Source organism: Streptomyces sp. NPDC102462 (genome assembly GCF_044765425.1).
In the GTDB taxonomy this organism is placed as follows: domain Bacteria; phylum Actinomycetota; class Actinomycetes; order Streptomycetales; family Streptomycetaceae; genus Streptomyces.
The window spans coordinates 13,445-69,498 of the sequence record NZ_JBIWKB010000041.1 but is presented as its reverse complement, the minus strand read 5'-3'; the positions used below and the strand labels follow the sequence as shown (position 1 = coordinate 69,498).

The 56,054-nt window shown below is 72.3% G+C and carries 52 protein-coding genes and 1 riboswitch (1 of these 53 cut by a window edge); of the genes, 24 read left to right on the top strand and 28 right to left on the bottom strand.

The window, feature by feature from the left end:
• Positions 1-594, bottom strand: partial view of an HAD family hydrolase gene (locus tag ACIRFL_RS29745; RefSeq protein WP_404034393.1) — the 5' portion only. Its footprint begins 42 nt before the window's first position; the window shows 594 of its 636 coding nt (coding positions 1-594); it begins with the start codon at positions 592-594; its stop codon lies beyond the left edge, outside the window.
• 395 nt (positions 595-989) lie between these two features.
• Positions 990-2,069: a hypothetical protein gene (locus ACIRFL_RS29740; protein ID WP_404034391.1), complete on the bottom strand. Its 1,080-nt coding sequence runs from the start codon at positions 2,067-2,069 to the stop codon at positions 990-992.
• 192 nt (positions 2,070-2,261) lie between these two features.
• Here ACIRFL_RS29740 and ACIRFL_RS29735 point away from each other — a divergent pair, with 192 nt between their 5' ends.
• Together ACIRFL_RS29735 and ACIRFL_RS29730 are read left to right on the top strand one after the other, a co-directional pair.
• A complete protein-coding gene (locus tag ACIRFL_RS29735) occupies positions 2,262-4,967 on the top strand; it encodes a helicase-associated domain-containing protein (protein ID WP_404034389.1) in 2,706 nt (901 codons plus the stop codon).
• Positions 4,968-5,050: 83 nt separating this feature from the next.
• Positions 5,051-6,694: a DNA repair helicase XPB gene (locus tag ACIRFL_RS29730; RefSeq protein WP_404034387.1), complete on the top strand. Its 1,644-nt coding sequence runs from the start codon at positions 5,051-5,053 to the stop codon at positions 6,692-6,694.
• An 18-nt stretch (positions 6,695-6,712) separates the two neighbouring features.
• Here the strand turns inward: ACIRFL_RS29730 and ACIRFL_RS29725 are convergent, their stop codons facing one another.
• The gene (locus ACIRFL_RS29725) at positions 6,713-7,867 is read right to left on the bottom strand and encodes a glycosyltransferase 87 family protein (protein WP_404034417.1); all 1,155 of its coding nucleotides are present in this window, start codon (positions 7,865-7,867) and stop codon (positions 6,713-6,715) included.
• A gap of 104 nt (positions 7,868-7,971) precedes the next feature.
• The gene (locus ACIRFL_RS29720; RefSeq protein WP_388713258.1) at positions 7,972-8,151 is read right to left on the bottom strand and encodes a hypothetical protein; all 180 of its coding nucleotides are present in this window, start codon (positions 8,149-8,151) and stop codon (positions 7,972-7,974) included.
• A 325-nt stretch (positions 8,152-8,476) separates the two neighbouring features.
• Here ACIRFL_RS29720 and ACIRFL_RS29715 point away from each other — a divergent pair, with 325 nt between their 5' ends.
• A complete protein-coding gene (locus ACIRFL_RS29715) occupies positions 8,477-10,528 on the top strand; it encodes a HelD family protein (protein WP_404034385.1) in 2,052 nt (683 codons plus the stop codon).
• 309 nt (positions 10,529-10,837) lie between these two features.
• On the opposite strand, the gene ACIRFL_RS29710 is transcribed toward ACIRFL_RS29715, so the two are convergent.
• Positions 10,838-11,548, bottom strand: coding sequence for a copper homeostasis protein CutC (locus ACIRFL_RS29710; protein ID WP_404034383.1), 711 nt, complete (start codon positions 11,546-11,548; stop codon positions 10,838-10,840).
• Between the two features lie 97 nt (positions 11,549-11,645).
• The gene (locus tag ACIRFL_RS29705; RefSeq protein WP_404034381.1) at positions 11,646-12,314 is read right to left on the bottom strand and encodes a maleylpyruvate isomerase family mycothiol-dependent enzyme; all 669 of its coding nucleotides are present in this window, start codon (positions 12,312-12,314) and stop codon (positions 11,646-11,648) included.
• Positions 12,315-12,642: 328 nt separating this feature from the next.
• Here ACIRFL_RS29705 and ACIRFL_RS29700 point away from each other — a divergent pair, with 328 nt between their 5' ends.
• The gene (locus tag ACIRFL_RS29700) at positions 12,643-13,287 is read left to right on the top strand and encodes a hypothetical protein (RefSeq protein ID WP_404034379.1); all 645 of its coding nucleotides are present in this window, start codon (positions 12,643-12,645) and stop codon (positions 13,285-13,287) included.
• Between the two features lie 59 nt (positions 13,288-13,346).
• Entirely contained in the window at positions 13,347-14,471 is a 1,125-nt protein-coding gene (locus tag ACIRFL_RS29695) for a GNAT family N-acetyltransferase (protein WP_404034377.1), read from the top strand.
• Positions 14,472-14,549: 78 nt separating this feature from the next.
• Here ACIRFL_RS29695 and ACIRFL_RS29690 read toward each other — a convergent pair whose 3' ends face one another.
• The gene (locus ACIRFL_RS29690) at positions 14,550-14,933 is read right to left on the bottom strand and encodes a hypothetical protein (RefSeq protein WP_404034375.1); all 384 of its coding nucleotides are present in this window, start codon (positions 14,931-14,933) and stop codon (positions 14,550-14,552) included.
• A gap of 54 nt (positions 14,934-14,987) precedes the next feature.
• Here ACIRFL_RS29690 and ACIRFL_RS29685 point away from each other — a divergent pair, with 54 nt between their 5' ends.
• Both ACIRFL_RS29685 and murQ read left to right on the top strand, forming a co-directional pair.
• Entirely contained in the window at positions 14,988-15,908 is a 921-nt protein-coding gene (locus tag ACIRFL_RS29685; RefSeq protein WP_404034373.1) for a MurR/RpiR family transcriptional regulator, read from the top strand.
• Positions 15,909-16,050: 142 nt separating this feature from the next.
• The gene (murQ, locus tag ACIRFL_RS29680; RefSeq protein ID WP_404034371.1) at positions 16,051-16,986 is read left to right on the top strand and encodes an N-acetylmuramic acid 6-phosphate etherase; all 936 of its coding nucleotides are present in this window, start codon (positions 16,051-16,053) and stop codon (positions 16,984-16,986) included.
• 397 nt (positions 16,987-17,383) lie between these two features.
• Here murQ and ACIRFL_RS29675 read toward each other — a convergent pair whose 3' ends face one another.
• The 5 genes from ACIRFL_RS29675 to thrC form a co-directional block, all read right to left on the bottom strand.
• Positions 17,384-18,511: an NADH:flavin oxidoreductase gene (locus tag ACIRFL_RS29675; RefSeq protein ID WP_404034369.1), complete on the bottom strand. Its 1,128-nt coding sequence runs from the start codon at positions 18,509-18,511 to the stop codon at positions 17,384-17,386.
• 272 nt (positions 18,512-18,783) lie between these two features.
• The gene (gene groL / locus ACIRFL_RS29670) at positions 18,784-20,406 is read right to left on the bottom strand and encodes a chaperonin GroEL (RefSeq protein ID WP_404034367.1); all 1,623 of its coding nucleotides are present in this window, start codon (positions 20,404-20,406) and stop codon (positions 18,784-18,786) included.
• Positions 20,407-20,857: 451 nt separating this feature from the next.
• Entirely contained in the window at positions 20,858-21,061 is a 204-nt protein-coding gene (locus ACIRFL_RS29665) for a cold-shock protein (RefSeq protein ID WP_004986573.1), read from the bottom strand.
• Between the two features lie 433 nt (positions 21,062-21,494).
• Positions 21,495-21,770 carry a MoaD/ThiS family protein gene (locus ACIRFL_RS29660; RefSeq protein WP_388713228.1) on the bottom strand — a complete coding sequence of 92 codons (276 nt, stop codon included), beginning with the start codon at positions 21,768-21,770 and terminating at the stop codon, positions 21,495-21,497.
• Positions 21,767-23,050, bottom strand: coding sequence for a threonine synthase (gene thrC / locus ACIRFL_RS29655; RefSeq protein WP_404034364.1), 1,284 nt, complete (start codon positions 23,048-23,050; stop codon positions 21,767-21,769). The genes ACIRFL_RS29660 and thrC overlap by 4 nt, the downstream gene beginning before the upstream one ends.
• An 18-nt stretch (positions 23,051-23,068) precedes the next feature.
• Positions 23,069-23,233, bottom strand: a riboswitch (SAM riboswitch).
• 158 nt (positions 23,234-23,391) lie between these two features.
• Here thrC and ACIRFL_RS29650 point away from each other — a divergent pair.
• Both ACIRFL_RS29650 and ACIRFL_RS29645 read left to right on the top strand, forming a co-directional pair.
• Positions 23,392-24,336: a glucosyl-3-phosphoglycerate synthase gene (locus ACIRFL_RS29650; RefSeq protein WP_404034362.1), complete on the top strand. Its 945-nt coding sequence runs from the start codon at positions 23,392-23,394 to the stop codon at positions 24,334-24,336.
• An 80-nt stretch (positions 24,337-24,416) separates the two neighbouring features.
• A complete protein-coding gene (locus ACIRFL_RS29645) occupies positions 24,417-25,823 on the top strand; it encodes a trehalose-6-phosphate synthase (RefSeq protein WP_404034360.1) in 1,407 nt (468 codons plus the stop codon).
• On the opposite strand, the gene otsB is transcribed toward ACIRFL_RS29645, so the two are convergent.
• Positions 25,802-26,677 carry a trehalose-phosphatase gene (otsB, locus tag ACIRFL_RS29640; RefSeq protein ID WP_404034358.1) on the bottom strand — a complete coding sequence of 292 codons (876 nt, stop codon included), beginning with the start codon at positions 26,675-26,677 and terminating at the stop codon, positions 25,802-25,804. The two genes, ACIRFL_RS29645 and otsB, sit on opposite strands and share 22 nt — an antisense overlap.
• 48 nt (positions 26,678-26,725) lie before the next feature.
• Positions 26,726-26,968 (bottom strand): DUF3263 domain-containing protein, encoded by a 243-nt coding sequence (locus tag ACIRFL_RS29635; protein ID WP_404034356.1) that lies wholly within the window; start codon positions 26,966-26,968, stop codon positions 26,726-26,728.
• Between the two features lie 471 nt (positions 26,969-27,439).
• Here ACIRFL_RS29635 and ACIRFL_RS29630 point away from each other — a divergent pair, with 471 nt between their 5' ends.
• The 3 genes from ACIRFL_RS29630 (at position 27,440) to ACIRFL_RS29620 (ending at position 30,581) form a co-directional block, all read left to right on the top strand.
• Complete coding sequence (locus tag ACIRFL_RS29630) at positions 27,440-28,381, top strand: ROK family protein (protein WP_404034354.1); 942 nt, start codon at positions 27,440-27,442, stop codon at positions 28,379-28,381.
• Complete coding sequence (gene nagA, locus ACIRFL_RS29625) at positions 28,381-29,523, top strand: N-acetylglucosamine-6-phosphate deacetylase (RefSeq protein WP_404034352.1); 1,143 nt, start codon at positions 28,381-28,383, stop codon at positions 29,521-29,523. The genes ACIRFL_RS29630 and nagA overlap by 1 nt, the downstream gene beginning before the upstream one ends.
• 128 nt (positions 29,524-29,651) lie before the next feature.
• Entirely contained in the window at positions 29,652-30,581 is a 930-nt protein-coding gene (locus tag ACIRFL_RS29620; RefSeq protein ID WP_404034350.1) for a 1-phosphofructokinase family hexose kinase, read from the top strand.
• Positions 30,582-30,585: 4 nt separating this feature from the next.
• Here ACIRFL_RS29620 and ACIRFL_RS29615 read toward each other — a convergent pair whose 3' ends face one another.
• A complete protein-coding gene (locus tag ACIRFL_RS29615) occupies positions 30,586-31,524 on the bottom strand; it encodes a carbohydrate-binding protein (protein WP_404034348.1) in 939 nt (312 codons plus the stop codon).
• A gap of 141 nt (positions 31,525-31,665) precedes the next feature.
• A complete protein-coding gene (gene cdgB / locus ACIRFL_RS29610; RefSeq protein WP_404034346.1) occupies positions 31,666-33,318 on the bottom strand; it encodes a diguanylate cyclase CdgB in 1,653 nt (550 codons plus the stop codon).
• Positions 33,319-33,696: 378 nt separating this feature from the next.
• On the opposite strand from cdgB, the gene ACIRFL_RS29605 reads away from it, so the two are divergent.
• Positions 33,697-34,215: a flavin reductase family protein gene (locus tag ACIRFL_RS29605; RefSeq protein WP_404034344.1), complete on the top strand. Its 519-nt coding sequence runs from the start codon at positions 33,697-33,699 to the stop codon at positions 34,213-34,215.
• Positions 34,216-34,294: 79 nt separating this feature from the next.
• On the top strand, positions 34,295-34,762 hold the full coding sequence (locus ACIRFL_RS29600; RefSeq protein WP_404034342.1) for a GNAT family N-acetyltransferase: 468 nt from the start codon (positions 34,295-34,297) through the stop codon (positions 34,760-34,762).
• Between the two features lie 675 nt (positions 34,763-35,437).
• Here the strand turns inward: ACIRFL_RS29600 and arfB are convergent.
• The gene (gene arfB, locus ACIRFL_RS29595; protein WP_404034340.1) at positions 35,438-35,866 is read right to left on the bottom strand and encodes an alternative ribosome rescue aminoacyl-tRNA hydrolase ArfB; all 429 of its coding nucleotides are present in this window, start codon (positions 35,864-35,866) and stop codon (positions 35,438-35,440) included.
• 171 nt (positions 35,867-36,037) lie between these two features.
• Here arfB and ACIRFL_RS29590 point away from each other — a divergent pair, with 171 nt between their 5' ends.
• The gene (locus tag ACIRFL_RS29590; RefSeq protein WP_388713185.1) at positions 36,038-36,613 is read left to right on the top strand and encodes a TerD family protein; all 576 of its coding nucleotides are present in this window, start codon (positions 36,038-36,040) and stop codon (positions 36,611-36,613) included.
• Between the two features lie 111 nt (positions 36,614-36,724).
• The gene (locus tag ACIRFL_RS29585) at positions 36,725-37,240 is read left to right on the top strand and encodes a GNAT family N-acetyltransferase (RefSeq protein ID WP_404034338.1); all 516 of its coding nucleotides are present in this window, start codon (positions 36,725-36,727) and stop codon (positions 37,238-37,240) included.
• Positions 37,241-37,390: 150 nt separating this feature from the next.
• Here ACIRFL_RS29585 and ACIRFL_RS29580 read toward each other — a convergent pair whose 3' ends face one another.
• Together ACIRFL_RS29580 and ACIRFL_RS29575 are read right to left on the bottom strand one after the other, a co-directional pair.
• Positions 37,391-38,005, bottom strand: coding sequence for a TetR/AcrR family transcriptional regulator (locus ACIRFL_RS29580; RefSeq protein WP_404034336.1), 615 nt, complete (start codon positions 38,003-38,005; stop codon positions 37,391-37,393).
• Between the two features lie 79 nt (positions 38,006-38,084).
• The gene (locus ACIRFL_RS29575) at positions 38,085-38,261 is read right to left on the bottom strand and encodes a hypothetical protein (protein WP_404034334.1); all 177 of its coding nucleotides are present in this window, start codon (positions 38,259-38,261) and stop codon (positions 38,085-38,087) included.
• A gap of 313 nt (positions 38,262-38,574) precedes the next feature.
• On the opposite strand from ACIRFL_RS29575, the gene ACIRFL_RS29570 reads away from it, so the two are divergent.
• A complete protein-coding gene (locus ACIRFL_RS29570) occupies positions 38,575-39,606 on the top strand; it encodes a hypothetical protein (protein ID WP_404034332.1) in 1,032 nt (343 codons plus the stop codon).
• Positions 39,607-39,814: 208 nt separating this feature from the next.
• Here ACIRFL_RS29570 and ACIRFL_RS29565 read toward each other — a convergent pair whose 3' ends face one another.
• Positions 39,815-40,546, bottom strand: a complete 732-nt coding sequence (locus tag ACIRFL_RS29565) for a DUF5919 domain-containing protein (RefSeq protein WP_404034330.1) — start codon at positions 40,544-40,546, stop codon at positions 39,815-39,817.
• 700 nt (positions 40,547-41,246) lie between these two features.
• Between ACIRFL_RS29565 and ACIRFL_RS29560 the strand changes: the two genes are divergently transcribed.
• Positions 41,247-41,423, top strand: a complete 177-nt coding sequence (locus ACIRFL_RS29560; protein ID WP_404034328.1) for a hypothetical protein — start codon at positions 41,247-41,249, stop codon at positions 41,421-41,423.
• Positions 41,424-41,674: 251 nt separating this feature from the next.
• Positions 41,675-42,250 carry a hypothetical protein gene (locus ACIRFL_RS29555; protein ID WP_404034327.1) on the top strand — a complete coding sequence of 192 codons (576 nt, stop codon included), beginning with the start codon at positions 41,675-41,677 and terminating at the stop codon, positions 42,248-42,250.
• Positions 42,251-42,794: 544 nt separating this feature from the next.
• On the opposite strand, the gene ACIRFL_RS29550 is transcribed toward ACIRFL_RS29555, so the two are convergent.
• Positions 42,795-43,775: a zinc-binding dehydrogenase gene (locus tag ACIRFL_RS29550; protein WP_404034325.1), complete on the bottom strand. Its 981-nt coding sequence runs from the start codon at positions 43,773-43,775 to the stop codon at positions 42,795-42,797.
• Between the two features lie 69 nt (positions 43,776-43,844).
• Positions 43,845-45,005 carry an NAD(P)-binding protein gene (locus tag ACIRFL_RS29545; protein WP_404034323.1) on the bottom strand — a complete coding sequence of 387 codons (1,161 nt, stop codon included), beginning with the start codon at positions 45,003-45,005 and terminating at the stop codon, positions 43,845-43,847.
• Between the two features lie 147 nt (positions 45,006-45,152).
• Between ACIRFL_RS29545 and ACIRFL_RS29540 the strand changes: the two genes are divergently transcribed.
• Positions 45,153-45,857, top strand: a complete 705-nt coding sequence (locus ACIRFL_RS29540) for a pentapeptide repeat-containing protein (RefSeq protein WP_404034321.1) — start codon at positions 45,153-45,155, stop codon at positions 45,855-45,857.
• 103 nt (positions 45,858-45,960) lie between these two features.
• Here ACIRFL_RS29540 and ACIRFL_RS29535 read toward each other — a convergent pair whose 3' ends face one another.
• From ACIRFL_RS29535 to ACIRFL_RS29520, 4 genes are all read right to left on the bottom strand, one after another.
• Positions 45,961-46,461: a hypothetical protein gene (locus ACIRFL_RS29535; RefSeq protein WP_404034319.1), complete on the bottom strand. Its 501-nt coding sequence runs from the start codon at positions 46,459-46,461 to the stop codon at positions 45,961-45,963.
• A 44-nt stretch (positions 46,462-46,505) separates the two neighbouring features.
• A complete protein-coding gene (locus tag ACIRFL_RS29530; protein ID WP_404034317.1) occupies positions 46,506-47,144 on the bottom strand; it encodes a response regulator in 639 nt (212 codons plus the stop codon).
• Complete coding sequence (locus tag ACIRFL_RS29525; RefSeq protein WP_404034315.1) at positions 47,141-48,358, bottom strand: sensor histidine kinase; 1,218 nt, start codon at positions 48,356-48,358, stop codon at positions 47,141-47,143. Before ACIRFL_RS29525 ends, ACIRFL_RS29530 begins: the two co-directional genes overlap by 4 nt.
• A gap of 173 nt (positions 48,359-48,531) precedes the next feature.
• Complete coding sequence (locus tag ACIRFL_RS29520; protein ID WP_404034313.1) at positions 48,532-49,107, bottom strand: hypothetical protein; 576 nt, start codon at positions 49,105-49,107, stop codon at positions 48,532-48,534.
• A gap of 606 nt (positions 49,108-49,713) precedes the next feature.
• Here ACIRFL_RS29520 and ACIRFL_RS29515 point away from each other — a divergent pair.
• The gene (locus ACIRFL_RS29515; RefSeq protein ID WP_404034311.1) at positions 49,714-50,874 is read left to right on the top strand and encodes a helix-turn-helix domain-containing protein; all 1,161 of its coding nucleotides are present in this window, start codon (positions 49,714-49,716) and stop codon (positions 50,872-50,874) included.
• Between the two features lie 412 nt (positions 50,875-51,286).
• Here ACIRFL_RS29515 and ACIRFL_RS29510 read toward each other — a convergent pair whose 3' ends face one another.
• Entirely contained in the window at positions 51,287-51,787 is a 501-nt protein-coding gene (locus ACIRFL_RS29510; protein ID WP_404034309.1) for a GNAT family N-acetyltransferase, read from the bottom strand.
• Between the two features lie 110 nt (positions 51,788-51,897).
• On the bottom strand, positions 51,898-52,563 hold the full coding sequence (locus ACIRFL_RS29505; protein ID WP_404034307.1) for a rhomboid-like protein: 666 nt from the start codon (positions 52,561-52,563) through the stop codon (positions 51,898-51,900).
• 10 nt (positions 52,564-52,573) lie between these two features.
• Here ACIRFL_RS29505 and ACIRFL_RS29500 point away from each other — a divergent pair, with 10 nt between their 5' ends.
• Genes ACIRFL_RS29500 through ACIRFL_RS29490 form a run of 3 tightly spaced genes read left to right on the top strand, consistent with a single transcriptional unit; the run spans position 52,574 to position 55,714 of the window.
• On the top strand, positions 52,574-53,464 hold the full coding sequence (locus ACIRFL_RS29500; protein WP_404034305.1) for an aminoglycoside phosphotransferase family protein: 891 nt from the start codon (positions 52,574-52,576) through the stop codon (positions 53,462-53,464).
• Positions 53,465-53,524: 60 nt separating this feature from the next.
• On the top strand, positions 53,525-54,586 hold the full coding sequence (locus ACIRFL_RS29495) for a nitrous oxide reductase family maturation protein NosD (protein WP_404034303.1): 1,062 nt from the start codon (positions 53,525-53,527) through the stop codon (positions 54,584-54,586).
• Between the two features lie 60 nt (positions 54,587-54,646).
• Positions 54,647-55,714, top strand: coding sequence for a methyltransferase (locus ACIRFL_RS29490; protein WP_404034301.1), 1,068 nt, complete (start codon positions 54,647-54,649; stop codon positions 55,712-55,714).
• Positions 55,715-56,054 lie beyond the last annotated feature (340 nt).

Here is a 56,054-nt window from a genome sequence, read left to right as displayed (position 1 = left end):
GAAGGCGGACAGGTCGTCGAGGACGACGTCCGCGCCCGCGGTGCGCAGTTCCTCCGCGTCGCACGGGCCGGTGGCCACGGCCACGGAGAGGGCGCCGGCGGTACGGGCACCGCGTACGTCTCCGACGTGGTCGCCGACGTAGACGCTCGCGCCGTGCTCGCGCAGCGCCTCCGCCTTGCGCTCCGCCCACAGGTCGCCGACGACCGCGTCGGGCTCCATGCCGAGGTGGCTGAGGTGCAGCTTGGCGTTCGGCTCGTACTTCGCGGTGACCACGATCGCCCGGCCGCCCGATGCGCGCACCGCCTCGATCGCCTCGCGGGCGCCGGGCATCGCGGGGGTCGCGGCGATGGCGATCGCCGGGTACATCTCGCGGTACAGGTCCGCCATCGGGGCGACCTGCTCGGCCGGGAACCAGTTGATCAACTCGTCGGCGAGCGGAGGCCCGAGCCGGGTGATGGCCAGATCGGCGTCGATGTGGGTTCCCGTACGCTCCGCCAGCGCCGTGTAACAGGCGTGGATGCCGGGCCGGGAGTCGATCAGGGTCATGTCGAGGTCGAACCCGACGGTCAGCACGCGAGAACTCATGCCCGCCATTGTGCCGATCGCCTCCGGCCCCCGACCGACCCGCCCCTCCGAAACCGGCGCCACGCCATAGCGAGGGCAGGGCACCACCGGTACGAGGGCCGCCCCGGTGAAACGGGCCACCGCGGCCGCCACCGCCCGCCCCGGGCGGGCAGCCGATCAGAAGCCCCCGGCCGACCCCCTGCGCCCCTACGCCCAAGCCTTCGGGCAGGGGACGCGAGGCGTGGGGCGAGGTGCACGGGGCTGTCGGCGGGGGTGGCGTGGGTCGGATGGGTGTGTTCGGCGGTCGGAGGCAACCCGGCGGACGCCTGCCCGTCGGCAGCCCTGCAACGCGGCCGACCCGGCGGAGCCCATCCAGCCAGGTCGGCCGACGGCGCTGGACGGTCTGGCCGATGCCGCGGATGCGGTCAGCGGCGGCGTTGGGAGCGCCAGAGGAGGTAGGCGGCTGAGGTGAGGGCCGCGGCCCGTACCGTCCAGGGCCAGGTCTCGGCCAGGGCGTCTCGCATGTGGCCCTGGGCGATGGGGTCGCCCCAGCGGCCCTCGTTCCTGCCCCACAGCCAGACCAGGCCGCCCGTGAGGGCCAGGCCGGGCAGGCCCATGACGGCCCACTTGCTCTCCGCCGCGGTGAGGCGGCGGGAGCCGTAGGCGATGAGCCAGCCGACGATCAGCGCGAACCAGTTGCCGAGCACCGCCCCGGCGACCAGGGCCGCGGCGGCGAGCAGCAGCAGCGGGTTGGTCCAGCCCGCGGCGGGGCGGGGCAGCGGCAACCGGCGGCGCTGAGGCGGGTCGGCCGTCTCGCCCGCGGCGGCTTCGGGCGCCGCCGCGGGCGCCGTCTCGGCCTTCGTGGCCTCCTTCGGCTCGGCCTCCGGTTCCTTCGGCGGCGGCTTGAGGAGTTCGGGGATCTCCACTCCCCCGACGAACCCGGGCACGCTGTCCCCGACCCCGAACGGGCTGTCGTCCACCCGCCACCAGTCGGGCTGCAGGGCGCTGTCGCCGAGTTCGTCCTCCCCGGCGAGGTGCGGCGGTGAGGGGGCGTCCGAAGGGGCGGGGGCCGCCGGCTCCGCGGGACGCGGCCTGGGCACGACCCGACGCAGCCCCTTCCCTCTCGCCCGCGGCCCCTTGTCGTTGCCCCCGGTGCCCTTCTCCCCCGGGCCCCACTGCCCCAGCAGTCCCTTGGGACCCGGCAACCCCTTCGGCTCGGGATCGCGCGGCGCGGGCTGCACCGGCACGGCGGCGGGCGGCGACTGCGGCGCCCCGCCGCCCCCGCCCGCCGCCGCCACGACCTCGTCCGGTGTGCCCAGCCGGGCGAGGATGCGGCGCACGGCGGCGGGACTGTCCACGGTGGTCCTGGCCCGGTGCCGGTCGATCTCGTTGCGCAGCTCGGACACCAGGCGCATGCGGTCGGCCGACGGCAACTGGCGCTGCTGCGCGATGTCGCCGACGCGGCTCAGATACTCGTAGACGACCCGGTCGCTCTCGATACCCACGAAGTCCCCTCCGGGGCCGGTGCGTTGGATACCCCGTCGGGACGACGGTAGCGCAGGCCGCCCCGCACGTCGGCGCGCACGCCCGCGGGCAGCGCGTCGTCGGGCGGCGGCGGTGCGCAGGGCTGCGGCGGATGCCGTCGCCCGGGGGCATGCGCTCCCGGCGTCGACCCCGTACCCGCTACCGTGGGTCGGATGAGCAACCCGGCAACACCGCCGCGTTCCCTCGCGGAGGCGCTCCGCGCCAGGGACGACGCCTCCCTGGCCGCGCTGCTGCGCAGCCGGCCCGACCTCGTCACCCCCGTGCCCGGCGACCTCACCCAGCTTGCCACCCGGGCCGGCACCCGGGCCTCGGTGCTGCGCGCCCTGGAGCGCCTCGACCTGTTCGTGCTGCAGACGGCCCAGGCCCTGGCCGTGGCGGCGGACCCGGCGTCCTACGACGAGTTGCTGGGCCTGATGGCGGGGGACGCCGGCGACCGGGCCGTCGCCGCCGCCCTGCCCGACGCCCTCGCCACCCTGCGCGAACAGGCCCTGGTGTGGGGCGGTGACGACCGGCTGCGCCTGGTCCGCACGGCCCGTGAGGTGCTGGCCCCGACCCCGCAGCACCCGTCCCCGACCGGCCTCGGCCCGACCGTGCGGGAAGCCACCGCGGGCATGTCGCCGGGCCGGATCCAGGAGATCGTGACGGCCGCGGGCCTGCCGTCGACCCATGACTCGGTCTCCGCCGTGGCCGCGCTCAGCGCCCTGTTCACCGACCGCGCCCGGACGGCCGCGCTGCTGTCCGGCGCCCCGGCGGAGTCCCGCGAGGTGCTGGCCCGGCTCGTCTGGGGGCCGCCGTACGGCCAGGTCACCCCCGAGCCGGCCGCCCATCTGCGCTGGCTGCTCGACCGCGGTCTGCTGCTGCCGACGGCGCCCGGCACCGTCGTGCTGCCCCGCGAGGTCGCGCTGCATCTGCGCGCGGGCCGCGCCCACCGCGCGCCCGAGGCCGTACCGCCGCCGGTGGAGCCGGCCGCGACGCATCCCGCGCAGGTCGTGGACGCGACGGCGGCCGGGCAGGCGTACACCGCGCTGGCGACCGTGGAGGACCTGCTGAAGGACTGGGACGAGGGCGGTCCGACGGTGCTGCGGGCCGGCGGGCTCAGCGTCCGCGACCTGAAGCGGACGGCTGTCGCCCTCGACGTGTCCGAACCGGTCGCCGCGTTCTGGGTCGAACTGGCCTACGCGGCGGGCCTGCTGGCCTCCGACGGCGAGGCCGACGAGCGGTACGCGGCGACCCCGGCCTACGACGAGTGGCTGGAGCTGCCCCCGGCCGAGCGCTGGGCGCGGCTCGCCGAGGCGTGGCTGACGGCGACCCGGACGCCGGGTCTGGTCGGCGGGCGGGACACCAAGGACCGTACGTTGGCGGCGTTGGGGCCGGGTCTCGACCGCTCCGTGGCGCCCGAGGTGCGGCGCCGCGTGCTGGGGCTGCTGGCCGCGCTGCCGGAGGGCACCGCGCCGGACCTCGACTCGGTGCTGGCCCGGCTGCGCTGGGAGCGTCCGCTGCGCGGCCCGGTGGGCGGCCCGGTGGGCGCCCCGGAGCGCGAGGGCGGCCGGCCACGGGGCGGCGAGGAGGATCTGCGTTCCCGGATCGCGCGCTGGACGCCGGCGGAGGCGGAGCTGCTGGGCGTCACCGGCCGCGGCGCCCTGTCCGCCCACGGCCGCGCGCTGATCGGCGCATCCGGGGCCGCGCGCGCGGCCACCGCGGCGCCCGCGCCGAGCGGCCGTCGCCGGCCCGATGGCGGCCCGGGCGCGAGTGGCCAGGCGGAAGGTGGCCCGACGGACCGTGGCCGGGGTGCCGGTGGCCCGGCGGACAGTGGCCGGGGTGCCGGTGGCCCGGCGGACGGGCCCGGGGACAAACTGCCCGCGCACCACCGCCGGCGCCCGCCCGTGCCCAGCGAGCCCCTTGCCCCGGCCGAGCGTGCGGCGGCCGGCGCCGTGGCCGCCGGGCTGCTCGCGCCGCTGCTGCCCGAGCCGCTGGACCACGTCCTGCTCCAGGCGGACCTGACGGCGGTGGCGCCGGGGCCGCTGGAGCGACCGCTGGCCGACACGCTGGGCGTGCTCGCGGACGTGGAGTCGAAGGGCGGCGCGACGGTCTACCGCTTCACGCCCGCCTCCGTACGCCGCGCCCTGGACGCCGGCCGGACCGCCGCCGACCTGCACGCCTTCCTCGCCGCGCACTCCCGCACCCCGGTCCCGCAACCGCTGACGTACCTGGTCGACGACGTCGCCCGCAAGCACGGCCGGCTACGGGTGGGCGCGGCCTCCGCGTACGTACGCTGCGACGACGACGCGCTGCTGAACGAAATCCTCGCCGACCGGCGGTCGGCCGCCCTGCGGCTGCGCAGGCTGGCGCCGACCGTGCTGGCGGCGCAGGCCGACCCGGCGACGCTGCTCGAGGGCCTGCGCGCGATGGGGTACGCGCCCGCCGCCGAGTCGGCCGAGGGCGATGTGCTGATCGCCCGCGCCCACGCCCACCGCACCCCGCATCGCACCGCGCCCGAGCCGGTCCCGGACGGCCCGCCCGTCCCCGACGCGACCCTGCTGACCGCCGCGATCCGCGCGATCCGCGCAGGCGACCTGGCGGCCACCACCCCGCGCAGGCCCACGGGCGCGGCGACGGCGGGCGGCGACCTGCCGCGCACCAGCTCCGCCGAGACCCTGGCCACCATGCAGGCGGCCGTCCTGACGGGCGAAGCGCTGTGGATCGGGTACGTGAACGCCGAGGGCGCCGCGAGCCAGCGCGTCATCGCGCCCATCCGGGTCGAGGGCGGCTTCGTGACGGCGTACGACCACACGGCCGACGAGGTACGCACCTACCCCCTGCACCGCGTCACGGGCGTCGCGGAACTGGCCGCCGACTGACCGGAGCCCCGCCGTGATCACCTGCCGGTAGGGCACACTGGACGTTTGGCCGAGACTGTGGCCATAGGGAAAGGGTGCCGCGCGTGAATGGTCCGCTGATCGTCCAGTCCGACAAGACCCTGCTCCTGGAGGTCGACCACGAGCGGGCCGATGACTGCCGTCGGGCCATCGCGCCGTTCGCCGAACTGGAGCGGGCGCCTGAGCACATCCACACCTACCGGGTGACGCCGCTCGGCCTGTGGAACGCGCGGGCGGCCGGGCATGACGCGGAGCAGGTCGTCGACGCGCTCGTGCAGTACAGCCGCTACCCCGTGCCGCATGCGCTGCTCGTGGACATCACCGAGACCATGGACCGCTATGGGCGGCTCACCCTGAGCAAGCACCCGGCGCACGGCCTCGTGCTCACCAGCAGCGACCGGCCGGTCCTGGAAGAAGTGCTCAGGTCCAAGCGGATCGCGCCGCTCGTCGGGGCCCGGATCGACCCCGACACCGTCGCCGTGCACCCCTCCGAACGCGGCCAGATCAAGCAGGTGCTGCTGAAGCTGGGCTGGCCGGCCGAAGACCTCGCCGGATACGTGGACGGGGAGGCGCACCCCATCGAGCTGCGCGAGGACGGCTGGGCGCTGCGGGCCTACCAGAAGCAGGCCGTGGAGAACTTCTGGCACGGCGGAAGCGGGGTCGTGGTGCTGCCCTGCGGCGCGGGCAAGACGCTGGTCGGCGCCGGATCGATGGCGCAGGCCAAGTCGACCACCCTGATCCTCGTCACCAACACGGTCTCGGCCCGGCAGTGGAAGCACGAGCTGGTGCGGCGGACCTCGCTGACCGAGGACGAGATCGGGGAGTACAGCGGTACGAAGAAGGAGATCCGGCCGGTCACCATCGCCACGTACCAGGTGCTGACGACGAAGCGGAAGGGGATCTACCCGCATCTGGAGTTGTTCGACTCCCGTGACTGGGGGCTCATCGTCTACGACGAGGTGCATCTGCTGCCGGCTCCCGTCTTCAAGTTCACCGCCGATCTGCAGGCGCGCCGCCGGCTCGGGCTGACCGCGACGCTGGTGCGCGAGGACGGCCGCGAGTCGGACGTGTTCTCGCTCATCGGGCCCAAGCGGTTCGACGCGCCGTGGAAGGAGATCGAGGCGCAGGGCTATATCGCGCCCGCCGACTGCGTCGAGGTCCGGGTGAACCTGACCGACGCCGAACGGCTCGCGTACGCGACCGCGGAGACGGAGGAGAAGTACCGCTTCTGCGCGACGACCGACACCAAGCGCCGGGTCACCGAGGCCCTGGTGCGCCGGTTCGCCGGGCAGCAGATCCTCGTCATCGGCCAGTACATCGACCAACTCGACGAGCTGGGCGAGCACTTGGACGCGCCGGTGATCAAGGGGGAGACGTCAAACGCGCAGCGCGAGAAGCTGTTCGACGCGTTCCGTGAGGGCGAGATCAGCGTGCTCGTCGTGTCCAAGGTCGCCAACTTCTCCATCGACCTGCCGGAGGCGACGGTCGCCATCCAGGTGTCGGGCACGTTCGGCTCCCGGCAGGAGGAGGCCCAGCGGCTCGGGCGGGTGCTGCGCCCCAAGGCCGACGGACACCAGGCCCACTTCTACTCCGTGGTGGCCCGCGACACCATCGACCAGGACTTCGCCGCACACCGCCAGCGGTTCCTGGCGGAGCAGGGGTACGCCTACCGCATCGTGGACGCGGACGAGATCCTGACCGAGACCTGAGCCACGCCCCGCACCCCGTCAGCCGCCCTTCGTCACACCTGTCTCCCACGCCGACCCCGTCCGGTCGACGACCCGGGCAGGCTCGATGCGGCCGACGGCTTGCCTGCCCGTTCGGGGGTCCTCGGGTGCTCGGAGGTCTTCGGGTGCTCGGGGGAGTGAGCGGCGCCGTGGGACGACGGCCCCGGCCAGCAGGGCGAGCGCGAGCAGCGGGTACGGGGACGCGAGCGGCTGCTGCCACCCCGGGAGCCGCAGGTCCAGGTCGCCCTCGTGCGGCAGCAGCCACATGGTGCGGGCGGTGAACACGGCCGCCGTCAGCGCCGCGAGCCGGATGCGGCCCTCGGCGAGGAGCACGGCGAGCAGCGGGACGCACCACACCCAGTGGTGGGACCAGCTGATCGGCGAGACCAGCAGGGCGGTGCCCGCCGCGAGCAGGATGCCGTGCCGCTCCCGCGTCGCCCGGGCCGCAGCCCACAGGCCCGCGACGGCCACGACGGCGACCGGGAGCGTCCACGCCGGACCCGGTGCCGCATCGCCCGCCGCCCGCGCGATCAGGCCCGGCAGCGACTGGTTGTCGACGATCCAGACCTTGCCCACCCGGCCGGTCTCGAAGAGCCCTCCGGTCCAGAAATCGGCGCTGGCCGCCGGGAGCAGGACCGCGCCGAGGGCGACGGTCCCGGCGAAGCCGGCCGTGGCCGTCGCCGCCTCCCGCCGGCGCCCGGTCAGCAGGAGGTGGACGACGAAGACGGCCGGGGTCAGTTTGATGCCGGCCGCCACCCCCAGGGCGAGGCCCTTGGCGCGGGCGCCCGGCGGGCGGGTGAGGTCCCCCAGGACGAGGCAGGCGAGCGCCAGGTTGATCTGGCCGAACAGGACCGTCTGGAAGACCGGTTCGAGCCACAGGGCCAGGGCGGTGGCCGCACACACCTGCGGCGCCCGGGCCGCCCGGCCCGCGAGCCGTGCCGAGAGGACGACGAGACGGGCGAGCAGGAGCACGTTGCCCGCGACGAAGGCCGCCTTCATGGCCGGGACGGGGATCCAGGTCGCCGGCACGAACAGGACCGCCGCGAACGGCGGATAGGTCGCCGGCAGCCGCCACTCGGTGACGGTGAAGCCGTACAGGTCGCCGCCGTGGACGACGGCCTCGCCCTCGGCCCGGTAGACCAGCGCGTCGGCCATCGGGGCGCGTTGCAGGACGCACAGGGCGGTGAAGGAGAGGAGGGACAGGGTCAGGAGGAGGTAAGGCGTCACCGTCCGTTGTGCCACGGAGGTGAACCTAGGGGTTACTTACGGCGAACGCCCGCTTCCTCGCCGTACTCGCCGAGGATGACGACGCCGAACGCCGCCTCCGCGAACACCTTGACGGCACGCAGGACGTTGCCCAGACGGTGGTGGTGGTTGCCGACGACGGCCGTGGCGCCGGCCGGGCCGGAGGGGGCCGGGTGGATGGTTGCAGCGCTCATGTCTCCATGGTGGAACGCCGGGCCCCGGGCCGTCATCGGTCTGCGGAGCCAATCCCGGCCCCCGCACCTACCCCTCCGGAGGGACCCGTCTCCCCTAGACGAGGTGGAGACGCCCCCTAGGGGCCCCTAGGGGACCGAAACGGGGGGGGCGGAAATGCATTGGCGTCGGTGCGGGGCTCGTCACTAGAATCTCCGCTCTTGCCCGCCTCCCTCCCGGAGTGCCGCCGTCCGGCCGGAAACCGGACGGCTTCCCGGCACGCAGCCGCGCCCGTCCGCGCACTGTCCGTGCACCGGCCCTTGCAGCACCCCGACCGGAGGCACCGCCTTGTCCACGCCCGCCCACGATCCGCTGGACGACCCGCTCGCCCGGGAACGCTCCCACCTCGCCGGGTCCCGTGCCGCGCTGCGCGCCATGCGCGAGGACGTCGAATCCCTCGACATCAGTGACGTCACCGCGAACTGGGTCAACGCCGAGGTACTGGCCCGGCAGATCGACGACCGCATCAAGGCGCTGGCCGACCTCAGCGACACCCCCCTGTTCTTCGGCCGGCTCGACTATCTGCACCCGCCGGCCGCGGAGCGGGCCGAGGGCGCGCCGGGCGAGCGGTTCTACATCGGGCGGCGGCATGTGCACGACGCCGAGGGCGATCCGATGGTCATCGACTGGCGTGCGCCGGTGTCCCAGCCGTTCTACCGGGCGTCCAAGAAGGACCCGATGGACGTCGCGCTGCGCCGCCGCTTCGGCTACACCGGCGGCGATCTGACGGCGTACGAGGACGAGCATCTGTCGGACCCCGCGGAGGAGGCCCGCACCAGCAAGCTGCTCCAGCAGGAGATCGAACGGCCGCGCGTGGGCCCGATGCGGGACATCGTCGCCACGATCCAGCCGGAGCAGGACGAGATCGTGCGTTCCGGCCTGGCCGGCACGGTCTGCGTCCAGGGCGGCCCCGGCACCGGGAAGACCGCTGTCGGACTGCACCGGGTCGCCTATCTGCTGTACGCGCACCGGGAGCGGCTGGCCCGCACCGGCACCCTGGTCATCGGGCCGAACCGGTCCTTCCTGCACTACATCGAGCAGGTGCTGCCCGCGCTCGGCGAGCTGGCGGTGCGGCAGGCCACCGTCGACGACCTGGTCGGGCATGTTGAGGTGCGCGGCACGGACGAGGCGGCGACCGCGCTCGTCAAGGGCGACGCGCGGCTCGCCGAGGTGCTGAAGCGGGCCCTGTACGCACAGGTGACGCTGCCTACCGAGCCGGTCGTGGTGGTGCGCGGCTCGCGGCGCTGGCGGGTTCCGGCGTACGAACTGGAGGAGATCGTCCGGGAGTTGCTGGCCCGTGACATCCGGTACGGGGCCGCCCGTGAGGCCCTGCCGCAGCGGATCGCGCATGCCGTGCTGGTGCAGATGGAGCGGGCGGGCGAGGCGCCGGACGACCGGGTGCAGGACGCGGTGGCCCGCAACAGCGCGGTGAAGGCGGCGGTCAAGGCGATCTGGCCGCCGGTCGATCCGGCGAAGCTGGTGCTGCGGCTGCTGACGGACGCGGACTTCCTCGCGGTGCACGCGGAGGGGCTGCTGTCGCAGGACGAGCAGAAGACGCTGCTGTGGTCGAAGCCGGTGCGCAGCGTGAAGTCGGCCAGGTGGTCGGCCGCGGACGCCGTGCTCATCGACGAGGCCACCGATCTGGTGCAGCGCACGCATTCGCTGGGGCATGTGGTGCTGGACGAGGCGCAGGACCTGTCCCCGATGCAGTACCGGGCGGTGGGCCGGCGCTGCACGACCGGCAGCGCGACCGTCCTCGGCGACCTGGCGCAGGGCACCACCCCGTGGGCGACCCGCAGCTGGGACGAGGCGCTGGCGCACCTGGGCAAGGCGGACGGCGTGATCGAGGAACTGACCGCGGGTTTCCGGGTGCCGACGGACGTCATCGCGTACGCCTCCCGGCTGCTGCCGCACATCGCTCCCGGTCTCACACCGGTCGCGTCGGTCCGGGAGAACCCGGGCTTCTTCGACCTGCGCGCGGTCGACGGCACCGGGGACGTGGTAGCGGCCTGTGCGGAGTTGCTGCGCAACGAGGGCTCGACCGGTCTGATCGCGGCCGACGCGCGGGTCCCGGTGCTGGCCGATGCGCTCACGGCGGCCGGGATCACCTATCTGGCACCGGGCGAGGAGACGACGCGGGAGGCGCGCGTCACCCTGGTCCCGGCGTCGCTGGCCAAGGGTCTGGAGTACGACTACGTGGTCCTGGACGAGCCGCGGGCCGTGGTCGACGCCGAACCGGACGAACGCACCGGCCTGCGCCGCCTGTACGTGGCCCTGACCCGAGCGGTGTCTGGCCTGATCATCACCCACACGACCCCCCTCCCACCCCAACTGACCTGACCCCGGCACGTTGCGCGGGCGCCAAGCACGAGCGCCCTGCGGGCGGGGGCGGTCGCGTGAGCGGGTGGCCGCCGCGGCGGGCCGGGGCGACCGCACGCCTCCGAATACGTCGCTCCGCGCGGGGTTGCGAGCGGCGGGCTCCGGTGGATGGTGCGCACCCGAGGCGGATGCCTACGGCCGCATGCGCTGCCGCCGCCCGGCGTGGGCCGCGGTACGCCGCGGGCGCCCGCGACCGGCGGCCCCGCCACGTCGCCTCCGCGCCCCGGTCCGCCGTGCCGGTTCCGTTGCCGCCGCACGGGCCGTGGGGCGTCAGGGATTGTCGGTTTCGTCCAGAGTCCGGCGCCATTGGGTCACCGCGTGGGGGGACACGGGGCCCGTCCAGCCGGTGGGGCGGGCCGCGCCACCGATGTGGAACGCGGTGAGACCCGCGGAGCGCAGTGTCGGGACGTGGTCGAGGCGCAGGCCGCCGCCGACCATCACCGTCGGCTCGTAGCCCGGCTCCTGTCCGCGTCGCGCCTCCGCGAGCAGCGTGGGCAGACCGTCGTCGACGCCGGCCGCCGATCCCGCGGTCAGGTAGGCGTCCAGGCCGGGCAGATCGGCGAGCTGTTTGCGCAGGGCGTCACGGTCGGCGGCCCGGTCGATCGCGCGGTGGAAGGTCCACGGGCAGCCGTCCAGTGCGGCGACGACCCGCTCCAGCGCGCCCAGGTCCGGTCCGCCGCCGGCGTCCAGGAATCCGAGCACGAACTGGTCGGCCCCCGCCCAGCGCAGCTCCCGCGCCGCCCGCACCAGCCGCTCCACGCCCTCCGGGCCGCCGGCCGCGAACCCGTCGGAGAGCCGCAGCATCACGCGCAGGTCGATGTCGACGGCGGCACGGATCCCGGTGAAGGTCGCCACCGACGGGGTCAGCCCGTCGGCCGCCATGTCGGTGACCAGTTCGAGGCGGTCCGCGCCTCCCGCCTGCGCGGCGACCGCGTCCTCCACTCCGAGGGCGATCACCTCCAGGACTGCACGCGTGCTCATAGGACCCCTTTCCGACGGTGTTCCCCTGGACCGCTACAGGTCTAGTCCAATCGAAAGGGTACGCCCGCACGGGCCGGCCCCGCGAGATCGCCCCCGGTCAGCCGAAGATGTTCAGCTCCGGTGCCGCCGCGCCCACCAGTTCGTACGACGTCCCGGCGAGCGACCTGCCCGCGTACAGCCGTACCAGGGTGGCGCTGTCCCCGATGAAGCGGGCCGGGTTCCGCGCCCCGTCGGCCGCGCCCAGCCGCAGCGGCTCGTCCACGTCGTCCAGGTCGGCGTGCACCGGCAGATGCCCCTTCTCGCGGGTCACCCGGGCCAGCAGGGTGAGGGCGTGCGGGGTCCCCGGTCCGGCGTAGGCACCCGGCACGCCGAACGTCTCCCGCAGATCGCCGGCGTGCACCCACTCGCCCAGCGCGATCATGTCCAGCACCCCGCCGGCCCGCGCGATCACCGGCCCGGCCTCGGTCATCCCGCGCTCCAGTTCGTCGACGACCTGCGCGTGCGTGCGCTCCGACCGTTCGGCGATGTCCCGTTCGTTCGACTCGGGTGAGAACACCCCGGGCTCGAAGCGGCGTTCCACCACCCGTGTCAGCACGGCCGCACAGTGCGCGACCACATCCCGTACGGTCCATCCCGGGCACGCCTCGATCGCCCGCGTGAAATCCGCGTCGGGCAGGGAGCGGAGCAGGGGGAGCAGGGCGTCGCGTTCTACGGCGAGGAGCCGGCCGGGGAGTTCGGGGTCCCGGGGTTCGTGTGTGTCGGTCATGGCCCCACGGTAGGCTCCGCCGGGTTGGCCGACCATGGTGCGGGTGCGTTGTGGTTGGGCGGGTCGGGGGGGGGTTGCTGCATCGTCGGTTCGTGCGGGTGCGTGGGGGCTTTTCGCGCAGTTCCCCGCGCCCCCAATCGGTGGTTGCTGCATCGTCGTTCGGTGCGGGTGTGTTGTGGCTTGTCGCGCCGTTCCCCGCGCCCCTATCGGGGCGCTGCTGCATCGTCGAACAGTGCGAGTGCGTTGTGGCTTGTCGCGCCGTTCCCCGCGCCCCCAATCGGGGCGCTGCCCGGACCGCGTGCCCTTTGGGGCGGGGGAGAATGGGGATATGGCTGATCTTGAGGGGTTGCGGGGGCGGTGGAGTAGGGCTCTGGTGGGGGTTCGAGGGGGTGGGGGTGGGCCCGATCCGGTGCCGTATGGCGATCGGTTGCTCGCCTGCTGGCAGGAGCCGCAGCGTCGGTATCACACGCTCGCGCATCTCACCGCCGTCCTGGACCACGTCGACACCCTCGCGGAGTACGCCGCCGACCCGGACGTCGTACGCCTGGCCGCCTGGTTCCACGACGCCGTCTACCTCCCCGACCGCTCCGAGAACGAGGAGCGGTCGGCCCGCCTCGCCGAGCGCGCGCTGCCGGAGGCCGGCGTCCCAGCGGACAGGACCGCCGAAGTGGCCCGGCTGGTCCGGCTCACGGTCACGCACGACCCGGCCCCGGACGACCGTGACGGACAGGTGCTGTGCGACGCCGACCTGGCCGTCCTGGCGGCGCCGCCGGCCGCGTACGCCGCCTACACCGCCGCGGTCCGCGAGGAGTACCACTTCGTTCCGAACGACGCCTTCCGGGACGGCCGCGCCGCGATCCTGCGCCACTTGCTGGAGCTGCCCCGGCTGTTCCGCACGCCGTACGGGCAGCGTGAGTGGGAGCCGACCGCCCGCTACAACCTCGCCGCCGAGCTGGAGCTGCTGACCGGCTGACCGCGGGCCAGCCGGAAAACCAGCTTCGCGCACCGGTCCGATGATCTAGTCTGCGCCGCATGCAGGCAGTGGGCGGGGATCAGGTGAACGAGGCCGTCGCGGGCTGTGTGGCGACGCTGCGCACGGCGCTTGACCGGGACTGGACGGCGGTGCGGGCGGGTCGGCTGGACTGGAGCGTCCGGCGGACCGCCGTGCATGTCGCGAGCGATCTCATCGCATACGCCGGGCAGTTGGCGGGGCGGGCGCAGGACGCGTACGTCCCCTTCGACATCACCCTCGACGGCGAGGGCGACGAGGGCATGCCCGCGGCCGGCAACGCCGGTGTGCTCCAGGTGCTCGAGACCACCGGCGTGCTGCTCGCCACCACCGTCCGCACCACCCCGCGCGAGGTGCGCGCCTTCCACCCCTTCCCGTTCGGGAGCGCGGACCGCGAGGGCTTCGCCGCGATGGGCATCGCCGAGGTACTGCTGCACACCTACGACATGGCCGCGGGGCTCGGGGTGCCCTATGAGCCGCCGGCGGACCTCGCCGAGTCCGTTCTGACCTGCGTCTTCCCGCACGTCCGGCCCGGGCCCGCGCCCTGGCCGACCCTGCTGTGGGCGACCGGCCGCGGTGAGTTGCCCGGCCGGGCACCGGTCACCGACTGGCGCTGGTACAACAACCTGGTCGTCCCGACCGGGCGGCTCACCCTCCAGGGCGTACGGCCCGCCGCCGCGCGCGATCTGCGGCTGGGCGGCGACGGCGGCTTCGACTGGATCGACGGCGGGCCGTACCAGGGCACCCGAGACGCCGCCGGGATGCTGGTCGAGGCGTATGAATCCGGCTTGCACCGGCCCGAGTTCGGGCTGTTCGTGCTGGTACGCCGGGACGACGGCCGGGCGGTCGGCGGCCTGGGCTTCCACTCCGCCCCGGACGAGGAGGGCCGCGTGGAGATCGGCTACGACCTCGTGGCGGCCGCCCGCGGCCGGGGCTACGCGACCGAGGCGCTGGGCGCGCTGGCCGAGTGGGCGCTGGCCCGGGACGAGGTGGACCGGCTGTTCGCACGCGTCGACCACGCCAATCTGGCGTCGCAGGGCGTGCTGGCCCGCACCGGGTTCGGCCGGGCCGCGGCGGCGGAGGAGTCCGCGTACGCCGAACGACACGGCTCGAACCGTTCCCTCACCCTGTACGTCCGCCGCGCCTGACCCGCCTTCAGCCGACCTCGCACCCTGCAACGCGGGCGTCAGTTCGGCTGGGCCAGGTGCACCGGCAGTGCCGGTGTCTCATGAGGACGGGACTCCGCCTGTGGCTCGTCCCAGGGAGCCGACCGCCGCGACCTTCACGCCCGCCTGGTGGCAGACCCAGTGCGGGTCGGGCCCGAGTTCCGGTTCGACGTCCAGCGCATGCGGGTCGCCTGAGCCGCACACCGGGCACAGCGGCCAGCGTCCGTACCGCTCAAGCAGCGCGTCCTGTACGTCCTGCGCCACGAGTCCGGCCACATAGGCCGCCCCGTCCGGCCACTGCTCCACCCACCAGCGGCGCTGCGCGACCGAGTCCTCGACCAGTGAGACCACGTCCGCCTCGGCGACCTCGCCGGCGACCAGGTCGGCGAGCACGCGGGCGCGGGCCGTGTGCAGGGCACGTTCCAGCGGGCTGATGGGTTCCATGCACCCATTGTGCGTGGTCTTGACCCCGACACCAGCCGAAAATATCTTTCATATGTGACCCAGAAAGTGAAGGAAATTTTCGGCACCCCGGGCGGCCACGGAAACGCCCCGCCGGCGCCGGCCGCCCTCACCGCCAAGGTGCGCACGCTCGCCCCGTCCATGACCCGTTCGATGCAACGGGTCGCCGAGGCCGTGGCGGGCGACCCGGCGGGCTGCGCGGCCCTCACGGTCACCGGCCTCGCCGAACTCACCGGCACCAGCGAGGCCACGGTCGTACGGACGGCCCGGCTGCTCGGCTACCCGGGCTACCGCGACCTGCGGCTCGCCCTCGCCGGCCTGGCCGCCCAGCAGCAGTCCGGCCGCGCCCCCGCCCTCACCACCGACATCGCGGTCGACGACCCGATCGCCGACGTCGTCGCCAAGCTCGCCTACGACGAGCAGCAGACCCTCGCCGACACGGCCGCCGGGCTCGACACCGTGCAACTGGGCGCGGCGGTCGCCGCGCTGGCCGGCGCACGGCGCACCGACGTGTACGGGATCGGCGCGTCCGGGCTGGTCGCCCAGGACCTCACCCAGAAGCTGCTGCGGATAGGGGTGATAGCCCACGCCCACAGCGATCCGCATCTCGCGGTGACGAACGCGGTGCAGCTGCGCTCCGGTGACGTGGCCATCGCGATCACCCACTCCGGTTCGACGGGGGACGTCATCGAGCCGCTGCGGGCCGCGTTCGAGCACGGGGCCACCACCATCGCCATCACCGGCCGGCCGGACGGACCGGTCACCCAGTACGCCGACCACGTGCTCACCACCTCCATCTCCCGGGAGAGCGAGCTGCGGCCCGCCGCGATGTCCTCGCGGACCAGTCAACTCCTCGTCGTGGACTGTCTGTTCATCGGAGTGGCACAGCGCACATACGAGACCGCAGCGCCCGCGCTTGCCGCTTCCTACGAGGCGCTGGCCCACCGGCACCGCTGAGCGCGGCGTGCTCCGCCGGCCGAGCCGTTGCGCGTCGTCGTCCGGCTGCCGCACCGCCATGGCCGCTCGCCGGTTCACTGCGAAGCGCTGGAGACACTGGAAGCACCGGAAGCACTGGAAGCACCAGAAAGAGCCGCCCTTCATGACGTCCACGTCCGACCACCGTCAGCTCCGCGCCGAACTGGAGACGCTCACCACCGAGGCATTCCGGCCCGAACTCGCCGGCATCGACAAGCTGCCCACCCTGGAGATCGCCCGGCTGATGAACGGCGAGGACACCGCGGTGCCGGCCGCCGTGGCCGCGTGCCTCCCGCAGATCGCTGCGGCCATCGACGCGATCGCCGCGCGCATGGGCCGCGGCGGCCGGCTGGTCTACGCGGGCGCGGGCACCGCGGGCCGCCTCGGTGTCCTGGACGCCTCCGAGTGCCCGCCCACCTTCAACACCGACCCCGCCAGGGTGGTCGGCCTGATCGCGGGCGGCGCCGAGGCGATGGTGACCTCCGTCGAGGGCGCGGAGGACTCGAAGGAACTGGCCCGCAAGGACCTCGACTCGCTCGCGCTCGGCTCGGACGACACGGTGGTCGGCGTCTCCGCCTCCGGCCGCACCCCGTACGCGATCGGCGCGGTCGAGCACGCCCGCGCCCTGGGTGCCCTGACCGTCGGCCTTGCCTGCAACGCGGACAGCGCGCTCGCGGCGGCGGCCGAGCACGGCATCGAGGTCGTCGTCGGCCCCGAGCTGATCACCGGCTCCACCCGGCTGAAGGCGGGCACCGCGCAGAAGCTGGTCCTCAACATGCTGTCGACGATCACGATGATCCGGCTGGGCAAGACGTACGGGAACCTGATGGTCGACGTGCGCGCCTCCAACGACAAGCTGCGCGCCCGCTCCCGCCGTATCGTCGCGCTGGCCACCGGCGCGGCCGACGAGGAGATCGAGCGGGCCCTGACCGAGACCGGCGGCGAGGTGAAGAACGCGATCCTGGCCATCCTGGCCGGTGTCGACGGCCCGACAGCCGCCCGCCTCCTGGCCCAGTCCAACGGCCATCTACGAGCCGCACTGCCGAACCCCACCGGCTGACCCGCACCCGCGAACCGACACCCACACGGGTCCAGCCGCTCTTTCACGTCACCGGAGTCGCAGCGACGCGACAACAACCGGACTCCCCCGGCACACCGAAACGACCCACCGCGGGACGCTGCCCGCGCGGGCGACGCCTTCCGGAGCGCGGGCGGCCTCGACCGGCTGACCCGGGCACGCGAACCGACACCCCCCACGAGCGTCCCGTCCGACGCCCGCACGGGTTCAGCCGCTCTTTCCCGTCAACGGAGTAGAAGCAGCGCGACAACGGCCGGACCCCTCCGGCACGCCCAAACGACCCACCGCGGGGCACTGCGTGCGCGGGCGGACCCGACCGGCTGACCCGGGTGCGCGGACCGGTGCCTCCGCGGGCGTCCGGTCCGTCGCCCGTTCAGGTTCAGCTGAGTGACTTCAGCGCTGCCGCGTCGAACGGCTTCAGTTCGTCGAACCGGTCCCCGAGCACCTTCGCCGCCCACTGCGGATCCTGGAGCAGCGCACGGCCGACCGCCACCAGGTCGAACTCCTCGGCCTCCAGACGGTCCAGGAGGTTGTCGAGACTCCTGACCGGCGCGCCATCGCCCTGGAAGCTCCGGTCGAAGTCGCCGTCGAGGCCGACCGAGCCCACGGTGATGGCCGGCTTGCCGGTGAGCTTCTTGGTCCAGCCGGCCAGGTTGAGGTCGGAGCCGTCGAACTCGGGGACCCAATAGCGGCGGGTGGAGGCGTGGAAGGCGTCCACACCGGCCGCGGCCAACGGCGTCAGGACGGCCTCCAGTTCCTCGGGGCTCTCGGCGAGCCGCGCGTCGTAGGCCCCCTGCTTCCACTGCGAGTAGCGGAAGACGACCGGGAACCCGGCGGAGACGCGCTCGCGCACCGCGGCCACGATCTCCGCCGCGAACCGGGTCCGGGCCACCGGGTCACCGCCGTACGCGTCGGTGCGCCGGTTGGTGCCCGCCCACAGGAACTGGTCGAGCAGATAGCCGTGGGCGCCGTGCAGTTCCACCCCGTCGAAACCGATGCGCTCCGCGGCGGCGGCCGCCTCGGCGAAGGCGCCGATCACGGCGTCCAGGTCGGCCCGGGTCATCGCCCTGCCGGTGCCCTCGGTGCCGTCGAGGCGCAGCCCCGAGGGGCCGATCGCGGGCGCGTCCGGGTACGGCGGCTGCCCCTGCTCGCGGACCATGCCGATGTGCCACAGCTGCGGGACGATCGTGCCGCCCGCCGCGTGCACCGCTTCGGCGACCCGGGCCCAGCCCGCCAGTTGGTCCGCGCCGTGGAACCGCGGGATCCGGTCGCTCAGGCCGGCCGATTCGTGGCCGACGTAGGTGCCTTCGGTGACGATCAGTCCGACGCCGGCGGCGGCGCGGCGGGCGTAGTACGAGACGACGTCCTCGCCGGGAATGCCGCCCGGCGAGAACGCGCGGGTCATCGGGGCCATCGCGATCCGGTTGGGGACGGTGAGCCCGTTGAGCGCGATCGGACGGGCGAGGATCTGGGCCGCGCGGGAGGCGGGCGGGGTGGTGACGGTCACGTGGGGGACTCCTCGGACAGCTGTCGACTGAGCGGTATGTGCACACGCATCGAGTGTGTCCTCATGCCAACCACCCCGCTCCCGACCGCATTCCGAACCCACGAACACTCACCGGCCGCCGCCGTTCCCGGACGGCACCGCTTCGTCGCGTCCCCGGGCTCGAAGCGGCGCACGGTCGGGTCCTTCGGCCGACATGCCCGAGGGCGGCACTCCCTGGGGTCAGGGAGTGCCGCCCTCGGTGTGTGGCGGACGGGTCCGATCCTCGGGGAGGATCAGAAGTCCATGTCACCGCCCGGCATGCCGCCCGGGGCGGCCGGTGCCGCCTTCTCCGGCTTGTCGGCGATGACGGCCTCGGTGGTGAGGAACAGCGCGGCGATGGACGCGGCGTTCTGCAGGGCGGAACGCGTCACCTTCGCCGGGTCGATGATGCCCTCGGCGACCAGGTCGACGTACTCGCCGGTCGCGGCGTTCAGGCCGTGACCCGGGGTGAGGTTGCGGACCTTCTCGACCACGACGCCGCCCTCGAGGCCGGCGTTGACGGCGATCTGCTTGAGCGGGGCCTCCAGGGCGAGCTTCACGGCCTGCGCGCCGGTCGCCTCGTCACCCTCCAGCTCCAGCTTCTCGAAGACGCTGGTGGTCTGCAGCAGGGCCACGCCACCACCGGCGACGATGCCCTCCTCGACGGCCGCCTTGGCGTTGCGCACGGCGTCCTCGATGCGGTGCTTGCGCTCCTTGAGCTCCACCTCGGTGGCGGCACCGGCCTTGATGACGGCGACGCCGCCGGCCAGCTTGGCCAGGCGCTCCTGGAGCTTCTCGCGGTCGTAGTCCGAGTCGCTGTTCTCGATCTCGGCGCGGATCTGGTTGACCCGGCCGTTGACCTGCTCGGAGGAGCCGGCACCGTCGACGATGGTGGTCTCGTCCTTGGTGATGACGACCTTGCGGGCGCGGCCCAGGAGGTCCAGGGTCGCGTTCTCCAGCTTGAGGCCGACCTCCTCGGAGATGACCTCGCCGCCCGTGAGGATGGCGATGTCGCCGAGCATGGCCTTGCGGCGGTCGCCGAAGCCCGGGGCCTTGACGGCGACGGACTTGAAGGTGCCGCGGATCTTGTTGACGACCAGGGTCGACAGGGCCTCGCCCTCGACGTCCTCGGCGATGATCAGCAGCGGCTTGCCCGACTGCATGACCTTCTCCAGGAGCGGGAGCAGGTCCTTGACGGAGCTGATCTTGGAGTTGGCGATCAGGATGTACGGGTCGTCGAGCGACGCCTCCATACGCTCCATGTCGGTGGCGAAGTACGCCGAGATGTAGCCCTTGTCGAAGCGCATGCCCTCGGTGAGCTCGAGCTCGAGACCGAAGGTCTGCGACTCCTCGACGGTGATGACGCCTTCCTTGCCGACCTTGTCCATGGCCTCGGCGATCAGCTCGCCGATCTGGGTGTCGGCGGCGGAGATGGAGGCCGTGGAGGCGATCTGCTCCTTGGTCTCGACGTCCTTCGCCTGCTCCAGCAGGGCGGCGGAGACGGCCTCGACGGCCCTCTCGATACCGCGCTTCAGGGCCATCGGGTTGGCGCCGGCGGCGACGTTGCGCAGGCCCTCCTTGACCAGGGCCTGGGCGAGGACGGTCGCGGTGGTCGTACCGTCACCGGCGACGTCGTCGGTCTTCTTGGCGACTTCCTTGACCAGCTCGGCGCCGATCTTCTCGTACGGGTCCTCCAGCTCGATCTCCTTGGCGATGGACACACCATCGTTGGTGATCGTGGGGGCGCCCCACTTCTTCTCAAGGACGACGTTGCGGCCCTTGGGGCCGAGGGTGACCTTGACGGCGTCGGCGAGCTGGTTCATACCGCGCTCAAGGCCGCGCCGCGCCTCCTCGTCGAACGCGATGATCTTGGCCATGTGAAGTGGTCCCTCCAGGACTGGGGGTGATTCCTTCGGACCGCGCCCGCGCCCGCGACGGACGGCTCACCGGCCTTGTGGTTCCTTGCCCCACCCGGCCTGCGGGCCTCACCGACCCGGTCCTTCATTGTCACTCTCACCTTCAGAGTGCTAACGCCAATGATTAGCACTCGACCCACCCGAGTGCAAGGTGCGCCCGCGCCGCGGACCCGTCGCGGGGCGCGCGACCGGGCCGTCGCGCCGGGCGCGCGCCCCCCGGCGCGACGGCCCGGACACCCGCGGCACAGGCCCCGCGGACACCGCGGCACCGGCCCTGCGGACACCCCCCGCGGCACCGGCCCTGCGGCATGCATGGACCCCGCGGCCAAGGCCCCGCGGCGCGGCCCCTCCGGCCCGGGCACGACGAAGGGCCCGCACCCCGGGAGGTGCGGACCCTTCGCGCTGAGAATGTTCAGGCGGTGACGCGAACCATGTCGGCCTGCGGGCCCTTCTGACCCTGCGAGATCTCGAACTCGACCCGCTGGCCCTCTTCCAGGGTGCGGTAGCCGTCCATCTGAATCGCGCTGTAGTGGACGAAGACGTCCGCACCACCGTCGACCGCGATGAAGCCGTACCCCTTCTCCGCGTTGAACCACTTGACGGTGCCCTGAGCCATGCCTAACTCCCCTATTACTGGCCCTTGCACAGATCCACACTTCGCGGACCCGGGTCAGACCTCACCCCCCAAGGTTGGGGGCGTGCGCCGGAACGCGTCGACCGCGGCTGAATGTATCTGTCCAACTGCCGTCTGCAACAGGTCAATCGGACGAGAAATCTGGACGCACCCGGTCGGGAATCTGCCGAGAATTCGGCAGAATTCAGGGCAAGTCGGGCCCTATAAAAGGAATAAAAGCCGCGAAGAACGCATGGACTTTGGCGACTTCTTGGCGGCTGCGCGGATTGAATCCGGGGCTTCCGACCCGGGGGCCGGGAACGCGTTCCCCAACTCTACCGCGCTCAACCCCACTGAATGGCCCCCTCCGCTTCTCTCACGGAGGGGGCCATCGGACGAACAGTCGGTAACCGAAGTCACCGAAAGTGAGGGACCGTCAGCCGCCGGCCACGGCGGGGATGATGGACACGCCCGCACCGTCCGGCGTCGCCGTCTGCAGGCCCTGCTCGAAGCGGACGTCGTCGTCGTTGACGTACACGTTCACGAAGCGGCGCAGCTTGCCCTGGTCGTCCAGGACGCGAGCGGAGATGCCGGTGTGGTTCTTCTCCAGGTCGGCGATCACCTCTGCGAGGTTCGCGCCCTCGGCGCTCACCTCGGACAGGCCGCCCGTGTAGGTACGCAGGATGGTCGGGATGCGAACGGTCACGCTCATGCGAGGCCAGCCTCTCGGAAGGAGTCCAGGTTCGGGCGGATGGTGGCGGTCAGGCCGGTGCCGGCCACCGCGTCGAGGGTCTTGAGGCCGTCGCCGGTGTTGAGGACGACCGTGGTGAGCGCCGGGTCGAGGACGCCCTCGTCGAGGAGCTTCTTCGTCACGCCCACGGTGACACCGCCGGCCGTCTCCGCGAAGACACCCTCGGTGCGCGCCAGCAGCTTGATCGCGTCGACGACCTGGTCGTCCGTCACGTCCTCCACCGCACCGCCCGTGCGGCGCGCGATGTCCAGCACGTACGGCCCGTCGGCCGGGTTGCCGATCGCCAGGGACTTGGCGATCGTGTTCGGCTTCTGCGGGCGGACCACGTCATGTCCTGCCTTGAACGCCGTGGACACCGGCGAGCAGCCCTCGGCCTGCGCGCCGAAGATCTTGTACGGCCGGTCCTCGACCAGGCCCAGCGCGATCAGCTCCCGCAGCCCCTTGTCGATCTTGGTGAGCTGGGAGCCGGAGGCGATCGGCACGACGATCTGGTCGGGCAGCCGCCAGCCGAGCTGCTCACAGATCTCGTACGCCAGGGTCTTGGAGCCCTCCGCGTAGTACGGGCGCAGGTTGACGTTGACGAAGCCCCAGCCCTCACCCGCCGGGTCGCCGATCAGCTCGGAGCAGAAGCGGTTCACGTCGTCGTAGTTGCCCTCGATGCCGACCAGCTCACCGCCGTAGATCGCGGCCATGACGACCTTGCCCTGCTCCAGGTCGTACGGGATGAACACACAGGAGCGCAGGCCGGCCCGGGCCGCCGCGGCGCCGACGGCCCCGGCGAGGTTGCCGGTCGAGGAGCAGGACAGGGTCGTGAAGCCGAAGGCGCGCGCCGCCTCCAGCGCCTGGGCGACCACCCGGTCCTTGAAGGAGTGCGTCGGGTTGCCGGAGTCGTCCTTCACGTACAGGCCGCCGGTGACGCCGAGTTCACGGGCCAGGTTGTCGGCCTGGACCAGCTTGGTCCAGCCAGGGTTCAGATTGGGCTTTTCGGCCACGTCCGCGGGGACGGGCAGCAGCGGCGCATAGCGCCAGATGTTCGCGGGACCCGCCTCGATCGTCCGGCGCAGCTCCTCGGTGTCGTACGCCGAGAAGTCGTAAGCGATCTCCAGCGGGCCGAAACACTCCTCGCAGGCGAACACCGGGCCGAGCGGCACCCGGTGGCCGCACTCGCGGCAGCTCAGGGCCGCGGCGGGACCGAGGTCCACCGACTGGTTCGTGGTGCTTGCAACGGTCTGCACAGCCATGTGAGGCGAGGCCCTTTCTCCTCATCTTCCTCACGACGCATCTCGCCGTGAGACGGATTTGGCACCTTCCCTAGCCGGGAGCCTCGCGGAAACGATCGGCTTGCGCAGCGATCAGTACGAGAACCGGCTGGAGGGTTGCCGGGGCTTCATCGGGCCGTGTCCCTCTGCCCCTCTGGATGAGCTGTATGCGGTTGTGAACGCCGACGACCCCCGACATGCGATGGTCATCCGCGTTGTTCAAGACTGTAACCGACGGCCAGGACAGTTGAGATAGTCGTCCGAACCGCGAGATGGATCACACATGCACCCGGTGTGATCACGACAGTGAGGAGCAGCTGACTGTGCTGGAAGAAGTCGAGCGCTGGCTGGCCACCCGCTCCTGGTCCGTGACCGACCGGCCACTGCACAAGATCCTCGCCGCGAAACAGCGTACGGGCCAGTCGGTCTCCGTCGTGCTGCCCGCGCTCAACGAGGAGGAGACGGTCGGCGACATCGTCGCCGTCATCCGGCGCGACCTCATGCGGCGGGCTCCGCTGGTCGACGAGATCGTCGTGGTCGACTCGGGGTCCACCGACCGCACCTCCGAGGTGGCCGCCGCCGCGGGCGCCCAGGTGGTGCACCGCGACGCCATCCTGCCGCGGCTGCCCGCCGCGCCCGGCAAGGGCGAGGTCCTGTGGCGCTCGCTGCTCGTCACCGGCGGGGACATCGTCTGCTTCGTCGACGCGGACCTGCGGGAGTTCTCCTCCGACTTCGTCACCGGGATCGTCGGCCCGCTGCTCACCGAACCGGACGTCGACCTGGTCAAGGCCATGTACGACCGCCCGCTGGCCGGCGCGGCGGGCCAGGGCGGCCGGGTCACCGAGCTGATGGCGCGACCGCTGCTCAATCTGCACTGGCCGCAGCTGGCCGGTTTCGTGCAGCCGCTCGGCGGCGAGTACGCGGCCCGCCGCTCACTGCTGGAGCGGCTGCCGTTCCCCGTCGGGTACGGCGTCGAACTGGGCATGCTGGTCGACGCCCTGCACCTGGTGGGCCTTGACGCCCTCGCCCAGGTCGACGTCGGTGTGCGCAGGCACCGGCACCAGGACGGGCAGGCGCTGGGCCGGATGGCCGCCGCGATCTACCGCACCGCGCAGCTGCGGCTGGCCCGCGGGCACCTCGTACGCCCGTCCCTCACCCAGTTCGAACGCGGCGAACACGGCTTCGAACCACACACCTACCCGGTGGACACCGAGGAACGCCCACCCATGGTCCAGATCACGGAGTACACCACCCGCCGAGTGGCCTGAAGCCGACGCCGGCCGTGCCCGGCCCACACGGGAGCGGACCGTACGTTTGAGTGTTTGTGGGGCGGGCTAGGTTGAGGCGTATGGCTTCCACGTACGGTGCTGCCCAAGTGCTGGTCGCGTCCAACCGCGGCCCGGTCTCGTACTCCGTCCGGGAGGACGGCTCGCTGGCCGCCCGGCGAGGCGGCGGCGGGCTGGTCTCGGGGCTCTCGGCGATCGGCCCCGACGCGGACGCCCTGTGGGTGTGCTCGGCACTGTCCGACGGCGACCGCGAGGCGGTGCGCCGCGGGGTCGGCGAGCCCGGCGTGCGGATGCTGGACATTCCGGCCGACGTGTACGCCGACGCCTACAACGGCATCGCCAACTCGGTGCTGTGGTTCGTGCACCACATGCTCTACCAGACCCCGCTTGAGCCGGTCTTCGGCGCGGAGTTCCGGCGGCAGTGGGCGTCGTACCAGACCTACAACCGGGCGTTCGCCGAGGCGCTGGCCGAGGAGGCGGCGGAGGCCGCGGCGGTCGTCGTACAGGACTACCACCTGGCGCTGGCCCCCCGGATGCTCCGGCAGCTCCGCCCCGACCTGCGCATCGGCCACTTCTCGCACACCCCCTGGGCGCCGCCGGACTACTTCCGGCTGCTGCCCGACGACATCGCGGCCGAACTGCTCGGCGGCATCCTGGGCGCGGACCGCGCCGCGTTCCTCACCCGGCGCTGGGCGGACGCCTTCACCGACTGCTGCCACCTGGTCCTCGGGCCCGGCATCCCCTCCGGCACCCGCATCGGCGTGCACGGTCTGGGCGCCGACGCGGACTTCCTGCGCGCGCGTGCGCACGAGCCGGACGTGGCCGAGCGGATGACGGCGCTGCGCGCGGAGATCGGCGCGGACCGCAAGGCGATCGTGCGGGTGGACCGCACCGAGCTGTCCAAGAACATCGTGCGCGGGCTGCTGGCGTACCGGCAGCTGCTGACGGACCGCCCCGAGTGGCGCGAGCGGGTCGTGCACATCGCCTTCGCCTACCCCTCGCGCCAGGACCTGGCCGTGTACCGGGACTACACCGCCGAGGTGCGGCGCGTCGCGGAGGAGATCAACGCGCGGTACGGGACGCCGGGCTGGACGCCGGTGCTGCTGCACGTCGAGGACGACTTCGCGCGCTCGCTGGCCGCCTACCGGCTGGCCGACGTGGCCCTGGTGAACCCCATCAGGGACGGCATGAACCTGGTCGCCAAGGAGGTGCCGGTCGTCTCCGACCAGGGCTGCGCGCTGGTGCTGTCCCGGGAGGCGGGGGCGTACGAGGAGCTGGGCGAGGACGCGATCACCGTCAACCCGTACGACATCGGGGGCACGGCGGACGCCCTGCACCGGGCGCTCACCCTGCCGGACGACGAGCGGGCTGAACGGACCAAACGGCTGGCCGCCGCGGCCACCGCGCTGCCGCCGGCCCAGTGGTTCCTGGACCAGCTGCACGCCCTTCAGGCCGACCGGTCCAGCTGACCGGCGAGCGTCCGCAGCAGCCGCACCACCCCGGCCGGACCGTCCACGACCAGGTCGGCGCGCTCGGCCAGTTCGGTCACCTCGCTGCTGCCGCTGCACACCAGCAGGCCGGGCACGCCGTCGGAGCGTAGCTTGTCGACGGCCGCGAAGGCGGGCAGGTCACCGAGGTCGTCGCCGCCGTACACGACGGATGCGGCGCCGATCTCCCGTACGTACTCCAGCAGGGCGACGCCCTTGTCCATGCCCGGCGGGCGCAGTTCGAGGACCAGGCGGCCGGGCTCGACGATCAGGCCGTGCCGGGTGGCCAGCTCGGCGAGCGGACCGCGCAGCGCCTCGAACGCGGCCTGCGGATCCTCGGCGCGGCGGGTGTGCACGGCCACGGCCCGCCCCTTCTCCTCGATCCAGGTGCCCCGCCAGGCACCGATCCGGTCGAGGAAGCCGGGCAGCTCGGCACGGACGGCGGCGACGCCGGGGTGCGGGGCGGGTGCGCTGACGGTGCCGCTGACCGCGTCCCAGCGTTCGGCGCCGTAGTGGCCGAGTACGACCAGGTGCTCAAGGCCGGGTACGCCCGCGAAGCCGCCGTGGCGGACCGCGACGCCGGCCGGGCGTCCGGTGACCACCGCGACGGCGGCCACCTTCGGGGCGAGGGCGGCGAGCGCGGGTACGGCGTCCGGGTGTGCGCGTGCCTGATCGGGGTCGGCCACGATCGGCGCGAGTGTCCCGTCGAAGTCGAGGCCGATCACCGCGGTGCGGGGCCGTGCGAGCACGGCGGCGAGCCCGGCCCGCCCGGCCTGTGTCACGGGCGTCGGAAGCGCGTCCTGGGGCTCGGTCGAGTCCGTCATATGGGTGCCCATGACCCGACCCTATCCACGCGGAACGCCCCGCACGCCTGGCAGCGCGGGTCAGCGCTCGGTGCGGCGGGTCTCGCGGATCCGGCGCAGCCGGTTGACCGTCACCGGGTCGTGGGCCAGTGCGCGCTCGTCGTCCAGCAGGGCGTTCAGGAGCTGGTAGTAGCGGACCGGGGCCAGGCCCAGTTCCTCGCGTATCGCGCGTTCCTTGGCGCCGGGTCCCGGAAAGCCCCGGCGCTCCAGCGCCAGGATGGCCTGTTCGCGGCGGCCCAGCTCGTGGCGGTCGTCCGGTTCCATGGGTGAACGGTAGCGCCGGGCACCGACGACGCCCCGTCCCCGGGGCCCCGGCCCGAAAAGCGCCAACGTCCGCGACCCGATCGCCGTCCGCCCCGCAGACCGGTGACCCCGGCCGCCGCTCACCCCACGCCCCCGCGATCCCGGCCGCCGCTCACCCCGCAGACCGGTGACCCCAATCGCCGTTCCCGGTGGCTCCGGCCGCCGTTCGTCCCGCGACCCCGTGATCCAGATCGCCATTCACCCCGCAACCCCGTGATCCAGATCGCCGTTCACCCCACGCCCCGTGGTCCGGCCGCCGTCACCCCGCGACCTCGCGATTTCGACCGCCATTCACCCCGCGACCCCGTGATCCCGGCCGCCGTTCACCCCACGTCCCGTGGTCCCGGTCGCCGCCTCGCCGCGCGGATCGTGGTACCTCCGCCGCGTAAGTGGACTAGACCTCTTAAGGGTCCGCGGTCCACACTGTTCCCCGTGAGACATGTCATCGCCCTCGACGTGGGCGGCACCGGGATGAAGGCCGCCCTGGTCGGGGACGGCGGCGAGCTGCTGCACCAGGACCGCCGCGCGACCGGACGCGAACGCGGACCCGAGGCGGTGGTCGAGGGCATCCTCGGCTTCGCCGCCGAACTGCGCGCCCACGGCGCCGAGCGGTTCGGCGAACCCGCGGTCGCGGCCGGCATCGCGGTGCCGGGCATCGTCGACGAGGAACGCGGCATCGCCGCCTACGCGGCCAACCTGGGCTGGCGCGACGTACCGCTGCGCGACCTGCTCGCCGCCCGGCTCGGCATCCCGGTGGCGCTCGGCCACGACGTGCGCACCGGCGGGCTGGCCGAGGGCCGGATCGGCGCGGGCCAGGGCGCGGACCGCTTCCTGTTCGTGCCCCTGGGCACCGGCATCGCGGGCGCCATCGGCCTCGACGGCCGGGTGGAGGCCGGCGCGCACGGCTTCGCGGGCGAGATCGGCCATGTCGTCGTACGGCCCGGCGGGACCGCGTGTCCGTGCGGGCAGCGCGGCTGCCTTGAGCGGTACGCCTCCGCGTCGGCGGTGAGCGCGGCCTGGGCGGCCGCCTCCGGAAAGCCCGACGCGGACGCCGCCGACTGCGCGCGGGCCGTCGCGTCCGGTGACCCGGACGCCGTCCGGGTCTGGCAGGAGGCGGTGGACGCGCTGGCCGACGGCCTGGTCACCGCGCTCACCCTGCTGGACCCGCGCACGCTGATCATCGGCGGCGGGCTCGCCGAGGCGGGGCAGACCCTGTTCCGGCCGCTGCGGGACGCCGTCCGGCGCCGTGTCACCTTCCAGAAACTCCCGTCGATCGTCCCCGCCGCCCTCGGGGACACCGCCGGCTGCCTGGGCGCGGGGCTCCTCGCCCGGGATCTCCTCGAAACCACTGACCCTTCGGAGGTAACCGCCTGATGGCCCCCAGTACGGTTCTTGCCGGCGCCCGGGTGGTGCTGCCCACCGGGATCGTGACCGACGGACGCGTGATCGTCGAGGGCACGAGGATCACGGCCGCCGCCCCCGCGGACGCCCAGGTGATCGACGTACGGGGGCACTGGCTGGTGCCCGGCTTCGTCGACCTGCACAACCACGGCGGCGGGGGCGCCTCGTTCTCGGGCACGGCCGACGAGATCCTGACGGCCGTCCGCACCCACCGGCGGCACGGCACCACCACGCTGCTCGCCTCCACCGTCACCGACGACATGGACTTCCTGGTCAAGCAGGCCGGGCTGCTGTCCGAGCTGGCCGAACAGGGCGAACTCGCCGGGATCCACTTCGAGGGCCCGTTCATCTCGCCGTGCCGCAAGGGCGCGCACTCCGAGGAACTGCTGCGCGACCCGGACCCGGAGGAGGTGCGGCGGCTGATCGACGCGGGGCGCGGCTGGACCCGGATGGTCACCCTCGCCGCCGAACTGCCCGGCGGCATCGACTCGGTACGGCTCCTGGCGGCGCACGGCGTCATCGCCGCCGTCGGGCACACCGACGCGACGTACGAGAAGACGGTGCAGGCGATCGACGCGGGCGCCACGGTCGCCACCCATCTGTTCAACGCGATGCCGCCGCTCGGCCACCGCTCCCCCGGCCCGGTCGCCGCCCTGCTGGCGGACGAACGGGTCACGGTCGAGCTGATCAACGACGGCACCCACCTCCACCCGGCCGCGCTGGAACTGGCGTTCCGGCACGCGGGCGCCGGGCGGGTCGCGTTCATCACCGACGCGATGGACGCGGCCGGGACCGGCGACGGCCGCTACATGCTCGGCCCGCTGGAGGTCGAGGTCAGCGACGGCGTGGCCCGGCTCGTGCGGGGAGGCTCGATCGCGGGCTCGACCCTGACCCTGGACCGCGCCTTCAAGCGTGCGGTGGCGGTCGACCGGCTGCCGGTGCCGGACGTGGTGACGGCCCTGTCCGCCAACCCGGCGCGGCTGCTCGGCCTGGCCGACCGGGTGGGCTCCCTGGAGCCCGGCAAGGACGCCGACCTGGTGCTCCTCGACGCGGACTTCGACGTGAAGGGCGTGATGCGGCAGGGCGCCTGGGTGGTCGATCCCCGACTGCCCTGATACGTCCCCCGGTCGGCGCGCCGCCGGAGCCGGTTGACCGCCCGTGGTCTGGGCCCCTCGCCAACTGTTTGGCATGATCGGGACCAGAACACACGGCACAGCTCAGACAGTGAGGGAGGTCGGCCCGGGTGATCCTCACGGTCACACTGAACACCGCTCTCGATCTCACCTACCGCGTGCGGTCGCTGCGGCCGCACGCCTCGCACCGGGTGTCCGCGGTCGCCGAGCGGCCGGGCGGCAAGGGTGTGAACGTGGCCCGGGTGCTGGCGGCCCTCGGCCACGAGGTGACGGTCACGGGGTACGCGGGCGGCGGCACGGGCCGGGAGGTGCGCGACCGGCTCGCGGACATTCCGGGCGTGGCGGACGCGCTGGTCCCGATCGCCGGTGCGACCCGGCGCACGATCGCCGTCGTCGACGAACGCACCGGCGACACCACCCAGTTGAACGAGCCAGGACCGCAGGTGACGCCCGCCGAGTGGGCCGCGTTCCAGGAGGCGTACGAGGGCCTGCTCGGGCCGGCCGCGGCGGTGGCGCTGTGCGGCAGCCTGCCGCCCGGGGTGCCGGTGGGGGCGTATGCGGGCCTGGTACGGGCGGCACGGTCGGCCGGTGTCCCGGTGCTGCTGGACACCAGCGGGGAGCCGCTGCGCCGCGGGGTGGCGGCCCGTCCGGACATCGTCAAGCCCAACGCGGACGAGCTGGCCGAACTCACCGGCTCGCACGAGCCGCTGCGGGCCGCCCGGGACGTCCGCAGGCGGGGCGCGCAGGCTGTGGTCGCCTCCCTCGGGCCGCGGGGGCTGCTCGCCCACACCCCGGAGGGCCACTGGCGGGCCACCCCGCCCGCCGCCGTGCACGGCAACCCGACCGGCGCCGGCGACTCGGCGGTCGCGGGCCTGCTGTCGGGCCTGGTGGAACGCCTCCCCTGGCCGGACCGCCTGACCCGCGCGATAGCCCTGTCCGCGGCGACCGTGGCAGCCCCGGTAGCAGGCGAATTCGACCGCGCGACCTACGAAAACCTACGCCCGCGGGTCACCGTGACCAGCGAGACCAACGCCGCCTGAGACGTCACCAGTCAGGCTTCTGTCCCTCTTCGAGCAGCGCCAACTGGTCCAGGTTGAAGTGGCAGGCGTCTCCCTGGCCGCAGGTGATCGCCACGGTGTTCGTCCCCTGATCCAGCCGGAGGGAGACGTAGGACCGGTACCAGGCGTTCCAGTCGCCCTCTTTGCCGTAGTTCTTCAGATCGGGCTTATAGCTCTGCGGCTTCCCGTTGACGACGGTCGTCGCGCTCGCCGCGTCCTTCTCGGCGTTGGCGTACCGAATCCACAGGTCGTACGTGCCGGACTTGGGCACGTCGACCTTCCAGGTCACCGAGGCCCCGACCTGCGTCATCTGGTCGACGTACTTGCCGCCGTCGGCCCTGGCCCCGGAGAACTCGGTGCTGACCCTGGCACCGCCGGCAAGCGGCAGACCCGCCGCGTCCTGGACACCCGGCCCTGTGGCAGCGGTCGCCGAGGCACTGGGCGAAGCCGACCCCTTGGAGTCGGCGCTGCCCGTCGCAGAAGCCGAGGGGCCGCCGTCGGCCTTGTCGTCGTTCGAGTTGCCGTTGAGCATGGCGACGCTGATGCCTATGACGACCGCGGCGACCACCGCGATCGCGCCGATCAGCAGGCCCTTGGTGTTCGGGCCGCGACCGCCCCGGCCGCCGCCGGCCGGCGGCGGCTGCTGGCCGGCGGGCGGGCCGCCCGGGAAGGTCTCCGGGGCCTGGTAGTGGGCGTTCGGCTGGCCGTAGGCACCCTGCTGCGGGGGCACGGTCTGCTGTCCGTAGGCGGCCGGGGCCTGCTGGCCGTACTGGCGTTCGCCGACCGCACGCACCCTGTTGACCGAGTTCGGGTAGCCGTAGCCGCCGGACGGCGGCTGGGCTCCCCTGGCCTGCCCATCGGCGTACAGGTAGCCGAACGGGTCGTCGTCCTCGGGCGTGCTCGCGCCGTTGTCGCCGGGCGTCATCCCTAGGTACTCCTCAACAGGTGCGGGCGGATGCGGTACGGATACGGAAGACAGGTGAAGACGGGTATTGAAGAGCGAGCCTACCCGCTCTCGCTGACCCAATCGGGTGGCGCGATGTGCTTCAGCCCACCGACCTGGGGTTCATCCGGCCCGCCTGTGCTGTTTGGGACGAGATCGTTTCTCGACGTACATCCGTTCGTCAGCGGATTTCAACACCTCGTCCGCCGTCATGCCGCAGTGTGCCCAGCCGATGCCGAAGCTGGCGCCCACCCGCACGGCCCGCCCCTCGGCCCGGATCGGCTGGATGATCTCGTTGCGCAGGCGTACGGCCAGGTCCTGGGCGTCGGCCTTGCCGAGACCGTCGGCCAGGATGACGAACTCGTCGCCGCCGAGCCGGGCCACCGTGTCCCCGTCGCGCACACCCCGCGACAGTCGGCGCGCCACCTCGATGAGGACCGCGTCGCCCGCGTTGTGCCCGAACCGGTCGTTGATCGACTTGAAGCCGTCCAGGTCGCAGAAGAGGACCGCGAGGCCCTTGGTGCCGTCGTCGCGGTCGTCCTCGGGGGCGACGGTGTGCACATGGTGGTCGAAGCCGTCGTAGGCGTCCGTGCCGGAGGCGAAGTCGAAGCCGTGGCCGTTGACGTCGTAGGCGGGATGGCCGTACGCGGCGTCCAGGGAGTCCAGCTCGTCGGCGTGCGCGGGACGCCGGCACAGGCGGGCCGACAGGCGTGAGCGCAGTTCGGCGGAGTTCGGCAGGCCGGTGAGGGAGTCGTGCGAGGCACGGTGGGCGAGCTGCAGCTCGCGGCGCTTGCGCTCCTCTATGTCCTCGACGTGGGTGAGCAGGAAGCGCGGGCCGTCGGCGGCGTCGGCGACGACGGAGTTGCGCAGCGACACCCAGACGTAGGAGCCGTCGCGGCGGCCGAGGCGCAGTTCCGCGCGGCCGCCCTCGGCGGAGGTGCGCAGCAGCGTGCCGATGTCCTCGGGGTGCACCAGGTCGGAGAAGGAGTAGCGGCGCATCGCGGAGGCCGGGCGGCCCAGCAGGCGGCACAGCGCGTCGTTGGTGCGCAGGATGCGGCCGTGCTGGTCGCCGCCCATCTCGGCGATCGCCATGCCGGAGGGGGCGTACTCGAACGCCTGCCGGAAGCTCTCCTCGCTCGCGCGCAGCGCCTGCTGCTCGCGCTCCAGGCGGACCAGCGCGCGCTGCATGTTGGACCTGAGCCGGGCGTTGCTGATCGCGATGGCGGCCTGGAAGGCGTACATCTGAAGGGCCTCGCGGCCCCAGGCGCCCGGATGCCGGCCGTTGCGCGGCCGGTCCACGGAGATCACGCCGAGCAGTTCGCCGGAGCCGCCGCCCTGCACGCCGGGCGCGTACATGGGCGCGAAGAGCCGGTCGGCGGGGTGCCACTCGTCCTCGAAGCGGGGCGCGGGCCCGTCGGTGTACCACTGGGGAACGTCGTCGTCGTCGAGGACCCAGCCCTCGGTGTGCGGTATGAACCGCAGGTCGCCCCAGGCCTCGCCCATGGTCAGCCGGCGCTCCCAGGACTCGCGGGAGCCGACCCGGCCGGTGATGAGGGCCTCGGCGGCGGAGTTCCCGGAGAAGGCGGCGACCACCAGGTCGCCGTCGGGGCGTACGAGGTTGACGCAGGCCATCTCGTACCCGAGGGCGGTGACGGCGCCGTCGGCGACGGTCTGCAGCGTGTCCGCCAGGCTGCGTGCCGTGTTCATGTCGGCCATGGCCTGGTGCAGTTGCCGGAGGGACGCAAGACGGACGTAGGGCTCCGACTCCATTTCCATGCTCGCCCTCCCCCCGAGACCTCGCAGCGAATCAAGGGTGCTCTTCGGCGCTTCTCTTCGGTGGTGCCCTTGCAGCAGCTTCCCCGCCACTGAATCACAGCGCGCTGCCCACTCGGTACACAGGGTCAACAATTCATCGGTCTTGTGACTCAAGTCACAGAAGAACGTGAACAATTGAGAAGAGTGTCCGCCTTCTCCATCCTTCTTCGTTCTTCTTGGCTTCTTCGTTCTTTCTTCGTCCCATGGACCTAGGACCAGGTTCGGGCGGAGGCCCGATGCGACCCGCTCGCAGCGAAGATTAGCGTTTCCGGCGTGCTGAACATTCCAACTCCGCTGCCCTCCCCCGCCGCCCCCGCCATTCCCGGGCATGCTGAGGGGGTGAGCAACGACGAGTTCCGGGCCGCCATGTCCCGGCTGGCCGCGGGCGTGGTCCTGGTGACCGCCCAGGAGCCGCCGCTCGACCCTGACGACCCCGGGGCGCCGGCCGGCGAGGACGCCGGCATGACGGCCACGGCCTTCCTGTCCGTCTCCCTGGAGCCGCCGCTGGTCCTGGTCAGCCTGCGCGCGGGCGCCCGGATGGACGACCTGCTCGCCGAGCAGCCCCTGTGGGGCGTCTCCGTGCTCTCCGAGAGCCAGCGGCACATCGCGGGCCGGTTCGCCATGAAGGGCCGCCTCAGCGACCGGCTGCTGTTCGAGGACATCCCCTACGCCCGCGGCGACGTCTCCCACGCACCCCTGGTGCGCGGCGCCCTGGCGACCCTGGAGTGCCGGACCGAACAACGGGTCACGGCCGGGGACCACACCCTGGTGATCGGCCGCGTACTGACCGCGGAACTGCCCAGCGCCGACGGCCGGCCACTGCTGTATTTCCGGGGCCGCTACCGGCAGTTGGGCTGAGCGCGGGAGGCACGGGGAGTCCGCGTGGCGGGGCTGAAATTCCCTGGTCCATGATCACCGTCCGGTCTACCGTGCCGGAATGACGCCCCGCCTGAAAGAGATCACAGCGCACACCGTCGACGCCGCCCTCGGCATCCGGGTCGCGCCCGAACAGGAGCACGTGGTGCGGCCCGTCGCCCACTCCCTCGCCGAGGCGTACGCGCACCCGGCGGGCGTCGCCTGGCCGCGACTGATCGTGGACGGCGACGACGACCGCCCGGTCGGCTTCCTGATGGCCTTCCTCGGCATCGACTGGCACGGCGACGGGAGCGTGTTCCGCTCGGGCCTGTGGCGACTGAACATCGCGGCCGGCGAACAGGGGCGGGGGTACGGCCGTTTCGCGGTCGAGTCCGTCGCCGCCGAACTCCGCCGCCGCGGCGACAGCCACCTGTACGTCAGCTGGCACCCCGGCGCGACCGGCCCGGAAGCCTTCTACCAACGCCTGGGCTTCCTCACCACCACGGAAACCAGCGGCGGCCAGACGGTCGGGGTATTGAAGCTGACGTAGAGCGAGCCGCGGGACCTGACACGGGGTTGTGCGCCGAAGCCGACCCGGAGCGGGGTGCCGGAGCGGGGCGCTTGAGCCGACTCGGAGCGGGGTGCCGGACCGGGGTGCCGGAGCCGGCTCGGATGCGGGAAGCCGGAGCTGTCGCAGGGTTGAGTGCTGGAGCCGACTCGGAGCGGGGTACCGTAGCCGACCCGCACGCGGGATGCCGGACCTGTCGCGGGGTTGAGTGCTGGAGCCGACTCGGAGCGAGGCGCCGGAGCGGGGTGCCGGGGCCGACCTGGACGCGGGACGCCGGAGCCGACGCGCGTGGGGCGCCGGACGCGGCCTCAGAGCGGCGCGCGGTGGCACCGAGGCGAGGCGAGCGCGCCCGTACCGCCCACCGGCAGGCAGGTCGAGGCAGGGCTCCCCAGACCCGAAAACCGGCGACAGAACCCCGAAAACCCGGCGACCCCGATCCCGGCCCGGCGCTCCCGTGACTCGTCACGGTTCCCCGCCGCACCCCATCGCAGACCCGCCTCACGGCCCCCCGTAGCGGCCCCCGTCCCGGCTCGCACCGCGATCCCTCGCACGGCCCCCGCCGCAGTCCCGGGTCACGGTCCCCGTCCCGCCCCCCGTGACGGTCCAGAGTGGTGGCGTACGGCCGGCGTGGGGCGTGCCCCCGGTGGGGCGGGGCGGTCAGGCCCAGTCGTGGCCCGATCTGCCCCGCTTGGTTTCCGAACGCTGTTTCTTCTCGCGCAGCCGCCGCTCGTTGATGCCGCGTGGGATCCGGGTCGGCTTGCGGGGCTTGGGCGGCGGGGCCGTCGCCTGCGCGAGCAGCGCCGCGAGGCGCACCGCGGCGCCCTCCCGGTTGCGCCACTGGGAGCGGTGCTCGGAGGCGCGGACGGCGATGACGCCGTCGGTCAGCCGCCCCGCGAGCCGCCGCAGCGCCCGGTCCTTCCACACCTGGGGAAGCGCCTCGGTCCGCGCCAGGTCGAAGCGCAACTCCACCTGGCTGTCACTGGTGTTGACATGCTGTCCGCCGGGCCCCGAGGAGCGTGAGAAACGCCACATCAGCTCGGCCTCGGGCAGGGAGACGGAGCCACGGATGACATAGGGACCGGACATGCGTCCATGGTCGCGCCCGCGCGCGCTCCGCGTCACCCGAATTAGCGGAAGGTAAAAAAGGTAAAGCCATGCGGAACCTCTTGGCCCCCCCTTGGCGTTCTTCCCGGTGACGGTAGCTTCGTCCCCAGTACGAAGCCGTACGTACGTAACGAGGGAAGGGACTCCCAAACCATGGCTGTAAGCCTGTCCAAGGGTGGCAACGTCTCGCTCACCAAGGAGGCTCCGGGCCTGACCGCCGTCACCGTGGGCCTCGGCTGGGACGTCCGCACCACCACCGGCACGGACTTCGACCTGGACGCCTCCGCGATCGCGGTCAACACGCAGGGCAAGGTCTACTCGGACGGTCACTTCGTCTTCTTCAACAACAAGCAGACCCCGGACAACACGATCGTCCACACGGGTGACAACCGCACCGGCGAGGGCGAGGGCGACGACGAGGCGATCAACGTCAACCTGGCCGCCCTCCCGGCCGACATCGACAAGATCGTCTTCCCGGTCTCCATCTACGACGCCGAGAACCGCGGCCAGAACTTCGGCCAGGTCCGCAACGCCTACATCCGCATCATCAACCAGGCCGGCGGCGCCGAGATCGCCCGCTACGACCTCTCCGAGGACGCCGCCACGGAGACGGCCATGGTCTTCGGCGAGCTGTACCGCAACGGCGCCGAGTGGAAGTTCCGCGCGGTCGGCCAGGGCTACGCGTCCGGACTGGTCGGCATCGCCCAGGACTTCGGCGTCAACGTCTGACCCGTACGCGGCCGGGCCCGGACCGGTCTGAACCGGACCGGGCCCGGCCGCGCCGTCCGGCCCGGCCGCATCGTCAACAGGCTCCCGGGACGCGGGCGATACGCTGCGCCGGTGATCCTGGAGCCCCTGCCCGCCGACCGTGACATCCCGGCCCCCGTGCTCGCCGAACTCACCGCGCTGTACGCCTCCAACCGCGACTTCCACGCCCTCAGCGGCGACTTCCCGGACCCGGACGACGTGCGGCAGGACCAGGTGGCGGCGGCCTTGGCCGATGAGCTGGCGCACCCGGAGGCGGAGGTGCTGCTGGCGCGCAGCGAGGGGCGGCTGATCGGCGTCGCGGCGACCCTCGCCCGGCATCCCGATCCGCTCGACCCGGACCCATGGATCGGGCTGCTGATGGTGGACGCCCGGGTGCAGGGCCGGGGGTACGGGCGGCGCATCGCCGCACTGGTCGAGGAACGCTTCCGCACGGCCGGGCGCACCGCGGTCCGGCTCGCCGTCCTCGACAACAACTCCAAGGGCCTCGCCTTCTGGACCGCGCTGGGGTACGAGGTGATCGACCGTCGGCCGGACCGCGCGCACGGCCGGCCCTGCACGGTCATGCGCAAGACGCTGCGCGCGCTCTGACCGACCACGCCCTGCCACCGTCCCCGCCATCGGCACACCCCGGTCGACGACGCGGGTGACAGGAGGGCGTCATGGACGCCCCGGCAGTGCCAGTCTCGCGCCAGGACGGCCGTACGCCGATCTCCTTGCCGAACGCCGGGTGAACCACGTTCAGGGCAGGGGGGTGAGCGCGTCCTCCAGCGCCGCCCGCGCGCCACGCAGGGCGAGACGGAGCTGGTCCGGTGTGCGGCGGACCTGCGCCAGCAGGAGGCCGCCCTGAATCGCGGCCATGGTGAGGTCGGCCAGCTCCGTCACATCCGCGTCCGGGCACAGCTCGCCGGACTCCTGCATCCGCTGCAGGCCCGCGATGAGGGGGGCCTCCCAGCGCGCGAAGGCGTCCACGAACGCCTGGCGGGCGAGGTCGTCCCGGCCGCTGAGCTGGCTGGCCAACGAGCCGATCGCGCAGCCGCCCACCGCGTCCTGCCGCGTTCCGTTGGCCACGATCGCGTCGAACCAGCGGTCGATGCCGGCCAGCGAGTCGACCTTCAGGAGCAGCGGTTCCTGCGCGGCCAGCACCGTGTCCACGGTGGAATGCACCACAGAGCGGATGAGGTCGTCGCGGTCGTCGAAGTAGTGGTAGAGCTGGCTGCGGCCGACCCCCGCGGCGCGTTCGACATCGTCCAGCGTCACCGCCGCGACACCACGCCGCTGGATGAGGTCTGCTGCCGCATCAAGGATGCGTTTCCGGGTCGCGCGACCCCGTGCGGTGGTCGGTGTGTGCCCCATGGAGCCCCCCTCCCTGCTTTGTACTTCACAGTACAGAGATTCTGTACTTGCTGATACAGTCTGCCGCAGGCCTTCTGTACTACGCGATACAGTCCGCGATGGTGAGGTTCGCGGGGTCATGCCGCCCCACCAGGTTCCGCTCGTCGCGGCGCAGGTAGGAGCACACCGTGACGTAGCAGCCCATCCACACCGTCGCCACCGCATGTGCCGCGGACCACGAGGCCGTACTCGTGGCCTGGAGAGCGGACGCGGACACCTTCGCCGAGCCGGCAGGACAGGGCGCGTCCTTCAGTCCGCCCCCGGATGGCGGGCACCGACAACGGGCCGCCCGGTACACCGGTGTGCTCCCCGCGCCGGGCAGCGCCGCGGCCTCGCGGCCCCAGCTGCCGACTGCGCTCGGCCAGGAACGTTCCATCCCGTCCGGGGCCGGCCCGCGCAGCAAAGCGCCAACGTACCGGCACCTCCCGGCCGGCCCCTCACCATCGACACGCGCCCGACGGTCCTGTGCGGGCCGCCGGACGTCCCGTCCTGCCCAGGACTCTCTCCGTCGCATGACCGAAAGGAAGACCATGTCCCCTCACCGACCCACCAGGCTGCGGCGGCGCGCCACCACGCTCGGCCTCGCCGCTCTGCTCGCCGCAGTCGCCGCGGCCCCCGCGGCCTCCGCGACCCCGGCCCCCACCGCGGTCCTGGCCACCTCCCCGACGCACCCCGACCACGCCGTCGGCACCCGCCTGGGCGACGTGCGCGTCCTCGCCCACTTCGATCGAGCCGCGGGCCAGGTCGCCGAGAGCATTGCCCTGGAGCCCGGCGGCGGCGTGGTCATCGGCCTGATCCACGCCCGCCAGGTGGTGCGGGTCGCGCAGGACGGAGCCGTCCAGACACTCGCCACCATGCCGCTGCCTCCGGGCGGCGGCACCAGCACCCCGGTCGTCGGGACCCCCGGGGTCACCGGGGTCGCCCGGTCGGGCAGCGGCGTCGTGTACTTCCTCTACTCCTCCGGGCAGGGCGGGCTGACCGGGATCTGGCAGGTCCGTCGCTCCGGTACGCCCCGGCTCGTCGTACCGCTGCCCGCCGACAGCTTCCCGAACGCACTGGTCATCGACGGCAAGCGGGACCGCTTCCTGGTCACCGACTCCACCGGCGGGCGCATCTGGCAGGCCCCGCTGCGCGGCGGCGAGGCCTCCGTGTGGTCGGCGGACCCGGCCCTGGCGCCGAACGGCTTCTTCGGCGCCAACGGCATGAAGATCCACGACGGCGCCGTGTGGGCCGGCAACTCCGACCGGGGCACCATCGTCCGTATCCCGGTGACCAAGGACGGCGGTTCCGGCCACGCCACGGTCCGGGCCACGCAGTTGGAGGGCATCGACGACTTTGACTTCACCGGTCGGGGCACCGAGATCCTCGCCGCGATCAACCAGACCAGCAAGCTCGTACGGGTGGGCGCCAACGGCGCCCAGGAGACCCTGCTGGACACCGAGGACGGCATGCAGGGCACCACAGCCGTCGCCGTACGAGGAAAACGAGCCTACGTAACCAACGGCGCAAACCTGGCCGGAAACGACCCGACGCTGATGCTCGCGGAGCTACGCCGGCACTGACACGTCCCTACGGGAAGGGCCACCCCGAGCGGTGGCCCCTCCCGCGGCACCACACGTGGGCCACCAGCGCAGACCACACCGCAGTCAGCATCGCTCCACGAGCCTGCCGCCCGCCGCGCCGAGCGGCCTTGACCACGAACCGTAAGTACGCCTTACCTGGCACATGCGGGCCACGCCGACGTTTTGAGGTCTGCGTTGTGGGGCGCCATCAAATACTAACGGGTGTTGCGCGCGACCATAGTTCTTCGGCGTGCTCAGTAAACCGCTCGAATAGCCCGTCCTGATCGTGTCGACGTAGATGCAACAGGGGGGAATCGTGGCCCACAAGCCTGGCAAGATGAGGTGTCACGAGAGCCTGAGAATCGAACCGGAACACAGAAAGGCTCACGTGATTCGCTGCATCTTCCGAGACACTAAAACGCGCTTCAAGCTGTTCCACGCTGCCCAATTTGCGTAGATTCTCCAGCGTGATACGGATGCGCGTGGAGACAGACAGGGCAACATCTTCAATAGCTTCACGCTGGCGCGTGATCTCACTTTCAGGGTCGCCCAGAAGAAATCGGACTCGGCACCCGCTTTCCAGTTTTTTACGCAGGGTGGCTACAAAGTTCGGCTGGTCGATGAACAGGAAGTAGTTCGTGTAGCCAGCGAAGAACAGGTCTTCTTTCGTGCTGGCCACAAGCTCGCCCCAGACCGTCGACGGGCACGCGGAACGGTAGGGATAGGTCCGCACGATTTCCAGGTCTCCGCCTGTTTTCAGGCGGTCCTTTACTACCTGGGGCCAGAGCATTTCCTCATCTACTTTCAGCGCTTCGGCGGCGTCTGCCCTGTTTCGAGCATGCGGAATCAAGTTCTCATCCGCGACCCAACGTTCAATGGTCTTGCTCGCAACTCCCACACGGACCGCAAGCTGTCGGGGGGACAGCCCCGCATCGTCCATAGCTGACCGTAGGGCTCGGTTCAAGTCCCCTCCTCTGGACGTTTGGGCGTTTTCAACGCTACCGCCCAACCGGCCCAACTGTCCTTCCATGTCAGGAGATACGGCCACCAGGGGCCAGGACGATTGAGCGCACAAGAGACCCCGGCGACCGCGCGAACGGTCCCGGGGCGTGGCCAACGCTTCAGAGGAGCGCTGACAGTGTCCTACCTATCACAGGCACTCGAACGCGTGAGAGCCGCCCTGTTCGGGCGCCGTATGCCCGGCAAGCAGGGCCTCTTGTCCGGCCCGACGTCGACGCGCAGGGCTGAGCCGGCCAGGATCAGCCGCGCAGGCGCCCAGATGGACCCCTGGGAGCGTGTCCAGTGATGACGATCGAGGTCTACCGGGTGAACCCGGAGACGGGCGCCCGTACGCAGGTGCGCAGCAAGCACACCGTGAAACCGTTGGGCGCGCCGGACTTCTCCAGCGGATACCCGCCCTGCGCGTGCCCGCGGTGCACCGCGCCCGGCAGTCGCAGCAGGCTGCATGCCCTCGTGACCGAAGCAAACCGGCGCAGTAGGGGGGAACCGTGATGCGTGCGATCATCAGTGCCGCTGAATGGACCCTCGGGGCCGAGACGGCCGAAGGGGCACCCGCGGGCATCTACTCGACCGAGTGCCGCACGTACGGGGTGCAGGCGCAGCCGACTGACGATGGGTGCTTGCGAGACAACCCGTACGCCGAGCGGGAGGCCGGGGGCGCACCCAGCGCACCAGCGGCACCCCAAATTCCCGCCGCTCCGAGGCGCTACGAGACGGACAGTCCGTGGGGCCAGTTCCTCTACGCGCTGGTCCTGGCCGTCCTCATGGGTGCCCTCGTGGCCGGTATCGGCCGCTGACCCGATGACCGGCTCCGGTCGCTGGCGCCCCAGGGAGTGACCGGAGCCCTCCAGGTGCCCGCCGGCTTCCCGCTCCCGACTCTCCCCAGCGGGGGCCGGCGGGCCGCCACCCTCTTCTCGACACAGGAAGGTTCTCGATCGTGTTGCCTCCGGCACCGCCAGGTGTTGTCCCGTACATCGCCGGATGGAGTGAGGAACGGCTCCTGTCGTGTCCGATCGTCCGCCGCCGCGTGGTCCCGGGGATCGGGTACGTGGATGAGACCCCGTATGACCGGGACAGCTCCGGTGTGCTGTGGGCCCGGTACGCCCTGCGGCCGAAGCGGCGCCGGGGCAGCCCGCAGCTCCGGAACGTCCATCCGTACCGGCAGCGCCGGGCGATGCTGAACATGATGTGCCAGGTCTGCTCCCGCATGCCGACGGACCCGCATGGCCCGCACCTGTTTCTCCTGCGGGACTCCTGTGGTGCGGTCCGGGAGGGGGAGCGTACGACGAGCCCGCCGGTGTGCGTGCCCTGCGCCGGGATCTCCATCCAGCTCTGTCATGCCCTGCGCGGTGGGCGGTTCGTGGCGGCGTGGGCGAGGCGCGTGCCCGCGTGGGGTGTCGTCGGTCCCCTTCACCATCCCGTCACGCTTCAGCCGATCCCGGGGTGTCACATGGAGCAGGTGAAGTACAGGTCGGAGTGGGCGCCGTGGGTCCGGGCCGCCCGCACGATGGTGGAGCTGCGCGGGGTGACACCGGCGGACCTGGACCAGGAATTCGCGGCCCTCGGACGCGACCGCCTGGAGGAAGAGTTCACCCGGGTCGCGGAGCTGACCGCGGTCGCCTGACGGACCGGCCCGCTCCGAAACCTGGACCTCGCGCCGGCGGTCGCGCTGGGCGGGGAACCCACCGGCTGACTGTCTGGCCGATATCGGCATGCTGCCGGCGAGCCGGCCGTGTTGGGGCCGGTCGCCTCAGAGCCAACCGCCCCCGATCCGACCGCCCCCGGCCTGGTCGGCACCCTCAACCGCCGGACGTCTCACGCGATCCGGGCCGCCCCCGATGTGCCGGGCTTCCCGGGCGCCGCGCGCGGGTTCCTTCGGCTCGCCGCTTGCCGTAGGGCTGCGGTGTGGCGCAGTGCGCAATACCTCCGTGCTGCAAGCACGGTCAGCATGCGGCGGTTCAGTCGGTGGCAGGCCCCGCGGGGATGGCCGCGACTGCCGCCGCGGTCATCTGCCGCGCGGTGGTCACGAGGCTGGCGATCGCGTCGTCGGGGGTCGGGCCACAAAGGTCGATTCGGCCCGGACAAGGGCCCTGACCGGGCCGCGGTTCCGGCTCGGCATGGGCCCGGCCGGGGTCGCGGTTCTGGTTCGGGCGCGGGCCCGGTCGGGGTCACGGTTCCAGGACCACCTTGCCGATCGTCGCGCGGGTCTCCAGTGCTCGGTGGGCTGCCGCCGCCGCGGTGAGCGGGAAGCGGGTGACGGCGGGCCGCATGCGGCCCGCCGCCGCCTCGGCGAGCGCGCGCAGCTCCAGCGTGCGCATCGGGTCGGTGCCGCCCGCCCGGCCCAGCATCACCGGACCGAGCACCTGCTCGGAGACCCCCTCGACGAGGTACGGGCCGCCGGCGCCGATGCCCTCGGCCGACCAGCCGAAGACGATGTGCCGCCCACCGTCCCCGAGCAGCGCGACCGCCTCCCGGGCCACATCGCCGCCCACCCCGTCGAAGACGACCGTGGCCCGCCGCCCGCCCAGGAACGCGCGGACCTTCTCCGGCCGGCCGGCCTCCGTATAGTCGACGGCGAGATCGGCGCCGTTCGCCCGCACCCGCGCGACCTTCCCGGGCCCGCCCGCGAGCCCGATCACCGTCGCGCCGGCGTGGCGCGCGTACTGCACCAGCAGCGTGCCGATGCCGCCCGCCGCCGCGGGTACCACGACCACCGAGTCCGGGCCCAGCTCGGTGAACTGCAGGATCCCCATCGCCGTACGGCCCGTGCCGATCATGGCGACGGCCTCGGCGAAGTCCAGGTTCTCCGGGATCTCATGGACCCGGTCGGCGCCCGCGACGGCGAGTGACGCGTAGCCGCCGGGCGCGAACCCGAGGTGGGCCACCACGCGTCGGCCGCGCCACTCATCGGCGACCCCCTCGCCAAGCGATTCGACGACACCGGCCACCTCGCGTCCGGGCACGGTGGGCAGGACGGGCGGCTCGGGCAGCGGACCCAGATGCCCCTGCCGCAGCGCGGTGTCGAGCAGGTGGACCCCGGCCGCGGCCACGGCGATCCGGACCTGGCCCGGCCCCGGCACGGGATCGGCGACCTCCTCGTGGACCAGGTTCTCGGCCGGGCCGAAGGCGTGCAGACGAACGGCGTGCATGAGGGACCCCCCGTGAGGCTTTGCGGTGTTGTCTCGCCGCCCACCCTCCAACCTCAAGGGCGCTTGACGTCAAGCGTGCCTGAGGTCCAGCGCACGCCGGCCGAGGGCCAGCGACACGGCGGTCAGGGCGCTGTTGAAGGACACCTCCGACAGCACACCGGGCGCAGCGACCTGGTCGCCGGCGAGGTACACGCCGTCGCCGCGGTCGATCGCGGGCCGGTCCCGCCAACTGGTGCCCGGCAGGTCGACCGCGCCGGTACGGCCCCGTGCGACGGCCTCCCGCCGCCAGGTCACCCGTTCCCGCCAGCCGGCGAAGCCCAGGTCGAGCAGCTGCTCGGCGCGGGCGACGCCGTCCGCCCGTGACCCGCCGGGCTCGATCGGGATCTGCCCCTGGATCAGCTGTTCACCGGCCGGGGCGAGCGACGGGTCCGCGGCGGTGAACCGCTCAAGCCAGCCGGGCGCATCGAGGTCCGATACGGCGAAGGCGTCACCGCGCCGGGTGCGCACCGCCATGTCGACGAGGACCGCGCACCCGCTGGGCCAGGCCAGCGAGTCGTCGCCGAGCAGCCCGCGGGCGGCGTCCAGCGACGTGGCGACGATCACGGGAGTGTCGGTCGGCACGGTACCGACGCGGGACAGCGTCTCCATCCGCACCCCCAGGTTCCAGGCACGCGCGGCCATCCGGTCGATGACACTCGCCCAGCCGCCGCGCGGATAGTGCGCCTCCGGTGGCAGCCGGGTGGCACGGCGCAGCCGTTCCTGCACGAAGGCGGCGGACAGCGCGCCCGGGTCGTGGTGGAAGAGCGCCACGGCGCAGTAGTGCGCGGCGGCCAGGGCGCCCTCCTCGCCCGCGACGGCCGTCGCCCAGCCGAGGAAGTCCCGGTCGACGGGGGCCTTCGGGGCGCCCGGGCGCAGCAGCTTGAGCATCGCGAAGGGCGGGGTGCGGCGCAGCACACCGCGGTGGCGCAGCCGCAGCCGGGCCGCCGCCCGCGGCGGGACCGGGGCGATCGGCCCGAGCAGGCCGCGCCGCTTGAGCCACGCCCAGTGCGGGCCGCCGCTGTACAGGGCGTGCGGGCCCTCGTTCGTCCGGTACGGTCCCTCGGCGGTCCGCGCCCGCCCGCCGAGAGTGTGATGCGCTTCGTGGACGGTGACCTTGGCGCCTGCCTCCGCGGCGGCGACGGCCGCGGTGAGCCCGGCGAGGCCGCCGCCGATGACGGTGATGCGGTGCATGGGTGGGTCCTCCCTGGGGCCGGGGCGGCCCTGCGGTTGTGTTCCGGGTGTACGACAACAGGACGGTTGAAGGCGCCCGGAATGTGACATGGATGGCGTCGTCGCAGGTCAGGACGGATTGTCAGAGGCGTGCGGCAGGATGAGGGCATGGCGAGGAGAGCGACTGGGGGCACCGGCGGGTCCGGTGGGCCGGGCCGGACCGGGGTGCGGGCGGCGCGCCGCCCCGAACTGCGGCTGCCGCCGCTGGCGCCGTACGACGGAGGCGGGCTGCGGCCGGACGGCGACTACGACGGCGTCGAGTTCAGCGAGGCGGACCTGGCCGGGCAGGACGGCGGGGGCGCCCGCTTCATGGACTGCGCGCTGACCGGATGTGTCCTCGACGAGACCCGGCTGCGCAGAGCCCGGATCCTCGACACCGCGCTGACCGGGATACGGGGCGTCGGCACCGACCTCGCCGACTCGACCCTGCGGGACGTCGAACTGCTCGACGCCCGCCTGGGCGGCACCCAGGCGCACGGCGCGGTCCTGGAGCGGGTCCTGGTCCGCGGCGGCAAGATCGACTACCTCAATCTGCGCACGGCCAGAGTCAAGGACGTCGTCTTCGAGAACTGTGTCCTGGTCGAACCGGACTTCGGCGGAGCCCGTCTGGAGCGGGTCGAGTTCATCGACTGCACGCTGAAGGGCGCGGACCTCGGCGGTGCCACCCTCACGGACGTGGACCTGCGCGGCGCCGTCACGCTGGAGATCGCCCGTGGCGTGGAGCGGCTGTCCGGCGCGGTCCTCAGTACCGGTCAACTACTGGACCTGGCACCGGTGCTGGCGGCCCAACTGGGCATCCGAGTAGAGGACTGACCGGCCGGCCTCCGCCTGAGCGGCCCCGGCCGTGAGTCCGACCACGGGTCCCACCAAGGGGGTCCGTCACGGGGCCGTGACCGTGGGCGGGCCCGGGGTCGGCTCATGGCATCCGGGGGAAGCGGGCCTGGAGCGTCCACACGGCCGGGTTCTCCGCCAGGGATTCGTGCAGGTCGGTCAGGTCGGCGAGCAGGTCGTGCAGGAAGTCCCGTGCCTCACGGCGCAGTTCGGCATGGGAGAAGGACAGCGGGGCCTCCTCGGCCGGCATCCAGTCGGCCTCGATGTCCACCCAGCCGAAGCGGCGCTCGAAGAGCATGCGGTCGGTCGACTCGGTGAAGTCCAGTTCCGCCCGCTGCGGCCTCGACGCCCGCGAGCCCGCCGGGTCCCGGTCCAGCCGCTCCACGATGTCGCACAGCGCCCACGCGAAGTCCAGCACCGGAACCCATCCCCAGGCTGTGGACAGCTCCCGGTCCGTCTCGGTGTCCGCGAGATAGACGTCCCCGCAGAACAGGTCGTGGCGCAGCGCGTGGACGTCCGCCCGCCGGTAGTCCATCTGCGGCGGGTCCGGGAAGCGCGGGGAGAGGGCGTAGCCGATGTCGAGCACGGGTGCGATGGTGTCACGCCCGCGGATTGGCACCGCGGCGGCCCTCACGGCAGCAGCCGCCGCTCCTTCGCCACGGCCACCGCACCCGCCCGGGTGTCCACGCCCAGCTTGTAGTAGATGCGGCTGAGATGCGTCTTCACCGTGGCCTCACTGATGAACAGGGCACGCGCGATCTCCCGGTTGCCGAGGCCCTGCGCGAGCTGCGCCAGGATGTCCCGCTCGCGGTCGGTGAGCGTGGGGCGCGGGCTGCGCAGCTGGGCCATCACCCGGCCGGCCACCGGCGCGGAGAGCGCCGTACGGCCCTCGGCCGCGGCGGCGATCGCCGCGAACAGCTCCTCGGGGCGTTCCGCCTTGAGGAGATAGCCGGTCGCGCCCGCCTCGATGGCACGGGTGATGTCGGCGTCCGTGTCATAGGTCGTCAGGACCAGCACATGCGGGGTGGCACCGGGCCCGGAGACCAGCCGCCGCGTGGTCTCCACGCCGTCGATGCCGGCCCCCAGCTGAAGGTCCATCAGCACCACGTCAGGCGTCAGCTTCGCGGCCATGGCCAGCGCCTCCTCGCCCGTGCCGGCCTCCCCGACCACCTCGATGCCGGGGGCGCTGTCGAGCAGCGCGAGCAGCCCGGCCCGTACGACGGCGTGGTCGTCGCAGACCAGGATGCGCACGGCGCCGCGGTCACTCATCGAACGGCCCTGCTTTCCTGATCATGGGGAGCCTCCAGGGGGACGACGACGGACAGGACCGTACCTTCGCCGGGCGCCGACTCCACGGTGAGGGCGCCGCCGAGCTGCCGTACCCGGGCCCGTATCGCGGGCAGCCCGTACCCGCGCAGCCCGGACGCCGCACCGGACCGGGCGGCGGGGTCAAAACCGTGGCCGTCGTCGGCGATGTCCAGGACGACCCGGTCGTCGAGCAGGGTGAGGGTGAGCGCGGCGGTGGTCGCGGCGGCGTGCTCGCGGACGTTGGCGAGCGCGCCCTGCGCGATGCGCAACAGGGCCGACTGGACCCGCTCGGGCAGTTCCGGGGCCCGCCCGCCGTCGTCCACATGCACGCGCACGCCGAGGGGCCCGCCGGACTCCCGGGCGGCGAGGGCGCGCAGCGCCGCCCCGAGCCCGCCGTCGCCGGCCAGGTCGGCCGGGGCCAGATCGCGCACGAAGCGCCGGGCCTCGGCGAGGTTGTGCTCGGCGACGGACGCCGCGCTGCGGACGTGCGCACGGGCCTTGGCCGGGTCCCCCTCCCACACCCGCTCGGCCGCCTGGAGCAGCATCCGCTGGCTGGACAGGCCCTGGGCGAGACTGTCATGGATCTCCATGGACAGCCGCTGGCGTTCCGCGAAGACGCCCTCGCGGCGTTCGGACGCGGCCAGTTCACGGCGGGTGCGGAGCAGATCGTCGATCAGGTCGCGCTGGCGTGCCGCCTGCCGCTGCGCCTGGAGGAAGACGGTGGTGGCGAGGGCGGCGACCGCGGGCGGGGCGAACAGCAGGTTCGGGTCGAAGCGGCCCGCGAACCTCAGCTGCGCGGCCACGACGAGGACCGTCAGGACGACCACCACAGCGACCGCCGCCCGCGGCGGCAGGGTGCGCAGCCCGGCGTAGAAGAGGGGAATCGCGCACCAGGCGAAGCTCGGCGCCAGCAGGACCAGTACGGTCCACACCACGACGACGAGGCCGAGCCAGGCGTGCTGCCACCGGGCCGGCCAGGCCCGCGTGCCGCCCAGCGTCGGTCCGAGGACGTACAGCAGCGTGAGGACCACGGGCAGGGCGATGATCCATGGGATGAGCGGATCGCCCGGGTGCCGCAGCAGAAAACCGGTGACGGCGCCGCCGAGCAGCAGGAAGAACGCCGCGTGCAGCACGGCGGACGGCCACCGGGCGTCCGGCTCGTACGGCTGCGCCACCCGCCCGCCCTCCCTTCCGGCCGTTTGAACTGGGCGAACACCTTCAGTGCGACCTTCATCGCGACCTTCATTGTGACGAGCCCCTGCGGCTCCCAGGGTCAGCCGATCGGATGACCCGGGCGTCCCCCGGACGAGCCCTGCCGAGCACTCGCCGTGAGGGGCGGGCCGGTCCGTCAGGCGACCGCGGTCAGCTCCGCGACCCGGGTGAACTCTTCCTCCAGACGGTCGCGTCCGAGGGCCGCGAATTCCTGGTCCAGGTCCGCCGGTGTCACCCCGCGCAGCTCCACCATCGTGCGAGCGGCCCGGACCCACGGCGCCCACTCCGACCTGTACTTCACCTGCTCCATGTGACACCCCGGGATCGGCTGAAGCGTGACGGGATGGTGAAGGGGACCGACGACACCCCACGCGGGCACGCGCCTCGCCCACGCCGCCACGAACCGCCCACCCCGCAGGGCATGACAGAGCTGGATGGAGATCCCGGCGCAGGGCACGCACACCGGCGGGCTCGTCGTACGCTCCCCCTCCCGGACCGCACCACAGGAGTCCCGCAGAAGAAACAGGTGCGGGCCATGCGGGTCCGTCGGCATGCGGGAGCAGACCTGGCACATCATGTTCAGCATCGCCCGGCGCTGCCGGTACGGATGGACGTTCCGCAGCTGCGGGCTGCCCCGGCGCCGCTTCGGCCGCAGGGCGTACCGGACCCACAGCACACCGGAGCTGTCCCGGTCATACGGGGTCTCATCCACGTACCCGATCCCCGGGACCACGCGGCGGCGGACGATCGGACACGACAGGAGCCTTTCCTCACTCCATCCGGCGATGTACGGGACAACACCTGGCGGTGCCGGAGGCAACACGATCGAGAACCTTCCTTCGTCGAGACGAGGGTCATGAGGTCGGGGGCGTCGGGTTGAAAGCGGACCGTCTGTGCGGCAGACGAGTCTTGCGCTGGTCCACGGAGATCACCGCTCCGCCTTCGGGGCGCAGTCCGTGTGCCAGTACGCCACCAGCGGAGAAGCGTCACGGCGGGCCAGCATCCCCCGGCGGCACGCCTCAAGGCTCTTGATCGCATTACCGCATGACGGACACGTTTCACCCGGCGGGGCGTACGTCGTGTATTCCATCTGCCGCGCGTCGGTGCCCCCTCCGGCCCGCTCGGGACTTCGCGGGAGTCTGGTTGTAGCTTTGGGCACTGTCGTCAACCCCTTGATGGTTGGTGACCAAGCCCCCGGATGTTCGCCCGTCGCGGGGGTCTTCTGTTGCTTCTGGCTACTCAACCGATTCCGCGCATACATGGGGCAGTTGACCGGCGTTGACTACGATGGCGGTCAACAGTCAACGGGAGCTGGACCATGATCGACTTTGGGTCGGAGGTACGGACGGCACTCAAGGCACAGGGGAAAAGCCTGAGAGGTGCGGCCAAGGAACTCCATTACGACGTTGCCTATCTGAGTCGCGTACTCAACGGGAAACAAGCTCCCTCTTCTGAGTTGACACAAGCAATTAACGAATACCTCGGTCTATCCCTGGAAGTAGAAGACAGCGGCACTCATGACGATGAGATGGACGCTTGGGAATTGGCCAGACGTGCGCAGGCAAGCGACGTAGGGAATGTCACCCTTGAGCGTCTGGAGCGTGCCTTTGATGGCCTGGCCATGGCCTACCCCAAAGCCAAGCCGGAAGACCTGCTGAGGCAGGTGCGCAAACACTCTGCCTACGTCGGAAAATTACTCGACGGCCGGAAGACACTTTCGCAACATCGTCGCTTTCTGGCCGTTGGGGGCTGGCTGTCTCTGCTCGGGGCGACAACCCATATCGACCTTATGCAAGACAATGCGGCTACGGCTCTTCTAGAGACAGCCGCAACGCTTTCGAGAGAAGCTGGACACCGTGAGATTGAGGCGTGGTGCTACGAGACCGAGGCTTGGCGACTCCTTACCGACGGGGATTACATCCAAGCCGTTGACCTTTCCCGGGCCGCGCAGGAGATAGCTCCATCTGATGGCTCCGCAGTCATTCAGGCTACAGCGCAAGAGGGCCGAGCAAGCGCACGGCTAGGCAACGGGAAAGAGACCTACTCAGCCGTTGAACGGGTACAGGCTCTCTCTGCCGCTATCGGTTCCCCTGATACGCCGGAGCACCATTACCGCTATGACCCTGGAAAGGCTCTGTCCTATACAGCTACGACACTCGCATGGCTCGGTGATTCAGCGGCCGAACCGTACGCCAGGGAAGTGATCAATAGGCTGAGCCCGAGTGACGACGTAAGCCAGTGGCCACGGCGTGTAGCTTCGGCGAATATCGATCTGGCTTTGATTCTTCTCAAGGCAGACCGGCTCGACGAAGCATGTGATTCGGCACAGAAAGCCATTCTGTCCGGGAGGGTAGTACCCTCAAATCATTGGCGTGCGTTGGAAGTCGTCAAGGCTGTTGAGGCTCGGCAACTCCCCGAGAGCGTAGACCTGCGGGAGGCGTACCAGAACCTCAAGTCGATTGAGAAGAAAAAGGGATGAAGGCGATGGACACCGGTCTTCCCGAATCTGCGATCCTCCCCTTGATCCAGGAGCCGCGCGCGGCTTCAGCTCGGATCTGACGGCCATAGTCGACTGTGCCAGGGCGGTGCCATTGGGGAGATCAGTCGGCTGTCTCTGCCGGAGATCGCCCGAGACTCAGGCCAGGGCCACACCCCGGCCAGAGCCCGCCGAGCCGGAACCGCAGCCGGTCAGGGCCCTTGTCCGGGACGGGCCATGACCGGGACAGACCACCAACCAGTCCGGAACCCTGCCCCGACCGGCTCCCCCAGCCAAGCCACAACACGCTCCGCCCGGCTCCCCCAGCCAAGCCGCGCCATGCCCCGGTCGGCTCTCCCGGTCAGGTCAGGACCGCGCCCCGGCCGGCGGCCGCCGGGCCGGAAGCGCGGCCGGGTCAGGGGGCCGGGGTGCCCTGGGTGGGTCGTGCGGCCAGGGCCGTGAGTGCGGCGTCGGTCAGGCGGTAGGCACGCCACTCGTCCTGCGCGTGTGCGCCGAGGGACCGGTAGAAGCCGATCGCGGGCTCGTTCCAGTCGAGGACCGACCACTCCAGACGCGCGTACCGGCGCCGCACGCAGATGCGGGCCAGTTCGGCGAGCAGGGCGCGCCCGTGGCCGCCGCCGCGCGCGGCGGGCCGGACGTACAGGTCCTCCAGATGGATGCCGTGGACGCCGCGCCAGGTGGAGAAGGTGAGGAACCACAGCGCGCAGCCGACCGCCTCCCCGGTCGAGTCGTCCACCGCCAGGTGCGCGAAGACCGCCGGGTGCGGCCCGAACAGCGCGGTGTGCAGCTGCTCGGGGGTGGCCCTGGCCGCGTCCGCGGCCTTCTCGTAGGCGGCCAGTTCCTGGATCAGGGCGTGGATGACGGGGATGTCGGCGGGGGTCGCGGCGCGGATCACGGGCGCCGCCCCGCCGCCCGGCACCGTGGGCGAAAGGGCTCGGGCCGCGCGTACCAGAAGGAGGTGCCGCCGTTGACGACAGTGCTCGCCGTGCTGCTCATGGGCGGACGCTAACCCCTGAGGGCGGTCAGTGTCTCCTTTGGATCCCATGCTTTCCCCCGGCCCCTGACCAGCGGATAGCAGGCCAGGCCGACCAGGACGGACAGGAAGTGCCCGAAGTCGGTGAAGGTGGCGCCGGTGACGAGCGGCACCAGCACGATCGCGAGCACGGCCGCCAGATACGGATACCGCCAGGGTGCCGCGATCCGGTAGGTGAGCACGCCGACCACGCCGGCCAGCGCATAGCTCACGCCGATGTCGAGGGTGTCGACGGCCCGCTGCGGTGCGGCGCCCTCCCGGATGGCGTTCAGCAGCGTCAGCTCGCTGATCAGGGTGGCCAGCACATGGGCGGCGACGCACACCGCGAGCCAGCGCAGGGTGCCCAGCCAGCGTTCGGCCTGGGCGTGGAAGACCGTGTACAGGGCGGCGTACGGCAGCCAGTGGCCGCTGTCGATCCACATCGCGCTGCTGATCAGCACCCGTACCGGGTCCCGCGACAGCTCGTGGATGTTGGTCGAGCGCTGTCGCAGGAACTCCCGCTCGAAGGCCGGGGACATGTAGTGCAGGGCGACGGTGGTGACGAACAGGATCAGCAGCCAGACGTAGGTCCCCGGGGCGCTGCGCACATAGAGCGCCACCGCCCTGAGCCGGCGCCGAATTCGGATGACCCGGTTCACACCCGTCAGTATGGTCGGCAAGGTGATCGAAGTGCCTGGCGAGCTGGCCGCCTCACAGGAGAAGTTCAACGGGGAGGCGGGGCGCGCGTTCGTCGCGGACCTGCCACGTCGGGCCGCGGAGTTCCTGCGGCGGTGGGAGCTGCGGATCGACGGTCCGGCCATGTACGGGGTGTGCGCGCTGGTGCTGCCGGTGGTCCGTGCCGACGGCGGGCCGGCCGCGCTGAAGCTCCAGCCGCTCGACGAGGAGAGCGCGGGCGAACCGCTCGCCCTGCGGGCCTGGGACGGCGACGGGGCGGTGCGGCTGCTGGAGCACGACGAGCCGACCTGCACACTGCTGCTGGAGCGGCTGGACGAGGGCCGCATGCTGGGCGATGTGCCCGATGCCCGGGCGGCCGTGCGGGTCATCGGCGCGCTGCTGGCCCGGCTGACCGCGCGGCCGGCCCCGCCGGGGATGCGGCGGCTCGGGGACATCGCGCGGCTGATGCTGGAACGGGTGCCGTGGGCCCTCGGCCGCATCCCGGACCCGGCGGACCGGCGGCTGGTGGCGGACTGCGCGGCGGCCGTGCGCGAGGTGCTGGCCGAGCCCGGCGACCGGCTGCTGCACTGGGACCTGCACTTCGAGAATGTGCTCGCGGCGCGGCGGGCCGACTGGCTGGCCATCGACCCCAAGCCGCTGGCCGGCGACCCCGGATTCGAACTGCTCCCCGCCATCGACAACCGTTACGACCCGGCCGAGACCCACTGGCGCTTCGACGCGCTGACCGACGCCCTGGACCTGGACCGGGAGCGGGCACGGGCCTGGACGCTGGGGCGGGTGCTGCAGAACTGTCTGTGGGAGCTGGCAGACGGACGGCCGCTGGAGACCGTCCAGTTGGAGATCGGGCGTGCACTGCGCGGATGACACGCCACCGGATGGACCATCCGCCGTATTCATCAGCTAATCGGTCATAGCGTACTGGATATGACGAAATGCCATATCGCGTATCTGGCCTGCGCCGCCGCGCTCGCCGGTGCGGCGCTCGGTGCCACCACTCCGGCCGACGCCGCCCCCACGACCCATGTGGTCCGCCCGGGCCAGTCCATCCAGAAGGCGGTCGACGCCGCCCGGCCCGGTGACACCGTCCTGCTGACCCCCGGCAGCTACCGCGAGAGCGTCACGGTGAGCACGCCAGGAGTGACCCTGCGCGGCATGGGCCAGGACACGGTGCTCCAGCCGTCCGGGCAGAAGGCCACGACCGAATGCGCCGAGCGCGGCAACGGCATCTGTGTGATGGGCTCCAGGACCCGCGACCTGGAGGGCGTCACGGTCGCCGACCTGACCGTGACCGGCTTCCCCAAGGCCGGCGTGTTCGGCATGGGGACCGACGGGATGACCGTGAGCAAGGTGTACGCCGTCCGCAACGGCGTCTGGGGCATCGCCCAACAGCGGTCCGTGCACGGCGTCTTCCGGCAGAACTACGCCAAGGAGAACGGGGACGCCGGCCTCTTCCTCGCCAACACCGTCACGGCCGAGGAGGGCGCCCAGGACACCGGGGGCGCACTGGTCGAGAGCAACCGCCTGGAGGGCAACCGCATCGGCGTCACGGTCCGGCGGCTGCGCAACCTCACCGTGGCGGACAACTACGTCACCGGCAACTGCGTCGGCCTGTTCGTCGTCGGCGACGAGAACAAGCCGCGGGCGGGCGCCCTGACCGTGCGGGACAACCGGATCACCCAGAACAACAGGGCCTGCCCGAAGACCGCGCGGCTGCCCGAACTGCAGGGCTCCGGGATCGTGCTGACCGGCGCCGAGGACACCCTGGTCACCCGGAACCTGGTCACCGGGCACGCCGGCCGGTCACCGCTGTCCGGCGGCATCGTCCTGTTCAAGAGCTTCGTGGGCGCCACCAGCGAACGGAACCGGATCAGCGACAACCTGCTGGCGGACAACGTACCCGCGGACCTCGTCAACACGGACACCGGCCGGGGCAACACGTTCAGCGGCAACTCCTGCCGGGCCTCCAAGCCCTCGGGCCTGTGCTGACCGGCGGCCACCGCATCCCGTAGCCCACCACCCGCCCGACCCAAGGAAGGAAGGCGGCGCATGACGACCGCAACCTCCGCCAAGCCGTCGGTCCCGCACCACCAGGGGGGACCGGCGTCCCCGCCGCCGTCCATGCGGCTCAGAGAGCTGGTGTTCGGCGCGGCGTGTGCCGCCGCCGTCCGGGCCGCCGCCCGGCTGGGCGTCGCCGACGCCCTCGGGGACTCCCCCATGGCCGTGGCGGACCTCGCGGCCTCGGTGCAGACCGAACCGAAGCCGCTGCGCCGGCTGCTGCGGGCCCTGTCCTGCTACGGCGTCTTCGAGGAGCGGCCGGACGGCACCTTCGCGCACAGCGGCATGTCCCGGTTGCTGCGCGCGGAGGACCCGAACAGCCTGCGCGACATCTCCCTGTGGTGCACCGAGCCGTGGACCTGGGACGCCTGGCCCCGGCTGGACGAGGCCGTGCGCACCGGCCGTAACGTGGTCGAGGACCTGTACGGCAAGGAGTTCTTCGCCTACCTCAACGAGGACGCCCCCGAGTCGGCGGACGTCTTCAACCGTGCGATGACCACGTCGAGCGAGCAGTCGGCGCGGGACGTGGCCGCCCTGCTCGACCTGTCCGGCAGCGCCTCGGTGGCGGACGTCGGCGGCGGCCAGGGCCATGTGGTGGCGAGCCTGCTCGACAAGTACCCCGCGATGCACGGCAGTCTGCTCGATCTGCCGCGCGTGGTGGACAACGCCGTGTCGCGGCTGCGCGCGGGCGGCGACCTCGCGCACCGGGTGCGCATCGTGCCCGGCGACGCCCGGGTGTCGGTCCCGGTGCAGGCCGACGTCTACGTCATCAAGAACATCCTGGAGTGGGACGACGAGAGCACGGCCCGGCTCCTTGGCAACGTCATCGGTGCGGGCGGCCCGGGCGCCCGGGTCGTGGTCATCGAGAACCTTGTCGACGACACCCCGTCGATGCGCTTCAGCACCGCCATGGACCTGCTGCTGCTGCTCAACGTCGGCGGGGCCAAGCACACCACCGACTCCATGGTGAGCAGGCTGACCTCGGCCGGCCTGGTCGTCGACGACATCCGTCCGGTCAACCCGTATCTGGACGCATTCGACTGCCACGTCCCGAGCTGAACCGGAACGGCGGCGTACCGGCACGGGCCCGCTTCCGCCGGCGCGGGCCCGCTTCCGCCGGCGCGGGTGAGGACGCCGGTATATCCGTGCGTTCCCGGCTCCCGGCGGTGCCAGCGAGGACGGCAGTATGCCCGCCCGGTCCCAGCTCCCGGCGGTGCCAGCGAGGACGACAGTATGCCCGCCCGGTCCCAGCTCCCGGCGGTGCCAGCGAGGACGACAGTATGCCCGCCCGGTCCCGGCCGCCGGCGGTGCCAGCGAGGACGACAGTATGCCCGCCCGGTCCCGGCCGCCGGCGGTGCCAGCGAGGACGACAGTATGCCCGCCCGGTCCCGGCCGCCGG

Coding starts and splice junctions, on each gene's coding strand:
- ACIRFL_RS29735 (WP_404034389.1), top strand. CDS start 2,262: ATGAGCAACCCGGCAACACCGCCGCGTTCCCTCGCGGAGGCGCTCCGC.
- ACIRFL_RS29725 (WP_404034417.1), bottom strand. CDS start 7,867: ATGGCCGACGCGCTGGTCTACCGGGCCGAGGGCGAGGCCGTCGTCCAC.
- ACIRFL_RS29720 (WP_388713258.1), bottom strand. CDS start 8,151: ATGAGCGCTGCAACCATCCACCCGGCCCCCTCCGGCCCGGCCGGCGCC.
- ACIRFL_RS29710 (WP_404034383.1), bottom strand. CDS start 11,548: ATGAGCACGCGTGCAGTCCTGGAGGTGATCGCCCTCGGAGTGGAGGAC.
- ACIRFL_RS29705 (WP_404034381.1), bottom strand. CDS start 12,314: ATGACCGACACACACGAACCCCGGGACCCCGAACTCCCCGGCCGGCTC.
- ACIRFL_RS29700 (WP_404034379.1), top strand. CDS start 12,643: ATGGCTGATCTTGAGGGGTTGCGGGGGCGGTGGAGTAGGGCTCTGGTG.
- ACIRFL_RS29695 (WP_404034377.1), top strand. CDS start 13,347: ATGCAGGCAGTGGGCGGGGATCAGGTGAACGAGGCCGTCGCGGGCTGT.
- ACIRFL_RS29690 (WP_404034375.1), bottom strand. CDS start 14,933: ATGGAACCCATCAGCCCGCTGGAACGTGCCCTGCACACGGCCCGCGCC.
- murQ (WP_404034371.1), top strand. CDS start 16,051: ATGACGTCCACGTCCGACCACCGTCAGCTCCGCGCCGAACTGGAGACG.
- groL (WP_404034367.1), bottom strand. CDS start 20,406: ATGGCCAAGATCATCGCGTTCGACGAGGAGGCGCGGCGCGGCCTTGAG.
- ACIRFL_RS29665 (WP_004986573.1), bottom strand. CDS start 21,061: ATGGCTCAGGGCACCGTCAAGTGGTTCAACGCGGAGAAGGGGTACGGC.
- ACIRFL_RS29660 (WP_388713228.1), bottom strand. CDS start 21,770: ATGAGCGTGACCGTTCGCATCCCGACCATCCTGCGTACCTACACGGGC.
- thrC (WP_404034364.1), bottom strand. CDS start 23,050: ATGGCTGTGCAGACCGTTGCAAGCACCACGAACCAGTCGGTGGACCTC.
- ACIRFL_RS29645 (WP_404034360.1), top strand. CDS start 24,417: ATGGCTTCCACGTACGGTGCTGCCCAAGTGCTGGTCGCGTCCAACCGC.
- otsB (WP_404034358.1), bottom strand. CDS start 26,677: ATGGGCACCCATATGACGGACTCGACCGAGCCCCAGGACGCGCTTCCG.
- ACIRFL_RS29635 (WP_404034356.1), bottom strand. CDS start 26,968: ATGGAACCGGACGACCGCCACGAGCTGGGCCGCCGCGAACAGGCCATC.
- nagA (WP_404034352.1), top strand. CDS start 28,381: ATGGCCCCCAGTACGGTTCTTGCCGGCGCCCGGGTGGTGCTGCCCACC.
- ACIRFL_RS29615 (WP_404034348.1), bottom strand. CDS start 31,524: ATGACGCCCGGCGACAACGGCGCGAGCACGCCCGAGGACGACGACCCG.
- cdgB (WP_404034346.1), bottom strand. CDS start 33,318: ATGGAAATGGAGTCGGAGCCCTACGTCCGTCTTGCGTCCCTCCGGCAA.
- ACIRFL_RS29600 (WP_404034342.1), top strand. CDS start 34,295: ATGACGCCCCGCCTGAAAGAGATCACAGCGCACACCGTCGACGCCGCC.
- arfB (WP_404034340.1), bottom strand. CDS start 35,866: ATGTCCGGTCCCTATGTCATCCGTGGCTCCGTCTCCCTGCCCGAGGCC.
- ACIRFL_RS29590 (WP_388713185.1), top strand. CDS start 36,038: ATGGCTGTAAGCCTGTCCAAGGGTGGCAACGTCTCGCTCACCAAGGAG.
- ACIRFL_RS29580 (WP_404034336.1), bottom strand. CDS start 38,005: ATGGGGCACACACCGACCACCGCACGGGGTCGCGCGACCCGGAAACGC.
- ACIRFL_RS29570 (WP_404034332.1), top strand. CDS start 38,575: ATGTCCCCTCACCGACCCACCAGGCTGCGGCGGCGCGCCACCACGCTC.
- ACIRFL_RS29565 (WP_404034330.1), bottom strand. CDS start 40,546: ATGGACGATGCGGGGCTGTCCCCCCGACAGCTTGCGGTCCGTGTGGGA.
- ACIRFL_RS29550 (WP_404034325.1), bottom strand. CDS start 43,775: ATGCACGCCGTTCGTCTGCACGCCTTCGGCCCGGCCGAGAACCTGGTC.
- ACIRFL_RS29545 (WP_404034323.1), bottom strand. CDS start 45,005: ATGCACCGCATCACCGTCATCGGCGGCGGCCTCGCCGGGCTCACCGCG.
- ACIRFL_RS29540 (WP_404034321.1), top strand. CDS start 45,153: ATGGCGAGGAGAGCGACTGGGGGCACCGGCGGGTCCGGTGGGCCGGGC.
- ACIRFL_RS29530 (WP_404034317.1), bottom strand. CDS start 47,144: ATGAGTGACCGCGGCGCCGTGCGCATCCTGGTCTGCGACGACCACGCC.
- ACIRFL_RS29515 (WP_404034311.1), top strand. CDS start 49,714: ATGATCGACTTTGGGTCGGAGGTACGGACGGCACTCAAGGCACAGGGG.
- ACIRFL_RS29500 (WP_404034305.1), top strand. CDS start 52,574: ATGGTCGGCAAGGTGATCGAAGTGCCTGGCGAGCTGGCCGCCTCACAG.
- ACIRFL_RS29495 (WP_404034303.1), top strand. CDS start 53,525: ATGACGAAATGCCATATCGCGTATCTGGCCTGCGCCGCCGCGCTCGCC.
- ACIRFL_RS29490 (WP_404034301.1), top strand. CDS start 54,647: ATGACGACCGCAACCTCCGCCAAGCCGTCGGTCCCGCACCACCAGGGG.